Source organism: Leisingera aquaemixtae (assembly GCF_001458395.1).
Lineage (GTDB): Bacteria > Pseudomonadota > Alphaproteobacteria > Rhodobacterales > Rhodobacteraceae > Leisingera > Leisingera aquaemixtae.
The window spans coordinates 54,944-111,299 of sequence record NZ_CYSR01000030.1; the positions used below are offsets into that span (position 1 = coordinate 54,944).

The following is a 56,356-nucleotide window of genomic DNA, read 5'->3' on the forward strand; positions in this document are numbered from 1 at the left end:
GTCGGCCATGTGGAGGTGTCCAAGGTCACCTATATCCACTTTATGTTCGACCAGCACGAAGTGGTCTTGTCCGATGGCGCCTGGACCGAGAGCTTCCAGCCCGGCGACCATTCCCTGCGCGGTTTGGACAATGCCCAGCGCAACGAGCTGTTTGAGCTGTTTCCGGAGCTGAAGTCGGAACAAGGCCGCGCGGCCTATTCTGCGGCGCGCCGGTCTCTGCGCAAACACGAGGCGCATCTGCTTGTGCACTGACAGGTGCAGCTGCCGTTTTGGGGGAAACGGTGGACAAGAGCGAAGCGCAGGAAGGCAGGGCTTTGTGCCCTGCCTTCTCTGTTTGTACGCTGCGGGTCAGCGGCGGCGGCGCCAGGCGGCCCAGTCTTCGGGCGTGTCCAGGTCGGTCAGCGCGCGGCGGCCGGGCAGGGCAACCGGCAGCACGTTGTCCCGCGTCAGCAGGCTGCGGGCGCCCTGATCGCCGCTGAGGGCCTGCAAGGCATCAAAACAGCGGCGCGGGAACAGCACCGGATGGCCCGGGGTTCCGTCCTCGCCGGTGGCGCGCAGGATGGGGCCGCTGCCGCCGCCGAACAGTGCCGCCAGATGCAGCATGTCGCGGGTCTCAACCTCCGGCATGTCGGCAGGCAGGATCATCACGCCTTCGCAGCCTTCGGGCAGCGCCGCCACGCCGCGGCGGATCGAGGCGCCCATGCCTTCGGCCGCGTCCGCAACCGCAACGGGCGCTGACGTGCCGATGGCGGCGGCGCGGGGATGGGTCATGCCGGGCAGAGTCACATAGACCGGCAGCCCGGTCAGCGCGGCGCGGCGGGCCATCAGCGACAGCAGCGGCTGGCCGTCCACCGTCTCCATCAGCTTGTCGCGGCCCTGCATCCGGGCGGAGGCGCCAGCAGCAAGCAGGAGGATCGCGATGGCGGTCATGAAATCCCGGTCCTTTGGTCTGGGGGCGAGGCCGGATGCCTCCGGCGGGGATATTTTAGCCAGAAGAAGAGGCGGATCCAGAGAAAGACGCATAGGTCAGCAAGATTGACCGAATGTTTCGCGCGCGAAACATTCGGGTGTGGCCGCTGACCTATGTGTTGCGCGGGTTTCGCAGTGTCAGCGCGCGCTGGTGTGGCAACAGCGCGGATTCAGGTCAGGCGGGCTGACCTGAATCCGGTGCTTTTGGGCCTCAGCCGCGCATCCGGGCGCCGTCGGCGTCGAACAGCGGCTGGGTGATCAGGCGGGCCTTGTACATCTTGCCGAGGATTTCGATTTCCACTTCCAGGTTTTCCCTGGCTGTCCCCGTGGGGACAAACCCCAGCGCGATGGATTTCTGCGCGTGGTGCGAATAGCCGCCGGAGGTGCAGAAGCCTACCACTGCGCCATCGAGCCAGATCGGTTCATAGGCGACCACATCTGCGTCGTCTGCCTCCACCTCAAAGGCGCAAAGCCGGCGGGCTGGCCTCGCGTCGCGTTCGGCCTCAGCTGCAGCGCGGCCAATGAAATCAACCGGCTTTTTGAAAGAGATAAAGCGGTCCAGCCCGGTTTCCGCTGCAGTGTAGTCGGGCGAGAACTCGCGCAGCCAGGAGCCAAAGAACTTGTCCAGGCGCAGCGACATCATGGCCCGCATGCCGAAGGGCTTCATGCCGAGGGGCTCGCCAGCGGTCCAGAGTGCGTCCCACAGGGCGCGCTGGCTGGGCAGGCCGCAGTAGATCTCATACCCCAGATCGCCGGTGTAGCTGACCCGCTGCACGATGCAGTCGGCCATGCCCACGGTCAGGCGGCGCACGTCCATGAAGCGCATGTCAGAGATGTCTGCCCGCGTGCAGGCTTGCAGCACCGCGCGCGCCTTGGGGCCTGCGATCTGGAAACCGTTGCGGGTGTCGGAGATGTTTTCCAGGCTGACACCCTCGTCCAGGTTCTGCAGGAACCAGCGCATGTGGTAGGCCTGCGCGCCGTAAGAGGCGGTGAGCTGGAATTCCTGTTCCGAGAGGCAGGAGATGGTGAAGTCCCCGATCAGGCGGCCCTTGGGCGACAGCATCGGGGTCAGCGACAGGCGGCCCGGCTGCGGCACCCGGCCCGCCATGATGCGGTCGAGCCAGGCGCGGGCGCCTGCACCCTTGACCAGGTATTTGCCGAAATTGTGGACCTCGTTGATGCCGGCATTTTCGCGCACGGCTTTGACTTCGCGCGCGGTGGCCTCAAAGGCGTTGGAGCGGCGGAAGGACGGGGTCTCGTAGCGCGGCTCATCCCCTTCGGCGAAGTAGTTCGGGACCTCAAGCCCGTATTGCGCGCCCCAGACCGCGCCCATGCCATCGAAGATGTCGTGCATCGGGGTGGTGCGGAACGGGCGGGCGGCGGGCAGTTCCTCGTTCGGGTAGGCGATGGAGAAGCGTTTCTGATAGTTTTCAATGACTTTGGGCCGTGTATAGCCCGGAGTGATCCAGTCGCCGAAACGGGCGCAGTCCATCGCAAATGTGTCGCGCTCGCATTCGCCCTCGACCATCCACTGGGCCAGCATCAGGCCGACGCCGCCGCCCTGGGAGAAGCCGGCCATCACCGCGCAGGCGGACCAGTAATTGCGCATGCCCGGCACCGGGCCGACCAGCGGGTTGCCGTCGGGGGCAAAGGTGAAGGGGCCGTGGATCACTGATTTGACGCCCGCGGCCTCCAGCGCCGGGAAGCGTTTGTAGGCAAAGGCGATCGCGTCTTCGATCTTGTCAAAGTCATCGGGCAGCAGTTCGTGGCCGAAGTCCCAGGGGGTGCCGTCGACCGCCCAGGGCTTGCAGGGCTGTTCGTAGAAACCGATGCAGAGGCCGCGGCCCTCCTGCCTCAGGTAGCTTTCGCCGGCCGGGTCCATCACATGCGGATGCTCGCCGCCTGCGTCGATGATCTCGGCGATCATCGGCACTTCGTCGGTGACGATGTACTGGTGTTCCATCGGGTGCAGGGGCATGTAGACGCCGGCCATCGCGCCGACCTCCCGCGCCCAGAGGCCGCCTGCGTTGACGACGTGTTCGGCGTGAATGGTGCCCTTTTCAGTGACCACATCCCAGGTGCCGTCCGGGCGCTGGTTGGTCTCGATAACCTTGCAATGGGTCTCAATCGTGGCGCCGCCCATGCGCGCGGCCTTGGCATAGGCGTGGGTGGTTCCTGAGGGGTCGAGGTGGCCGTCGAGCGGGTCATACAACCCGCCGATAATGCCGTCCACGTTGGTGACGGGGGCGATCTTCTTGATCTCCTCGGGGGAGACGATTTCGGTTTCCAGCCCCATGAAGCGGTGCTTGGCGCGCTCTGCCTTCAGCATGTCGAAGCGTTCCTGGGTCTCGGCCAGGGTGACGCCGCCGACGTGGTGGAGGCCGCAGGACATGCCGGTGATCGCTTCCAGCTCCTTGTAGAGCTTGATGGTGTAGCCCTGCAGCGCCGCCATGTTGGTGTCGCCATTGAGGGTGTGAAACCCGCCCGCCGCGTGCCAGGTGGAGCCGCTGGTCAGCTCGGACCGTTCGATCAGCATGACGTCGGACCAGCCGAGCTTGGTCAGGTGGTAGAGGACAGAGCAGCCGACGACGCCGCCGCCGATCACTGCCACGCGGGTGGTGGTTTTCATGTGGGCCTCCCTGATAGGCGTTTCCTGCATTCTGTACATAAGTGAACAGTAGTCCAGAAGAAAAACCGCCCTGCGTGACACCGCAGACAGGGCGGGCGGCGGCAGGGTTATTCTGAGGTGCGGAAGCGGCTGTTCTGGATGACGAAAATCGCGGTGAGCGGCGCGGCCAGGAGGATCACGCCAACGGTGATCAGCAGCATGCCCAACTGGGAATAGTCGGCGGGCGTGGTGATGGTGCCGGCCGAATCTGTGACTTCGCGCGTGACCACGAAGATCTCGTTCAGGTATTTGGTGCCCAGGCTGGAGGCCGAGAGCGCCAGATTGGTGAAGGAGGCCATGACCGCAAAGAAGGTCGCCTTGAGCCCCGACGGCGCGTTGCGGGCGATCCAGGCGAGCATCGGAATCATCGCGACCTGGCCCAGCGGGGATTCCACCGCGGTGTCGACAAGGGCGATGAAGCGGGCATCGACCACGCCGCCGGTCATTGCAGCAGTCCAGTGGTGGGCGCCGTAGTAGAGCGCGATGTTGGGCAGGCTGAGAACGGCCTCGGTGATCGCCAGAAATGCAACAATCCAGGCAATCGGGCGGCTGGCCATCATCGGGCGGAAGATCAGCATGCCCGCCAGCGTCAGCAGCGAGGTGATGAGGGACAGGAGCGACAGAAATTGCTGATCAAATCCCAGCACGTCGATCTCGAACCAGGTGGCGCCGGGGCCGCGCAGGGGTGTGGCGCGGTAGACGAAGATGATGATGGCGGTACCGATCAGGGCGCGGGCCTGATCGGTGGGCAGCACCGCCACCAGCTGGCGCATCAGGAACAGCACGATGGCCATGGAGCCGGCAAAGACGATTTCCTGCGAATAAGGCACATCGCCCAGACCCACGGCCAGCGACAGCGCAACAAAGGCGCCGCCGCCGATGAAATACCAATAGTTCGGCGCAACCGGTTCGCGCGGGAGTTCGATGCGGCTGCGGATCTCATGCTCCGCGACACCAGCCCGGCGCAGCCGCGCAGCCTTGCGCCACTTTTGCCAGATCGCCAGCGCCACACCAGACAGCGAGATCACCGGGATCAGCAGGGCGAGGGTGAATACAAAGCCGTAAAGCGCGCCCTTCTCCGGCTGCGGCAGCGCGCCGGCGCCGTCAAACAGGGCGACGTTCAAGGCGGCGGCAGCGCTGGAGCCGCCGATCAGCGCGATGCGCCCGAAGGTCTGCATGGTGGTGTGCAGGGATTTGGTCTCGGTCTCGGGCAGGGGATTGCCGCGGGCGTCGGTGTGGGGCACCGCCTCGACCGACATCGCGTCGGCCACCACGTCCTGCAGCACGAACCCGCAGGGGGCCAGCAGCGCGGCGGTGACATACCAGGCCCCCAGCGGCATCAGCGCGCCCATCATCTGCGGCTCCAGCACCATCGCGGCCAGAATGCCGTAGCTGCCGGCCATCAGCCCTGCACCGGCAAGGATCAGCAGGTATTTCCAGCGCCAGATCAGGTCGACCAGATGCCCCAGCGGCATTTTCAGCGCCCAGGGCAGGCCCACCCAGAACGCCAGACCCGCCAGAAAGGCGGCGGAGAAGTCCAGGTATTCCTTGACGAAAAACGAGGCGGCGACGGTGGTGATGCCCTGCGCGCCGTAGGCGAAATAGATCAGCAGCGGCGGCAGGAAGGACCAGCGGAGCTGGCGGAACAGCTCCAGCACAACCCTGTCAAAGCCATTCCAGGCCAGCGCCGCCGCACGCGTCACGGCTGTACCTGACAGATGCCGGGACGCATTCCAGAGATCATGACAGGGGCCGGATCCTGAGCCCGGTGACCCGGTTGCCCTCCCGCTCGGTCACCTCGAAGCGGAAGCCGTGGAAGGAGAACACCTGGCCCTTGGTGGGGATCATCTGCGCCTCGTGGATCACCAGGCCGGCAATGGTGTTGGCCTCGTCATCCGGCAGGTTCCATTCTGTGGCGCGGTTCACGTCGCGGATGGTGGCGGCACCGTCAACCAGGTAGGAGCCGTCAGGCGTTTTCTTGACGATGCTCTCCTCGTCCGGGTCGAATTCGTCGGTGATCTCGCCGACGATCTCTTCCAGAATATCCTCCAGCGTGATCAGCCCCTGCAGGGCGCCGTATTCATCCACCACCAGCGCGAAGTGCGAGCGCATCCGCAGGAACTGGCGCATCTGCTCGTCCAGTGTGGTGGTTTCCGGCACGAAATAGGGGGCCTTGGCGACTTCGGTGATGTCAAAGGATTTGAGCCGTCCGGTGTCGCCGCCGGCGCCGCCGGCCTCAGTGTACATCGTCCGGAACAAATCCTTGGCGTGGACCACGCCGATGATGTTTTCCTGCTCGCCGCGGAACACCGGCAGGCGGGTGTGCTGGCTTTGCAGGCATTGTTCCAGAATGGTTTCCGGCTCCGCATCCGCGTCGATCATCTCGATGTTGGAGCGGTGCAGCATGATTTCCTCGACAAAGCGGTCGGACAGGTCAAGCGCGCCCAGGATGCGGTCGCGGTCCTCTTTCTCAACAACGCCTTCGGAATGGCCCAGGTGCAGGGCGCCAGCAATCTCTTCGCGCACCGCCATGATGTGGCTGTCCGGGTCGATCCGCACCCCGAAGATGCGCAGCACGCCGCGCACCAGCAGCCGCACGGTGCCGACCACCGGCGACAGCACGGTGACCAGGAAGCCGATCACCGGGGCGACGGCGGCGGCGGCCTTTTCAGAGTTGGAAATGGCGTAAGTCTTGGGCAGCACCTCGGCAAAGATCAGCACCAGAAGGGTCATCACCACGGTCGCGAGCGCCACGCCGCCCTCGCCGAAGGCGCGGGTGAACAGCGCGGTGGCGAGCGAGGCTGCAAGGATGTTGACCAGGTTGTTGCCCAGCAACACCGAGCCGATCAGCCGTTCGTTGTCTTCGGTAATCTTGAGCGCGAGCTGAGCGCCGCGTGAGCCCTTGTCGGCCTGGCTGCGCAGCTTCCCGCGCGAGGCGGCGGTCAGCGCAGTTTCCGAGCCCGAGAAGAAGCCGGAAAGCACAAGCAGCAGCACGATGGCCCCGGCAGTGGTCCAAAAGGCGCTGTCGAGTACTGTGGTGGCGGTGTCCATGAGAGGTCCAGAGATCCGATCGGTTGAATGTTCCCCGTAGTTATGGGGTCTTAGAGACGGCGCTTCAAGTTCTGCGGGCGCCGTCAGCCGCGCTTGGCCAGCGGGTGATGCTCCAGCACCAGTTCCTGCAGCCGGGCGTCCAGCACATGGGTGTAGATCTCGGTGGTGGCAATGTCGGCGTGCCCCAGCAGCGCCTGGATGGCGCGCAGGTCGGCGCCATTGGCCAGCAGGTGGGTGGCAAACGCATGACGCAGGGTGTGCGGCGTGACCTTATCCGGCGAAACGCCTCCGGTCACGGCCAGCTCCTTGATCAGCAGATAGAACCGGTGCCGGGTCAGGTGGCCGGATTTGCCGCGCGAGGGGAACAGGAACCGCGAGGCCGGATTGCCCTTCAGCTCGCGGTCGTCCTCCGCTGCGTCGCGCACCAGCAGCCATTGCGCCAGCGCCTCGCGGGCGGCCGGCGACAGCGGCACCATGCGTTCCTTGCCGCCTTTGCCCAGGATCAACAGCATCCGCGGGTCGCCGCGGGCGGCGGAGACCGGCAGCGAGACCAGTTCTGTCACCCGCATGCCGGTGGCATAAAGCAGCTCCATCAGGCAGGTATTGCGCAGCCGGTCGGCCTCGCTGCGGCCGGTCTGGCGGGCGGCGTCCAGCAGGCGGTCGACCTCGATCACCTCCAGCGTTTTCGGCAGCCTTTTTTCGCGCCCCGGACCGCGGATCTGGATGGCGGGGTTGTCCTGCCGCCAGCCTTCCTCAAAGGCGAAACGGTAGATCTGCTTGACCGCCGACAGCCGCCGCGCCCGGGTGGAGCGGGCCAGGCCTTGCGCGTCGCAACTGATCAGATAGGCCTCGATATCGTCCTGGGAGGCGGTGCTGAAATCCAGCGAGCGGTGCTCCAGCCAGCCGGTCAGGTCCTTGAGATCGCGGCCATAGGCCAGGAGCGTGTTCTGCGAGGCGCCGGTCTCTGCGGCCTGGGCATCGAGAAAAGTGGAAATCCATTGGAAATTCGCAGCGGGGGCAGGCATGTCACTGCCGCTCCAGCAGCATCAGCTGGAGCGAGGCGCGCCGGGCGGTGTCCTCCAGCCCGACAGCGCGGAAAGCGGCCAGCGCTGCAGTCAGATCGCCCAGGTTGCCGTCGGAGCCTTGCGCAAACAGCACCATGCTGCGCAGGATCGCCTCGCCTAGCTGCCCGTTGTCCAAGAGCTGCCGGATCCTGTCCGGAACCGGCGGTTCAGCGGCAAACCCCAGCGCGATGGCTTCGGCCAGCGGCGACGGGGCCGGGGCATCGCCGGGGCGTCCGCGGGCGAGGGCTGCCAGGAACTGTTCCAAGGCACCCGCCGCAGGGGCGTCATCCGCGGCAAGCTCATAAAGCGGCGACAGCAGGCGGATGCGCCAGGCCAGCGCCTCTTCCGCGCCGGTCAGCTCTGCCCGGGCCAGCGGTTCCGCAAAGAGGTCGGCGAAGACGGTTTCGGTGCCCGCCTGCTGCATCGCCTCCCAGGCGCGGGGCAGGGAGGCGGCCAGCGCGCCAGCGTCGCCGGAATTCAGATCGTGCTCCAGCTTCTGCACCGCGGCCACCCGGTCCCATATGCCGCCCGACGCGGCCGGTTTGCGGTCGCTGAACAGGCCAAGGTACTGGTTGGGGTTCAGCGCACCGCCGCGGGCCAGCCGCTCTGCCGCCTCCAGCTGCGCCTTCCAGCCGGCAATGTCGCGCAGGTCCGCCGCGGCAAAGGCCGGCGGCAGCGGCGCCGTGGGCATCGGCTCGCCAATGGTTTCGAACAGGCGGAACGCCAGCGGGTCCGGCTGCGCGGGGTGGCTCAGCGGCGGCGCCATCTCGAACAGGTCGGGGTTCAGGAACCGATCCAGCAGGTCCATCCGCTCCTTTGGCAGCAGCTCCAGCGCGTGGGCGGTCTCCAGCATCAGCGCCGCGGTCGGCCAGTCGCCGCGCCGCGCGGCGCAGAAGATCCTGGCGTCATAGCTGTCCGCCAGATGCGGCGCGGCGGCAAGCGCCTTGCAGGAGCCATCCTCGCTGCCGGTCAGCAGCGTGGCGTTGAACCAGCGGGCAAAGCGCTCCTTGCTGGCGGCGGGGCCTGCGTGCTCCGCCAGCGCCTGCGACGGGTCCGCAGCCCCCAGCGCCAGCAGCCGGTCCAGCCGGGCCAGCAGAATCCGGTCGCTGGACTCGGCGGGCGGGCGGCTTTCGGACAGCAGCAGCGTGAACAGCAGCGCCTGCATTGCCGCGCTGCCGCGCACCGGCACGGTTTCGATCATCTGGGCGATGTCATCCGCACTGCTGCCACGCCACATGTCCGGCGGCAGCCCGGTGGCCGCGGCCGGCACCAGCCCGACGGGCGGCTTAAGTGCCTCCAGCGGGGTGACAGACACCGGCGGCACCGTGGCAGTGCCCGAGACCGGCGGCTCCAGCAGCACGGTGCCGGGCAGCCCGCTGCGCGGCAGCGGCTGGTTCAGCCAGTCGATCGCTGCCAGGGGCTCATTGGCGAGGGCACTGCCTGCCATCATAACCCCTGCGGCAGCCGCTTTAATCCGCATTCAGCACCACCGGCTTGCGCACTTCGGTGCTGGGCGCGCGGAAATCGGCGCCGAACCACGGCCCGACATAGGCGTAGCCGACCAGCCCGATCCCGGCGAGAAGTACCAAATAGACCAGATACTTAATCAATCGCCCCATAACGTGTCCAATGCCTGTTTCCTGCTCTTTTGACCAAGTTATATATTCCCTTTTGCGCAAGATCACGTCATTCACTGAAGAATGAGCGAAAAAGAGCAAATCAGCGGCCAGAAGGCAGCAGGCCCGGCGCCTGGGAAACTGAAGAAAACCATCGTGATGGTGGGGATGATGGGAGCCGGCAAAACCGCTGTGGGGCGGGCGCTGGCGGCCCGGCTGAATGTGCCCTTTCTGGACAGCGACCATGAAATCGAGGCCGCTGCCAACATGACCATCCCGGAGATCTTTGCCCGCGACGGTGAGCCGTTTTTCCGCCAGAAGGAGCGTCAGGTGATCGCCCGCCTGCTGGAGGAGGAGCGCGGCGTGCTGTCGACGGGCGGCGGCGCCTTCCTGGCGCAGGAAAACCGCGAAGTGATCACCGCCAAGGGGGTCTCTGTCTGGCTGGATGCCGGCCTTGATGTGCTGTGGAACCGGGTCCGCCACCGCGACACCCGGCCGCTGCTGCGCACCGCCGATCCCTATGCGACGCTCAGGGGCCTGTACGAGCAGCGGGTGCCGCTTTATGCCAAGGCCGACCTGACCGTTGCCTCCGACGGCCAGGCCGCGATCGAAACCATGGTTGACCGCGTGCTCGACGCCTTGAAGGCACGCCCCGACGTACTGGAGTGGAAATGATGGAACGCACGGTTCACGTGCCCCTGGGCGAACGCGCCTATGACGTGGTGATCGGGCCCGGGCTGCTGGCGCAGGCGGGCGAGCGGATCAAGCCGCTGCTGAAGCGGCCGCAGGTGGCGGTGCTGACCGACGAGACCGTGGCGGAGAAGCATCTGGACGCCTTGCGTGCCGGGCTGGCGGCTGCCGGGATTGAAATGACTGCGCTGGCGCTGCCGCCGGGCGAGGCGACCAAGGGCTGGCCGCAATTCACCCGGTCGGTGGAGTGGCTCCTGGAGCAGAAGGTGGAGCGGGGCGACGTGGTTGTCGCCTTTGGCGGCGGGGTGATCGGCGACCTGGCGGGGTTCGCGGCCGCCGTGCTGCGCCGCGGGGTGCGCTTCGTGCAGATCCCGACCTCGCTGCTGGCGCAGGTCGACAGCTCGGTCGGCGGCAAAACCGGCATCAACGCACCGCAGGGCAAGAACCTGATCGGCGCCTTCCATCAGCCCTCGCTGGTGCTGGCCGACACTTCGGTGCTGGAGACGCTGCAGCCGCGCGATTTCCTGTCCGGCTATGGCGAGGTTGTGAAGTACGGCCTGCTGGGCGATGCCGCTTTCTTTGCCTGGCTGGAGGACAACGGCCCGGCCCTGGCTGCCGGCGATGCGGCTGCGCGGGTCGAGGCGGTGGCGCGCTCGGTGCAGATGAAAGCGGATATCGTGGTGCGCGACGAGACCGAGCAGGGCGACCGGGCGCTGCTGAACCTCGGCCATACCTTCTGTCACGCGCTGGAGGCGGCGACCGGGTATTCGGACCGGCTGCTGCACGGCGAGGGGGTGGCCATCGGCTGCGCGCTGGCGTTTGAGCTGTCGGCGAAGCTGGGCCTGTGTTCGCAGGAGGACCCGAGCCGGGTGCGGGCGCATCTGAAGGCGATGGGGATGAAGACCGATCTGGCGGATATCCCCGGCGAGCTGCCGGGTGCCGAGGCGCTGCTGGAGCTGATGGGCCAGGACAAGAAGGTGGTCGCGGGCCAGCTGCGGTTCATCCTGGCGCGCGGCATCGGTGAGGCCTTTGTGACCGGAGATGTGCCGCCGGACCAAGTGCTGTCGGTTCTGCGCAGCGCCGGAGCCTGACCGGCGGTGTGGGCCCGCTGAGACAGAATACGCAATCAGGGCAGCCGTTGCGGCTGCCCTGTTTTTTTAGCGCCAGCGGCGGCGGCCCGTCTCAGGCCGCGGCGCTGCCGGGGTCATAGCCGCTCTGATCGTCGTCAAAGTCGATAGCCCTGTGCGGCGCGGCCCCGTTTGACGGGCGGGGGAGCGCATCCAGCGGCCCGGACGCCTGCGGCACGGTGAACTGGGTGACAAGCTCCCGCAGTTCCTGTGCCTGCTCGGACAAGGAGGTGGTGGCGGCGGTGGTCTGCTCGGCCATGGCGGCATTCTGCTGCGCCATCACTTCCAGTTCTCCGACGGCAGTGTTGACGTCGCCCATCTGCACCGACTGCTCCTTGATATTGCCGGCGATTTCAACGACCAGGTTGGAAATCTCCCCGACCTGCTCGTTCACGCTGGACATTGCCTGGCCGGCCTGATCGACAAGCGCGGCGCCGTTCTTGACCTGCTCGGAGCTGCGCGCGGTCAGCTCGTCGATCTGCTGCACCGCGTCGGCACAGCGCTGCGCCAGCATGCGCACCTCGCTGGCGACCACCGCAAAGCCGCGGCCCGCTTCGCCGGCCCGCGCCGCCTCGACCCCTGCATTCAGCGCCAGCAGGTTGGTCTGGAAGGCGATATCCTGGATCACTTTGGTGATCTGCGAGATTTCCTGCGAGGATTCCTGCAGCTTGTCCATCGCCACAATGGTGTTCTTCACCACCTGGTCGCAGGATGCAACGCCGCTTTGGGCGCTGTCGGCCAGCCGTTCGGCACGGTCTGCGTTTTCCGCTGAATGCTGCACGCTGGCGGTCAGCTCGCGCATCGCATGGGTGGTTTTCTCCAGCGTCGCCGATTCCGCCTCGGTGCGGTGCGCCAAATCCATCGACGCTTCGGCAATCGACTTGGTGCTTTCGTCGACGCTGCTGGTCAGTTCGCCGATGGAAGAGACCGCTTCGCTCAGCGCTTTCAGAGAGTCATTGAAGTCCATCCGAATCGATTTGAACTCGACGGGGAAGAATTCCTGGATCGGATTGTCCAGCCGCTTGTTCTGGAGGTCCAGCAGGGCGGCTCCGATGCGGCGGGCAACCGACAGGATTTCCTCGCGGCGCTCTTCTTCGGCCCGGGTTTCTTCTTCCTGCTTCTTCTGGGTCACGGTGCGCAGCTCGACAACATTGCGCGCGACGGCACCGATCTCGTCCCGGCGGCTGGCACCGGTAACTTCGGCATTGGCGTCGCCGTTGGCAAGTTTCTTCAGGGCACTGTTCAGCACCGACAACCCTTTGGTCATATCGCGCGCAATGACAAGGCTCAGCGCGAGAACGAGAGCTAGCAGCACGACGGCGAAAATAGCCATCTCGGTCAGCAGGAGCTTGTTCTGCGCATCGTAAGCGGCCATGTCTTCTTCGAGGTGCTGGATTAGAATGGACTCCTTGCCCCGCAGCACCTTGAGCATGTCAGTTGCCGCTGAAAACCAGGTTTCCGCGTCCAAGTTGGACAGATCGCCCCCGGTCAAGACTGCCTGCCGGATCTCCTCAAATCTTTTCATTTCGGGTGTTGATTCCAGAGCGGCCACGGCGTTGCGGTCTTCGACTGTTGCAAAGTCGAGGAAACGCTCCAAACGTTCCTTGAAACGTTCGTGTGTGGCGACGAAAACTTGGAAATCTGCAGGGGTCCAGCCGTTTGCGAAACCGACGGCGCCGGCAGCCCGTTCCAACCCGGCAGCGTCTTTAGCCCGCAAGTACAGAGACAGAGCAACAGCTTCCTGGGAGATTCGGGGATCATCAATCTTTTGTGCAACGGAAAGCCCGGCCTGGATCAATGCTGTGTTCAAGTTGGTATAAAATTCCACTGCCGTGCGCACCGGCACGGAACGGTTGGCTATCTGCTGGCGGACTTCCTTTTTGCGGGCCAGCTCGGTTTGGACGACGCGGAATGACTGCAGGGCTTCACCGCTCAGCCCGTCGCGATCGACCACCGCCAGCCGGGAGAGAAAGTCGGCCGTTGCCTCGTCATTCTGCTGCCGGATCTTGACCAGCGCTTCTGGCATTACAGTGGTTTCCCCGCCGAGGTAGCCGGCGCTCATCCCGCGTTCGACCTGCAGTAAGTGCACCAAGGTGCTGGTGCTTTCCAGCAGTTCTCCGGCCAGCACAGTGTTCACCTGCGCCCGCTGATACAGCTCTAACAACTTGTTGCCCATGAACCAGAGGCTGAGAAGCAGCGGCGCCGCCAACAGCATGGTGATCTTCACCTTTATCGACAGGTGCTGGAGAAAACGCATACCCATAACTTGAACCCTTGTTGCACATGTATCGCTTTGGTTGTGCCCACCATGCAGGACCTCCCTTAATATTCGGCTACTTTGAGGGCAGGGCAGGATACGCGGCAAAGCCGCCGGGAACCGGCACCGGCAGCCGCAGGCGGCCGGGCGGTGCGCGCAGATTAGGGAATTGGATTCATTAGGAAAAGTATGGAAGCCGGCAGGCCGCAGGCGCATTCTGCGGCCGCGGTGAAGAGAGGGGCAGGCCGTTCACCGGAAGAAAAACGCCCCTGCGCAAATCGTTAAATCGTCGAAAAGCACGGTGATAATTCGAAAAGCCCCCAAGGCTCGGGGCCTGGGGGCTTTGCTGTTGGGTTCTGCTGACGCGCGTTTAGAAGGGGATTTCGTCGTCGTCGATATTGTGGGAGGCGCCGCCGCCGTAGCCGCCGCCACTGCCGCCGCCGCTGCCGCCGCCTTGGGACCCGCTGTCATAGCCGCCACCGTAGCCGCCGCCCTGGCCGCCGCCGCCATAGCTGCCACCGCCTTGGCCGCCGCCGCCGCCGCCTTCGCCGCGGCCGTCAAGCATGGTCAGGGTGGAGCCGAAGCCTTGCAGCACGATCTCGGTCGAGTAGCGGTCCTGGCCGCTCTGGTCCTGCCACTTGCGGGTCTGCAGCTGGCCTTCGACATAGACCTTGGAGCCCTTGCGCAGATACTGCTCGCATACCCGCACCAGGCCCTCGCTGAAGACCGCGACGGAGTGCCATTCGGTCTTTTCGCGGCGCTCGCCGGTGTTGCGGTCCTTCCAGGTTTCCGAAGTGGCAATGCGCAGGTTGCAGACCTTGCCGCCGTTCTGGAAGCTGCGCACCTCGGGGTCGCGGCCCAGGTTGCCGATAAGCATGACTTTATTGAGTGAGCCGGCCATAGGGTTCCGTCCTTTAGTTTCTGATCGTCTTGTCCAGCAGCGGCAGGGCTCGAATCCGGCCCCGCTGCGTTCCGGCGACAGTATAGCCCCATGACCAGGGTGAAAAGCAGGCATCTGTGGATGCTTTCGGCAGCACGGCGGCCGGATTTACGGCGGTTTGCGCCGGTGTTGCTTTAATTTTGTTTCGCATTGGGTATATTGCGCGCAGTGGGACAGTATCAGGACAGCGGAAATGCGCAAAGCCGTTGCGGGGTTGGTGATCGCGGTTGTCGGGGCAGGGCAGCCAGTGGCGGCCGATGTTCTTAGCACGAAAAACCGGCGGGACCTGTTCGCTGCCCATACCCGTGTGCTGGATGGCCGCGCGGCGGCGCAGTACAAGAACTCCGCCCGGTTGCAGCCGCAGACCTATGGGATCCCCTCTGCCGCGGGCACGCTGCCGTATAGCGGCAAGTACCGCGGGCAGTATCTGGACATGGCGCGCGATGCCGCGCGCCAGCATGGCGTGCCCGAAGACCTGTTCCTGCGCCTGGTTCAGCAGGAGAGCAACTGGAACCCGAATGCCAAATCGCACAAGGGGGCGCTGGGGCTGGCGCAGCTGATGCCTGCCACGGCGCGGGCGCTGGGGGTCAACCCGGCGGTGCCGAAGCAGAACCTGGACGGCGGCGCCCGCTACCTGGCGCGGCAGTTTCGCAAGTTCGGCTCCTGGCGGCTGGCGCTGGCGGCCTATAACGCCGGGCCGGACGCGGTGGTGAAACACGGCGGCGTGCCGCCTTACAAGGAAACCCAGAACTATGTGAAGAAGATCTGGGGCAGCTAAGACTGCCGGCGCGGCCGCACGGGCGCGGCCTGGATGATCTCTGCCCGCGGGTTAATCTGTGGATAACTATTCTTAATGCCCCGTTAACTCCAACGGGACGTCATGCATTTGCCTTAATTTTTCGTGAATCTGACGCCAAGTTCAGGAGGGAATGCATTGTATATCAACGGCTTCGACGACCGCATTGACCGGGTTGACTGGCAGCCGAGCGCTGTGCCCACGCGCAAAGTGGTCGACAGCGTTCTGGGCAGCCGGCAGCCGCGGCAGCCGCGCAGCGCCGTCCTGAGCCTGGCTGGCGCGGTGACGGGGCTTGTGATCGGCGTGGGTCTTAAGGGCATGGTGCTGCCCGGTTCACCCTGGGGGCCGGGCACCGGGCTGGCGGGCGCGATCGGCGGCAGCCTGGCGCTGGCCGGACTGGCAGCGTCGGTGCCGGGCGCCCTGTTTGCTGCCGTCAAGGGGCAGCAGGCACCGCGGCTTATGCAATTTGCCTCAATGAACCTGCTGATGATCATGATGGTTCTCTGGAGCTGACCGTAACGTCCCCTGCGGGCGTGGGAGAGTGCTGTGGAACCCCATGCGCCGCCGCCGCCGCGCCGCGCATGGGGTTTTGCTTTGCCTGGCGCGCGCGGTGTGTTTACCGCATCTTCACGGCGCTTCGCTATGGTTCTCGGCACCAGCGAAAACCGTGGAGCGAGGATGAACCAGCCCTTGATGCATAACACTTCCGCGCAGCACGGCGCCGGCGCTCTGGAGACTGCCAGTGAACTGGCCAAGGCTGGGAAATACGGCAAAGCACTGCAGCTGCTTTTGGTCTTGCTGCGGCAGGATCCGTCGAATGTCCGGGTGCTGGACCTCACGGCCACCTGCTACCTGGAAATCGGGGACAGCCAGACCGCCGTGCGGCTGCTTGAACTGCTTGCGGACAGCAATCCGGCTCTGCCGCAGGCCTGGGGCAAACTTGCGGCCGTCCGGGCCACCAGCGGCGACAAGGCCGGGGCCGTGCAGGCGTTTGAGCAGGCTCTCAGCCTGGCTCCGGGCGACGTGGGGCTGCTTGCGGCCCGGAACCGGCTGGAACCCTTCGCCAGCGATAGCAGCGCAGCCGCCCGGCTGCGGGCGGCGGTGCAGAACACCGGCGCCTCTCAGCGCGACCGGATCCTGTCGCATTTCGCACTGGGCGTGATTGAGGACCGGGCCGGCGCCCCGGCAACCGCGTTTGACCACTATGCCCAGGCCAACGCCTTGACGGAAACCGGCTATGATCACGCCTTCCAGGACGCGCGGCTGCACGCGCAACTGGCGGCGGACTGGACCGGTGCCGCCTGCGGCGAGGCTGCTGACGCGCCCCGTATGCTGTTTGTGACCGGTCTGCCGCGCAGCGGCACCACGCTGCTGGAAACCTGCCTGACGCGGCACTCGCAAATCGACAGCATCGGCGAGAGCGAGGCGCTGTCCAAAACCGCGGCCGCGGTGCGCCGCTATGCAGCCGGGCGGTATGGCGATACCGGCTGGTGGAACTGGCTGGGGCGGCTAAGCGGTGAAGAATTGGAGCAGTTCCGCACGCTGTTTCTGCACAACGCCTTTCCCATGGGCAGACTGGATGCTGCGGTTGTGGTCGACAAGATGCCGCTCAATTGTTTTGAAATGGGGCTGGCGCACTTCCTGCTCCCCAACGCCAGGTTCCTGTTCTTGTCGCGCCACCCTCTGGACGCCGGGCTGTCGATTTTCACCATGAACTTCGGGGCTGGCCACAGGTATTCCTCCCGGCTGGAGTGGATCGGCCATATGACCCGCTGCGTGTACGGTTCACTTCTCGACTACCAGGCAAAGCTGGGAGAGACGCTGCGGGTGCAATCCTTCGAGGCGCTGGTGACCGGGCCCGAAGCGCAGATCCGGTCCGTCCTGCAGCATGCAGGCCTGGAGTGGGAGGAGGACTGCCTCTCCCCGGAACAGAACACACGCGCCGTGCGGACGGCCTCGCTGATGCAGGTGCGCGACAGCATCAATACCGCGGGGCTGGAAAAATGGCGGCGGTATGAAGCGCAGCTGGAGCCGCTCAAGGAGGCCCTGGGCGGGCAGGCGTGGATTGACCAGTGGCAGCAATGGGACCGGAATGCCGCCAAAACCGGCAGGCTGGTTCCGGACGCCGCCTGAACGCGGCTCTGCCGGGGACCGGGTTGCGGTCTGCCGCAACAGAAAGCGCCGCCGCCTGAGCCCAGGCCGCGGCGCTGTTATATGCACGGCACTTGCCGCCGGAGTTTACTCCGCAGCGACCTTGATCACCGGTTTCATCCGTTCCAGCACCTCGTCGCTCAGGTGGCACTTGACCTGATGGCCGCCGCCCAGCTGGCGCACCGGCGGCACCTCGCGCTCGCACAAACCGCCCGGCACCTCGGACTTCCAGCGGCAGCGGGTCTGGAACGGGCAGCCCGGCGGCGGGTTCATGGCCGAGGGGATATCGCCCTCCAGCACGATGTGCTCCTTCACGACCGAGGTGTCGGCAATCGGCACCGCCGACAGCAAGGCCTCGGTGTAGGGGTGGTAGGGCGGCGCAAAGACCTGATCGGTGGTGCCCAGCTCCACCACATGGCCCAGATACATCACCATCACCCGGTCCGACAGGTAGCGCACGATTGACAGGTCGTGCGAGATGAACAGAAGTGTGGTCTTTTCCTTGCGCTGGATCTCCATCAACAGGTCGGTGACGGCAGCCTGCACCGACACGTCCAGCGCCGAGACGGGTTCGTCCGCCACCACGATGCGGGCGCCGCCGGCAAAGGCACGGGCGATGCCGACGCGCTGCTTCTGGCCGCCGGACAGCTGCCGCGGCATCCGGTCGGCAAAGGCGCGCGGCAGCTTCACCAGGTCCAGAAGCTCCAGCATCCTGCGGCGCCGTTCGGCCTCGGACCCGCCGACACCGAAAATCTCCAGCGCCCGCATGATCTGGCGGCCGACGGTCATCGACGGGTTCAGCGTGTCGAACGGGTTCTGGAACACCATCTGCACGTCGGAGATCGTCTTGGTGTCGCGCTCCTCGATCGGGATCTGCTCGATGTTGCGGTTGTCCAGCAGGATCTGGCCCTCGGTTGCGGTTTCCAGCCCCATCAGAACCTTGGCAAAGGTGGATTTGCCGCATCCGGATTCGCCGACGATAGCGAGGGTTTCGGATTCGCGCGCCTCGAAGCTCAGCGTCTCGTTGGCCTTCACCACCTTCTTTTCGCCGCCGCCGAACAGCGCATTGGCGGCAACCTCATAATATTTCTTGAGGTTCTCCATCTTCAGGATCACCTTGCCGGGTGGCATCTTCTCTTTCTGATCCGCTAGGGTCAGCGGCGCGTTCCAGTCAATTTCCTCGAACCGCAGACAGCGGGTTTCATGCCGGTCGTTTCCATGCACCGGCGCCATCGGGATCACCCGGTCCGCGTCGCAGCGGCCCTCCTCGAAATAGTCGCAGCGGGGGCCGAAGTTGCAGCCGGGCGGGCGCTCGTGGGGCAGGGGGAAGTTGCCCGGGATCGCCACCAGGGGGCGCGCATTCTTGTCGGCGCCGGGCAGCGGGATCGAGCGGAACAGCGCCTGGGTGTAGGGGTGCTGCATCTCGTCGAAGACATCGTGGATCGAGCCGCGCTCCACCGCCTCGCCGGAATACATCACGCAGATACGGTCGCAGGTCTCCAGCACCAGGCCGAGGTTGTGGCTGATGAACAGCATCGAGGTGCCGTATTTCTTGCCCAGGTCCTTGACCAGCTCGACCACCGCGGCCTCCACCGTCACGTCCAGCGCGGTGGTGGGCTCATCCAGGATCAGCAGCGAGGGTTTCGACATCAGCGCCATTGCAATCACGATGCGCTGCTGCTGGCCGCCCGACAGCTGGTGGGGGAAGGAATTCAGAATCCGCTCCGGGTCGGGCAGGCGCACGTCTGTGACCACCTCAAGGGCGCGCTGATAGGCTTCCTTTTCGCTGACGCCCTCGTGGATCACGGGCACTTCCATCAGCTGTTTGCCGATCCTCATCGCCGGGTTGAGCGAGGCCATCGGCTCCTGATAGATCATCGCGATCTCGTTGCCGCGGATGCCGCGCAGCTCCTCGGCGCTCATCTCGCTCAGATCGCGGCCCTTGAACTTGATGGTGCCGCCGACAATGCGGCCGTTCTTGCCCAGGTCCTGCATCACCCCCAGCGCCACAGTGGATTTGCCGCAGCCGCTTTCGCCGACCAGGCCCACGGCCTCGCCCGGCTGCACCGCCACGGAGAAGTCCATCACCGCGGGGATTTCGCGCAGCCGGGTGAAAAAGGAGATCGACAGCTTGTCAATTTCCAGGATCGGGCCGTTATAGTCTGCCATTTTGGTCATGTTTTCGTCTCCCTGTTGAGGCTGGAAGGAACCGGATCCCTTTCTTCTGGCCTCAAATATCCCGGGGGACCGGGGGCTGGCCCCCGGTCCCGCCGGTTCGGATCAGTCTTTCAGGCTCTCTTCGCGCAGGCCGTCGGCCAGCAGGTTCAACCCCAGAACCAGCGTCAGGAGCGCGAAGGCGGGCGGCAGGGCCGGGTGCAGGTAGATCGACAACAGCTTGCGCCCGTCATTGATGGTCGAGCCCCAGTCCGGGCTTTCCGGCGGCAGGCCAAGGCCGAAGAAGCCCAAGGTGCCCAGGAGGATGGTGGTATAGCCGATGCGCAGGCAGAAATCGACGATCAGCGGCCCGCGGGCGTTGGGCAGGATCTCCCACAGCATGATGTACCAGGGGCCTTCGCCGCGGGTCTGGGCGGCAGCCACATAGTCGCGGGTCTTGATGTCCAGGGTCAGGCCGCGGACGATGCGGAACACCGTGGGCGAGTTGACGAAGACCACCGACACGAACACCACGAGGATACCGCCGGGGATGTCGAACATATCCATCGCCCGGGGCAGGCCCCAGATGGCATATTCCGGCGTGTTGATCAGGTAGCCGCCATTGGAGACCAGCTGCAGGTAGAACCAGATGATGGTTCCCAGAACAACCGGCAGCAGCCAGTTCCGCAGCTTGGGGCGGGTGTAATAGCGCGAATTCAGCAGCACCCCGACAAAGATGATCGGGAAGATGAACAGAACGATCGCCATATAGTTCGGCACGCCGGTGGCCACGATCTCGGGCGTCACCAGCAGGTAGAACAGCAGGATCACCGGGAACGCCAGGATCAGGTTCGCCGCAAAGGACAGGAACGTGTCCAGCTTGCCGCCGTAATAGCCCGCGGGCAGGCCCAGGGTGATGCCGACCATAAAGGCAAAAACCGCGGCCATCGGGGCGATCTTGATGACTTCCCAGGCGCCTTTCACCAGGCGGCTGAAGACGTCGCGGGCCAGGTTGTCGCCACCCAGCAGATAGTACGGGTATTCGCCTTCGCCGGCGCCGGGCACCGGGGTGCCGGGCAGCTTGTTCTTCATGCCCGAGACCTGGGACAGCGGGTCGTGGGTGACGATCATGTCCATGGCGCCGTAGATGCCGGTGAACACCCAGAACATCACCAGCGCAAAGCCGATCATGCCGATGGGGCTGTCAAACAGCTTGCCGTACAGGCCCAGCCGCCGCTTGAAGCCGATCGAGAGGGCAAACAGGATCACCATCGAAATCCAGACCGGCGACAGCTGGTAGATGATCCGCAGGGCGATTTCAAAAAAACCAAGGGGTTCCATGCTCAGCTGCCTTCCTCAAGAGATCCGGATACGCGGGTTCAGGTACACATAGCCGATGTCGGAAATCAGCTGAGTGACCAGCACCACGACAACTGAGACCACGGAGACGGCCAGCAGCAGTTCGATGTCGTTGTTGCCCGCCGCTTCCACCAGGACCCAGCCGAAGCCCTTGTAGTTGAACAGGGTCTCGACGATCACCACGCCGTTCAGCAGCCAGGGGAACTGCAGCATGATGACGGTGAAGGGGGCAATCAGGGCGTTCCTCAGCGCATGCTTCAGAACGATGTTGTGAAAGCTCACCCCCTTGAGGCGCGCGGTGCGGATATATTGCGCGGTCATCACCTCGGTCATCGAGGCGCGGGTCATCCGGGCGATGTATCCCATGCCGTAGAGCGCAATGGTCAGCACCGGCAGGAAGAAGTTCTCGAAATTCGGGTTGTCCATCGCCGAGGTGGCGGTGCCCTTGAACCATTTCAGCCCGACTGTGGAGGAGGTGAACACAGCGATGAAGATCACGCCGGAGACATATTCCGGCGTCGCCGTGGTCAGGATCGACGCGGTGGACAGCGTGCGGTCAGTGGCCGTGCCCTCGCGCATCCCGGCCAGAACGCCGATCAGCAGCGCCGAGGGCACCATCAGCATCAGCACCCAGAACATCAGCAGCCCGGTGTTGCCGAGACGTTCGGAGATAATGTCGGAGACTTCATCCTTGAACCGTGTGGAATAGCCCCAGTCGCCCTGCAGAATGCCGCAGAAGGTTGGCGCTTCGGCGGCCTGTTCGGCACTGGCGGTGCCGGTGATGCAGCGGCCGGTCACGCCTTTTTCGGTTTCCCGGGTCCAGCCCGGCAGCACGCCGAGCCACTGGCCGTACTTCGAGACCATGGAGCCGCCATAGCCGTTGGCGTCCAGCCAGCTGGCCACAGCTTCGTCCGACATCCGGAAATTGCCCTGGGTCTTGGCGAGTTTTTCGAGGTTCGGGTAGAGGTTCGTCAGGAAAAACACGATGAACGTCAGGCACAAGGCCGTCAGCAGCATCACGCCCGAGCGTCGGAGAATGAAAAGTCCCATGGGGTCCCCTGTCAGTCTGGCGGATCGGACCCGGTTGCAGGCGCGGGTCTCTTATCGTCTTAGCTGGAGCGCACCGCCCCGGGCGGGGCGGTGCAGGAGGCCGGAGCGGTCCGGGGCGCCTGTCAGGCGGCCCAGCCCCACTTGTAGTGGTGATGCTCAAACGCGATGTGCATGTCGGCACCGGCGACGCCTTCACGCAGATGGCGGTACAGCGAGCGCCAGTAGGGCTGGATGGTGACGCCTTCTTCCTGGATCAGCATCTCGCCCTTCTTGGCGATCTCGCGGCGCTTGTCGGCGTCGGCGATGGACAGCGCTTCGGTCAGCAGCGCGTCGAACTCGGGGTTGGACCAGCCGAATTCGTTCCATGCCTCACCCGATTTATAGGCCAGCGCCCAGATCTGGACACCCAGCGGACGGTGGTTCCAGTTGGTGGAACTGAACGGATACTTCACCCAGTCGTTCCAGAAGGTCGAGCCCGGCAGAACCGTCCGCTTCACCTTGAACCCGGCATCGCGCATCTGCGCGGCCACCGCGTCGGTGGTGTTGCGGCGCCAGTCGTCGTCGATGGACAGCAGCTCGTGCTCAAAGTCCATCATGCCGGCCTCTTCCATCAGCGCGCGGGCGGCTTCGGGATCGGCCTGCAGCGGCGGCAGTTCCGCGTATTCCGGGTGAATCGGGCCGACATGGTGGTTTTCGGCCGGCTCGCCGCGGCCGCCATAGCCCAGCTCCAGGCAGACAGCGTTGTCCACAGCCATCTGGATGGCCTTGCGGACGCGTTTGTCGGCGTAGGGTTTCTTGCCGTCGATTTCCGCCAGCTGGTTCGGGCGGATCACCAGGGTTGCCATGGTGACAACCTCGGATTTCTGATAGCCAAGGCCGTCCAGAACGTCGATGAATTCGCCCACGGATTCATGCAGCATATCGACTTCGTCGGATTCCAGCGCCGCCATCCACGACGACGGGTCGGTGCCGAAGTCGATGTATTCGATGCGGTCCAGGGCGGGCTTGCCAAAGACGGACTCGCCCCACCAGGCGTGATCGGCGTTGCGTTCCAGCGTGGCCTTCACACCCACTTCCAGCTCGGTCAGCAGGTACGGGCCGGTGCCCACGTTGGAGAGGAAGTCGTCGTTCTGGTAGCTGGAGTGCACGACGGCCGCCGGATAGTCGGACATGCCGGCAATCAGCGAGATGTCCGAGGACGGCAGGTTCAGCCTCACGGTATGGCCGTCGATCACTTCGATGCCGCCCTCCACGGCCTTGCCGGAGGCCTCGTCGATCAGGGTGCCGAAACGGCCGGCCATGGAGTTGCCCTCAACCGACTTGTCGCACCAGCCTTCGATGTTGCGGGCCACGTCCTCGGCGGTGAAGTCGTCGCCGTTGTTCCACTTGACGCCCTGACGGACATTCAGCGTGTAAACGGTGGCGTCTTCGTTGATTTCCCAGCTTTCCAGCAGCATCGGGCTGAACGAGCCGTCGTTGTTGTACTCAACCAGGTATTCCAGGGTGCCGCGGGTCTGGTTGCCCATTTCCGACCAGTCATATGTGCGCGGGTCCTTCAGCGGGCGCACGCTCATCTGCACGCGCAGGGTGCCGCCGTCCTGCATGCCCTCGGCGGCCTTGGCCGGCGCCGTCATGCCGATCATGCCATAGGCTGCGGTTGCGGTGACCCCCAGCGCGGTTGCGCGGGTCAGGAATTCGCGGCGGTCGAGCTTGCCTTCGAACACTTCCTTGGCATGCATTTTGGCGGCCCAATGCACCGGTGCTCCGTTGATGGTGTCTTTGGTCATCTAGGTCTCCCTGTTGTAGCGTTTGATCTTAATTATCTTGCGAAACGCCTATCGGCTCAGCGGCTTGCTGAGCGCCTTGTGAAGCGCGTTTTGGATTAAAGTTTCCCCATAGCTGTATTCGGGCAGAGATATGCTCTTTCGTCAATGCACTGTTTCGCCGTTTCACCGCATAAATACGACATTTGCGGCGTCGTTTTCATGGATGGGAAAGGCATGCGGCGGCATACTGTTCAAAACTGCCCAGTACGGGGGCGGATTTCAGCGTCAAGCGCCAAAGATGCAAGAATCTGCTGGCGAATCAACCTATTGGGATTTCGTGCGTGCCGTTTTGCGCAGGGCGCTGGGGGGCTGGCCGGTGTGCTGGGTGATGAACCTGGTGAAATAGGCGGCGCTGCCGAAGCCCAGCTGGCTGGCGATATCGCGGATGGGCAGGTCAGAGGCGATCAGCAGGCTGCGGGCGGAATGCAGCTGACGCTCGGTCAGCAGCGCGGCGGCGGTCTTGCCGGTTTCGGCCTTGCAGACCCGGGTCAGGTGTGTCGGTGTCACCTTCAGCGCCGCGGCATGGTCCGCCATGGTCGCCTGCCGGTCCTGCAGCCCGGCCACCCGCTGGCAATAGGCCAGGCACAGGCGCTGCGCCGCCGTCTGCCGAGCGGCCCGGCCGCCGGGGTCCGACTGGCGGCGCGGGGAAATGGCGGCCAATTCGCAATGCGCCTGCACGGCGCGGCGCCAGAACGGCGCCTGGGCCGACTGCTCGCGGCTGATCGCCTCGAACATGCCCGTCAGCCGGGTTTGCTCCTGCAGGCAGGTGACGCGCTTATGGCAGGACGATGCGGGAAAGGGCGGCAGCAGCGGGCCGGTCACTGTCAGCACGTGACCCAGGCATTGGCGGGAGAATTCGGCGGACCACAACGTGCCGGCCGGGATGAAGATGGCGCTGTGCGGTCCGAACCCGCGCTGCCCGCCATTGAGGCACATGCGGCCCTGTCCGCGGGTGATCCAGATCAGCAGGTGGTCGCTGCGGCTGTGCGACAGGGCGGTTTGCCAGGCGCCGTCCGGGCTCAGGCTGGACAACGGGGCGGCATGAATGTCCGCGGAGAAGTCTGGATCAAATGGCATCTGTTGCCTTGGGCATAAAAAAGATTTGCCGCAACAGGCCAGAAAACGCTGATTCTGGCAAGTTTCCGCCGAGTGAAGCGGAAATTGATTTGGGTTTTACTGAACCGCCGCGTCGGCGGCGCCCGGTTAGGGGAGTGCCACCTGGTGCCAGTCCTTCATCCGGGCGCGGAACCAGCTGCGCTGGCGCTTGGCAAACCGACGGGTGGCGATGGCGGCGCGCTCTTCGGCTTCTGCCAGCGTAAGCTGGCCCCGGGCATAGCCCATCAGCTCCGGCACGCCGATCGCCTTGCAGGAGGGCAGGGCGGGGTCGTAGCGGTCCTGCATCGCCTCAATCTCCGCCATTGCGCCCTGATCCAGCATCAGGCCGAACCGTTTGCGGATGCGGGCCTCCAGCCAGTCCTTACCGGAGTTCAGCACCATTGCTGTGCAGCGGGACAGCGGCAGCGCCGGGGCAGGGGTGTCGTCCTGCCAGCTGGCCAGCGGCCGCCCGGTGGCCTTCAGCACCTCCCAGGCGCGCTGCACCCGGGCACGGTTCTGCAGGTCGATGCGGCTGGCGGTTTTGGGGTCCAGCTCTGCCCGCAGCACCTCCAGCGGCAGGGCGTCGCCTTCTGCCCGCACTGCGGCCGGCGTGGGCGGGATGTCGGCCATGCCTTCGGTCAGGGCGGTAAAGTACAGGCCGGTGCCGCCGACGATAATCGGCCGCTCCGGCCCGTCCAGCAGCGGCAGCACCTCGCGCAGCCAATGGCCGGCGGAATATTCGGCGTCATAGGCCACATGGCCATACAGCGCGTGCGGCGCCCGAGCCTCCTCCTCAGCCGAGGGGCGGGCGGTGATCACCCGCCAGCAGTCATAGACCTGGCTGGCGTCGGCGTTGACGATAACACCGCCCTGGCGCGCGGCAATTTCCAGCGCCAGCGCGGATTTCCCGGAGGCGGTGGGGCCTGCAATCAGCACAGGCAAATCCGGGTCGGTGTCGGGCAGGGTCATGCGGGTGCGGTCCGTTTCCAAGGCCGGTTCCGCAATTCTCGGCGGAAACCGCGCTGCGCGGATTGAAACCGGCAGCGAATTACTCCATTTTGCGCGCAAATTAACCCTCACATCTTCTGGAGCGCAACATGCCTCAACCGCAAGACAAGCCGGATCTGGATCCGGCCGCCGCCTATAAACGCGTCATGCTGAAAATTTCCGGCGAGGCATTGATGGGCGACCAGGGGTTCGGCCTGCACCCGCCGACCGTGCAGCGCATCGCCCGCGAGGTGAAATCGGTGCGCGACATGGGGGTCGAGATCTGCATGGTGATCGGCGGCGGCAACATCTTCCGCGGGCTGTCCGGTTCGGCCCAGGGGATGGAGCGCACCACCGCCGACTACATGGGGATGCTGGCCACGGTGATGAACGCGCTGGCGATGCAGTCGGCGCTGGAGGGCATGGGCGTCTTCACCCGGGTGATCTCGGCGATCCGCATGGATGAGGTGGCGGAACCCTATATCCGCCGCCGCGCCGTGCGCCACCTGGAGAAGAAACGGGTCTGCATCTTTGCGGCCGGCACCGGCAACCCCTATTTCACCACCGACACCGCCGCGACCCTGCGCGCCAACGAGATGGCCTGCGAGGCGATCTTCATGGGCAAGAACGGCGTCGACGGCGTCTATGACAAGGACCCCAAGGTGCACCCCGATGCGGTGCGGTATGATGAAATCAGCTATGATGATGTCTTTGCCAAGCGGCTGAAGGTGATGGATGCCTCCGCCATTGCCCTGGCGCGCGACAACAACCTGCCGCTGATCGTGTTCCCGCTGGATGAGCCGGGCGGCTTCCGCGGTATCCTGTCGGGCAAGGGGACCTACACCAAGGTCCAGGGCTAAACGCCCGCAGCCTTGATGAAATCCGGACGCGGGCCAGCGATTTGGCCCGCGTTTTTTATCCTGCCGCCAGTAACGCTCTGCGCCCAGGCCCCAGCAGGCCGCATTCTGCCCGCGCGCCGCCGCAGCAATCGCAGGAAAAACGCGGCGGGCGGGCTATTTGGAGGGATGCGGGAGCAGGCGCCGGGGCTCCGCTTTGGGCGGGAAGTTGCGGCAAATCCTCCCCATGATCGCTATACATCAGCCTTCCAATGGCTTATGAGCCAAGTGAAGACCGCCTCAGATAAGGGGAGAGAGCAGCATGTCTGATGAATTTGAACTGGATACCGACGATCTGAAACGCCGCATGGATGGCGCCATGGCCAATCTGCGCACCGAATTTGCCTCCCTGCGCACCGGCCGGGCCTCGGCCTCGATGCTGGAGCCGGTGATGGTGGATGCCTATGGCGCGATGACGCCGATCAACCAGGTCGGCACCGTCAACGTGCCGGAGCCGCGCATGGTTACCATCAACGTCTGGGACAAGGGCCTGGTCGGCAAGGTGGAGAAGGCGATCCGCGAATCCGGCCTGGGCATCAACCCGCAGCTCAACGGCACCATCATCATGCTGCCAATCCCGGAGCTGAACGAGGAACGCCGCCGCGAGCTGACCAAGGTGGCCGGCCAGTACGCCGAGCACGCCCGCGTGTCGATCCGCAACGTCCGCCGCGACGGCATGGACCAGATCAAGAAGGCCAAGACCGACGGCATGTCGGAAGACGATCAGAAGTTCTGGGAAGCCGAGGTGCAGGAGCTGACCGACAAGATGATCAAGCATGTGGACGAGGCGCTTGAGACCAAGCAAGCCGAGATCATGCAGGTCTGACGACGCATTATGCCCGGAGATGCAAATCCGCAGATGAGCCCCGCCGGACCGGTTCCGGCGGCCCGCTCCGGCCCGCGCCATGTGGCCATCATCATGGACGGCAATGGCCGCTGGGCGCAGGCCCGCGGGCGGCCGCGGCTGTTCGGCCACCATGCCGGCGCGCGCCGGGTTCGTGAAGTTGTCGAGTGCTGCCCAGGTCTGGGCGTGGAATACCTGACCATCTTTGCCTTCTCGACCGAGAACTGGAAGCGCACGCAGACCGAAGTCGCCGGTCTGATGAGCCTGTTCCGCCGCTATATCTCCAAGGAAATGAATGCCTTGGCGGAAAAGAACGTCCGGGTGCGCTTTATCGGCGACCGGGTGCGGCTGGACGCCAAGCTGATTGACCTGATGGACAAGCTGGAGCGCAAAACCGAAGGCAACAGCGGCACCCAGCTGACCATCGCGCTGAACTATGGCGGCCGCGACGAGGTGGCCCGCGCCACCAAGCGGCTGGCGCGGGATGTGGCCGAGGGCCGCCTGGACCCGGAAAAGGTCGATGAGGAAACCCTGCCGCGCTATCTGGACACCCATGTGCTGCCGGACCCGGATCTGGTGATCCGCACCAGCGGCGAGGCGCGGATTTCGAACTTCCTGCTATGGCAGTCGGCCTATGCGGAGTATGAGTTCATCGACACCCTGTGGCCGGATTTCACGGCTGAGGAACTGGCGCGGCTGTGCGGCAGCTATGGCCGCCGCGAGCGCCGGTTCGGGGCTGTCAAGACATGAGCGCTGACAGGGGCCGCTGGGCCGACCTTCTGCCGCGGGTTCTGTCGGCCATCGTGATGGTCCTGGCGGGCGGCTATGCCGTCTGGGCCGGCGGGCTGGTGTTTGATGCGGCGATCGCGCTGTGCTGCGGCGGCATGATCTGGGAACTGGTGCGGATGCTGGCGCCGGACCGCGGCGGCCTTGCGCTGCAGCTTGGCGCGGTTTCTGCCGTGGCGGTTCTGCTGGCGTCCCTCTTGCCGGTGATCTGGGTGGTGCCCTTGCTGGCGGCGCCGGTTGCGGCCGGGTTCAGTCAGTTCGATCGCAACCGCCATTATTTCTCCGGCTGCGCGATCTGGGTGCTGTTTGCCGGCTTCGGCTTTATCTGGCTGCGCGGCCAGATGGGGATCGAATGGATGCTGTGGCTCATTGGCATCGTGGTGGCGACCGATGTGGCGGGCTACTTCGCGGGCAAGGCGATTGGCGGGCCCAAGTTCTGGCCGCGGGTCAGCCCCAAGAAAACCTGGAGCGGCACCGCCGCCGGCTGGCTGGCCGCTGCGCTGGTGGGGGCGGTGTTTGCCGCGCAAGAGGGTCTGGGCTTTGGCATCGTGGTGCTGTCGGTGCTGCTGTCGATGGCCAGCCAGGCTGGCGATGTCGCGGAAAGCGCGCTGAAGCGGAAGATGGGCGTCAAGGATTCCAGCGCGCTGATTCCGGGCCACGGCGGGCTGTTCGACCGGTTCGACGGGATGCTGGGCGCTGCGGCCATGTTCCTGGCCGTGACCGCCATCTGGGGATAACCAGGCAGGAAATATTATGCGGAAAGTCTCGATTTTCGGCGCTACCGGGTCGATTGGGCAGAACACCATCGACCTGATCCGGCGCGCGCCGGGTGCCTATGACGTGGTGGCCCTGACCGGCGGCGCAAATATCGCGCGGCTGGCGGAAGATGCCATTGCGCTGCAGGCGGATGTGGCCGTCACCGCCTATGACGACCGCCTGCCGGATCTGCGGGCGGCGCTGGCAGGCTCCGGCGTGGAGGCGGCCGCCGGGCAGGCGGCCCTGATCGAGGCAGCGGCGCGCCCGGCGGACTGGATCATGTCGGCCATCGTCGGCGCGGCCGGTCTGGCGCCGGGGCTGGAGGCGCTGAAACACGGCACCACCCTGGCGCTGGCCAACAAGGAATCGCTGGTTTGCGCGGGCCGGCTGCTGCTGGAGACGGCCGAGAAGCACGGCGCCCGGCTGCTGCCGGTGGACAGCGAGCATTCGGCGGTGTTTCAGGGCCTCGTCGGAGAAGACATCGAAGCCGTCGAACGGATCGTCATCACCGCCTCCGGCGGCGCGTTCCGCGATTGGCCGCTGGAGGATCTGCCCAAGGCGACCCTGGCGCAGGCGTCCTCGCATCCCAACTGGGACATGGGGCAGCGGATTACCATCGACAGCGCGTCGATGTTCAATAAGGCGCTGGAAGTCATTGAAACCCGGGAATACTTTGGCGTCCGCCCGGACCAGATCGAGGTGCTGGTGCATCCCGAATCCCTGGTTCATGCGCTGGTCGGCTTCAACGACGGGGCGCTGATGGCGCATCTGGGGGCCGCCGACATGCGGCACGCCATCGGCTATGCGCTGCATTGGCCGGACCGCCAGCACTTGCCGGTGGAGCGGCTGGACCTCGCCCGCATCGGCCAGCTGAATTTCCGCGCCCCGGACCCCGCCCGCTATCCGGCGCTGCGGCTGGCCTACGAGGTGATGGAGCGCGGCGGCATGATGGGCGCCGCCTTCAATGCCGCCAAGGAACAGGCGCTGGACGCGTTCATCGCAGGCCGCATCCGTTTCACCGGCATGGCGGCAGTAACCGAAGCCGTGCTGGAGCGTTTCGCGGCAGAGAGCAGCCTGATTGATGCTGCAATGACACTTGATAACGTGACCCGGGTTGACCATCTCGCACGGCAAGAGGCTGCCAGGGCCGTAGAAAAACAAATAGGGTAGATCTTTGGACATTTTGGCTTTTGTCCCGCAGTTTGGCGGTTTTCTTTATACGATCGCCAGCTTTGTCGTCGCGCTGTCGGTGATTGTGGCTGTGCATGAGTACGGCCACTACATCGTCGGCCGCTGGTCGGGCATTCACGCAGAAGTGTTCTCCCTCGGGTTCGGCCCGGTGCTTTGGAGCCGGGTGGACAGGCACGGCACCCGCTGGCAGATCGCGGCGCTGCCTTTTGGCGGCTATGTGAAGTTTCTGGGCGATGCCGATGCGGCCTCTGGCAAGGATGCCGAGGCGATGCAGGCGGCCGCCGAGGACCCGGCGGCGCTGCGCCGGACCATGCATGGTGCGCCCCTGTGGGCCCGCTCGGCAACGGTTGCGGCCGGCCCTTTGTTCAACTTCGTGATGTCGGCCATCATCTTTGCCGCCGTGGCGATGTCGCAGGGGGTGATGCGCGATCCGCTGACCGTCGGGGACATGGCGCCGCTGGCCGGTGTTGAAAACGGTCTGCAGCAGGGGGATGAGCTGATCTCCGCAGGCGGCCTGCCGGTGCCGAGCTATCTGGACACCGAAGCCTGGGAAGATTTCCGCACGGCACTGCCGCAGCAGCAACCGCTGGACTATCAGGTGCGCCGCGACGGCGCGGAGCTCAGCGTCAGCGGCCCGTATCTGTACCCCCCGTATGTGCGCGGCGTGGTGCCGCGCAGCGCGGCTTCGGATGCCGGGCTGCAGCCGGATGACCTGATCGTCTCGGTGGACGGCACATCGCTGGTGTCTTTTGATCAGCTGAAGGAGCTTGTCGAAGCGGCGGACGGCAAGGTGCTGGTGCTGGATGTGCTGCGCGACGGCGAAACGGTCGAGATGGCCCTGGCGCCGCGGCGCACGGATGAGCCGCTGCCCGACGGCGGTTTTGCCACCCGCTGGCGGATCGGCATTATTGGCGGGCTGGCGTTTGAGCCGGCCACCGACAAGGCCGGGCTGGGCGAGTCGCTGGCGGCGGGCGCTTACCAGGTCTGGGCCGTGGTCGGCACGTCCCTGTCGGGTCTGAAGCACATGATCACCGGCGCCATCAGCACCTGCAACCTGTCCGGGCCGATCGGCATTGCCGAAACCTCGGGCGCGATGGCCAGCCAGGGCGCGGAAAGCTTCATCCGCTTCATTGCGGTGCTGTCCACCGCGGTGGGGCTGTTGAACCTGTTCCCGGTGCCGGCGCTGGATGGCGGCCACCTGATGTTTTACGCCTATGAGGCCGTGGCGGGCCGTCCGCCCAGCGACCGGGCGGTGCGGGTGCTGATGTCGCTTGGCATTGCCATCGTGCTGTCGCTGATGGTGTTCGCGCTTGGCAACGACCTGTTCTGCTGAGCGGGCAGGCAGCAGCGCCAAGGGGCGGCCACAGTGCCGCCCAACTGCCGCCACATTCCCCCGTTAACGATTTATCAATCCGCGCAGGCTGCGACAGCGCTGCCGCGCGGAGACGCAAACGTAAACTGGGGGATGACCGATGCAGACACTCTCGCACTCTTACCGCGGCCTTGGCCTGCTGATGCGGCTGAACTGGGACCGGGCGCTGACCGGATTTGCCATCGTTGGCGCGCTGACCGCAGGCACCTGGCTCGCCACGTTGTGATTCCCGCAACCGGCGCGCAAGCCCGCCGCGCCGGTTGCCGCCAGAATGCGCCCCGATAGTTTTGACAAGCGCTTTCAAACCCGGTACGCACTTGCCAAAGCTGCTATAATAATCGGGTTGTAAAAAAGATGGTTTGGGGGAAAGTTACAGGCAAGTCCTGTGGTGAGCGTAAGTCGGGCATCAATATCTTGTACCGGAAAGTTTCTGCCATTTCTCTGGCAGTTGCGCTGGGTTACGCCCTGGCGCCGCTGCCGGCGGAGGCGCAAAGCTACCGCTTCAATTCGGTGCAGGTGGAGGGCAATCAGCGGATTCAGACCTCCACTGTTGTCGCCTATACCGGCATCGAGCGCGGCCAGACGGTCAGCGCAGGCGAGCTGAACGATGCTTACCAGCGCATTCTTGACAGTGGCGTATTTGAAACAGTGGAAATCGTGCCGCGCGGCAGCACGCTGGTGATCAAGGTCACCGAGTTCCCGACCATCAACCAGATCAGTTTCGAGGGCAACCGCCGCCTCAAGGACGACGCGCTGAGCGACATCATCGAGTCCGCACCGCGCCGGGTGTTCAGCCCCTCGCAGGCAGAGCGCGATGCGGCGCTGATTGCCGAAGCCTACAGCGTGCAGGGCCGTCTGGCCTCCCGCGTGACCCCGCGCATCATCCGCCGCAGCAATAACCGCGTCGACCTGGTGTTCGAGATTTCCGAAGGCGAAACCATCGAGGTGGAGCGCGTGTCGTTCACCGGCAACCGGGTCTATTCCGACCGCCGACTGCGGCGGATTCTGGAAACCAAGCAGGCCGGTCTGCTGCGCACCTTCATCCGCTCTGACACCCTGATCGAAGACCGTCTGGAATTCGACAAGCAGGTTCTGCGTGATTTCTACCTGTCGCGCGGCTATGTGGATTTCCGCGTCAACAGCGCCAACGCCGAAGTCACGCAGGAGCGTGACGCGGTGTTCCTGGTGGTGGATGTGACCGAGGGCCAGCAGTTCCGCTTCGGCAACATCACGGTGACCAGCGAAATGCCGGAAGCCGACGCCGACCTGTTCCAGTCCACCCTGAAAATCCGTCCCGGTGTGGTCTATTCGCCGACCCTGGTCGAAAACGCGATCGACCGGATGGAAGGTCTGGCCGTCCGCAACGAGATCGACTTTCTGCGGGTCGAACCGCGGGTTACCCGCAACGAACGGAACCTGACCCTGGATATCGAATTCGTGCTGACCCGCGGGCCGCGGGTCTTCGTTGAGCGGATCGACATCGAAGGCAACACCACCACGCTCGACCGGGTGGTCCGCCAGCAGTTCCGGTCTGTCGAAGGCGACCCGTTCAACCCGCGCTCGATCCGCAACAGCGCCGAGCGGATCCGGGCTCTGGGCTACTTTGCCAATGCCGATGTCGAGACCCGCGAGGGCAGCTCTTCGGATCAGGTCATTGTCGACGTGGACGTCGAGGAACAGCCGACCGGTTCGCTGAACCTCGGCGGCGCCTACTCGGTTACCGATGGTTTCGGGGTCAGCGTCGGTCTGACCGAAAACAACTTCCTGGGCCGCGGACAGCGGCTGTCGTTCAATATCGCGACGGCGACGGAATCGGACTCCTACGTCCTGGGCTTCACCGAACCCTATCTGCTGGGGCGGGAGCTGAAGTTCGACCTGGACCTGGGGCTGAACGAAACCGATTCCAGCTTCTCGGAGTACAAGACCAAACGCGTCTTCTTCCGCCCGGCGCTGACCTTCAACACGGGCGAGGATTCGTCGCTGCAGGTCCGCTACACCTGGGACTCGGACGAGATGCTGTTCGATGATGATGACACCAACCAGAATCTGGCTGGCCCGGTCATCCGTAGCGAAATCGCGCAGGGCGAACAGACTGCCAGCGCTTTCGGGGTCACCTACCGCTATGACAGCCGTCTGACCGGCCTTGACCCCAATGCAGGCTTCCTGGTCGAAATCGGTGCCGACTACGCCGGGCTTGGCGGCGACTCTGAGTATATCAAGGCGACCACCAAGCTTGTCGCGCAGCGCCGGATCTGGAATGAGGAAGTCACGATCCGCGCAACCCTTGAAGCAGGGGCGTTCCAATGGGAAGGCGGCGGCAACAGCCGCACGATTGACCGTTTCGTTCTGACCCCCTCTGTGATGCGGGGCTTTGAACCTGGCGGTATCGGGCCGCGGGATCAGACTGACGGAAACCCGAATGGGGGAAATTATAATGATTTCCTCGGCGGCAACTATTATGCGGTGGCGCGCTTCGATGCGGAGTTCCCGCTGGGCCTGCCGGAAGAACTGGGTCTGCGCGGCGGCCTGTTCTATGACGTCGGCGGCCTTTGGGGGCTGCAGAATGTCAACACGGCAGGGCTGAACTCCGGAAACGGAATCGTGGGACGTGACAGGTCCTTCCGTCACGTAGTCGGCTTCTCGCTCTTGTGGACCACCGGCTTTGGCCCGCTGCGGTTCAACTTCTCCAAAGCCCTCAAGAAAGAGGACTTTGACGAGGAGCAGGCCTTCGACCTGACCCTGCAGGCGAGGTTCTGATCTGGTGCGGCAGCAGGCTCCCGGCGGTTGGGCAGCGCGCGGTTTTGCCGTGGCGCTGGCCTGTTTCGGGGCTGCTCCCGCTATTGCGCAGGACACCGCGCAGCCGGCGCCGGGACAGGGGCGCGGTTACCAGTTGGGGCTGCCGCAAAGCGGCATCCTCACCATTCAGCCTGAGCGGCTGTTCTCCGAAAGCGCCTTTGGCCAGCGGGTTGAGCGGGAGATGGAGGCGGAAGGCGCGGTGCTGACCGCCGAAAACCGCCGGATTGAGGCCGAACTGCGCCGCGAGGAACTGGAGCTGACGGAGCGCCGCAGCGGGATGGAGCCGCAGGCGTTCCGCGCGCTGGCCGATGCCTTTGATCAGAAAGTGCAGGACACCCGCCGCCGTCAGGAGCAGAAACTGCGCGAAATCACGCAGATGGGCGAAGAGGCCCGGCGCGAGTTCATCAGCGCCTCGCTGCCGGTGCTGCAGCAGATCCTGCGAGAGACCGGGGCCGGCGCAATTCTCGATCACGCCTCGGTGTTCCTGAGCGCGGATGCCGCCGACATCACCAGCCTGGCAATCGCCCGGGTCGATGCGGTGCTGGGGGATGGTGCGGCGCAAGAGGATGGCGATCGCTGAGCCGGCGAACTTGCCCAAACGCCGCCTGCTTGCTAGGGACGGCGCAGCACATTTGAAGAATATGGGAAACCAAGCATGATCACCGAGCTGCAAAGCGCTGACATTCACCTGATCCAGCGGATCCTGCCGCACCGTTACCCGTTCCTGCTGGTCGACAAGGTGGTCGATATCGACAGCTACAAATCGGCCCGCGGCATCAAGAATGTCACCATGAACGAGCCGCACTTCCAGGGCCATTTCCCGGGCACGCCGATCATGCCGGGCGTCACCATCGTCGAGGCGATGGCGCAGACTGCGGGCGTCATGCTGGGGGTTGGCATGGATATGGTCGACACCAATCTGCTGATCTATTTCATGAACATCGACAAGTGCAAATTCCGCCGCAAGGTGGTGCCGGGCGATGTGCTGGAAATGCATGTGGAGACCCTGCGCGGCAAGCCGGGCGGCAAGATCTTCAAGTTCTCCGGCCGTGCCACCGTCGATGGCGAAGTGGCGGCCGAGGCCGAATTCTCGGCGATGGTCGACGTGCAGAAGGACGGATAAGCATGAGCCGGATTCACCCCAGTGCCGTGATCGAACAGGGCGCCAAACTTGGAGAGGACTGCGAGATCGGCCCGTTCTGCGTGGTTGGCCCCGATGTGGTTCTGGGGGACCGGGTTGTTCTGAAGTCCCATGTTGTCGTCACCGGCGACACCGAGATCGGGGACGAGACGGTGGTCTTCCCCTTTGCCGTGCTGGGCGAAATCCCGCAGGACCTGAAGTTCAAGGGCGAGAAGTGCAAGACCGTGATCGGCAAGCGCAACCGCTTCCGCGAGCATGTGACGGTGAATGCCGGCACCGAGGGCGGCGGCGGCGTGACCCGCATCGGCGACGACGGCCTGTTCATGGCGGGCTGCCACATTGCCCATGACGCCCAGGTCGGCGACCGGGTGATCGTGGTGAACTCTGCCGCGGTGGCGGGTCATTGCGTGCTGGAGGACGATGTGATCATCGGCGGCCTGTCCGGCATTCACCAGTGGGTGCGGATCGGCAAGGGCGCGATCATCGGCGCCGTCACCATGGTGACAAACGACGTGATTCCCTATGGCCTGGTGCAGGCTCAGCGCGGTGAACTGGACGGGCTGAACCTGGTCGGCCTCAAACGCCGCGGCGTCGCCCGCAGCGATATCACTGCCCTGCGCGCGGCTTTCCAGATGCTGGCCCAGGGCGAAGGCACCTTTCAGGAGCGCGCAAAGAGGTTGGGTGAGGAAACCGAGAGCGCTTACGTGCAGGAAATCGTTGCCTTCATCACCGGTGACAGCGACCGCTCCTTCCTGACCCCGGGAGGCTGATGCCATGCTGGCTTTGATTGCAGGCACCGGCGGCTTGCCGGGCGAAGTGGCGGCGCGGGTTCCGGGCCGTCCGCTGATCTGTGCGATGGCAGGGTCGGAACCGGATTCGGTCGATCCTGAGATTACCTTCCGGTTCGAACAGCTGGGGTCTTTTCTTGAACGGCTCAAGGCTGCGGAGGTCACCGAAATCTGCATGGCAGGCGCGGTGCAGCGCCCGAATATCGACCCTTCTGCAATTGATGCGGCCACCCTGCCGCTGGTACCGGTGCTGCAACGGGCGCTGGCCTCTGGCGATGATAGCGCCTTGCGGGCGATCATCGGGATTTTCGAGCAGGCAGGCTTTGCCGTGCGGGCCGCGCATGAAGTGGCACCCGATCTGCTGATGGCGGCTGGTGTGCCGACAAAGGTTCAGCCGGGCGAACTGGACAAGGCAGATGCGGACCGCGGCGCGCAGATCGTGGCCGCAATGTCCGCCGCTGACATCGGCCAGTCCTGCGCCGTGCGCAAGCGGCAGGCGATCGCGGTGGAGAATGTCTTTGGCACCGACTGGATGCTGGCCGCGCTGGCGCAGCGCCCGGACGGCCAGGGCGGGCTGCTGTTCAAGGCGCCCAAGCCCGCGCAGGACCGGCGGGCCGATCTGCCAACCATCGGCGTCGAAACCGTGGAAGCTGCCGCCAGGGCGGGCCTTTCCGGCATCGTGCTGGAGGCGGGCGGCGTCATCGTGCTGGATCAGGATGCGGTGATTGCGGCCTGCGACCGGCTGGGCCTGTACCTGTGGTTGCGTGAGGCATGAGCCTGCGGGTGTTCATCCTGGCCGGGGAGCCTTCGGGCGACCGGCTGGGCGGGGCGTTGATGGCGGGGCTGAAAAGGCTGGCGCCTGGCGTCAGCTTCGACGGCATCGGCGGGGCGCTGATGGCGGAGCAGGGGCTGGTCTCGCGCTTTGCGATGGACGAGCTGTCGGTGATGGGGCTGGCAGAGGTTCTGCCCAAATACCGTCACCTGAAACGCCGGATCCGGGAAACCGCGGAGGCCGTCCTTGAGACAAAGCCGGATGTTCTGATCACAATCGACAGCCCGGACTTCAGCTTGCGCGTCGCGCGGCTGGTCAAGGAGCAAAGCAGCATCCGCACGGTCCACTATGTGGCACCCTCGGTCTGGGCCTGGCGGCCCAAGCGGGCCGGGAAGATGGCGGAAGTGATCGACCATGTGCTGGCGCTGTTGCCGTTTGAGCCGCCTTACATGGAAGCCGCAGGCATGGCCTGCGATTTCGTTGGCCACCCGGTGGTTGCCGAACCGCAGGCCACCGGTGCGGAGATCGCTGCATTCCGGGAAGAATTCGATCTGGGCGAGTCGCCCTTTGTGCTGGCGCTGCCCGGCTCGCGGCGGTCCGAAGTCGCGCGGCTGGCGCCGGATTTCGGCGGCGCGCTGCACCGCTTCACGGCGCAGCACCCTGATTTCCGGATCGTCGTGCCCGCCGCAGCACCGGTGGCCGGGCTGGTGCGCGATGCCGTGCAAAGCTGGCCAAAGGGAACGGTTCTCGTCGATCCGAACGAATTTGACACCGCCACAGCCAAAGCCCACAAGCGCGCCGCCTTTGCCGCGGCGGACCTGGCTCTGGCGGCTTCCGGAACGGTCTCGCTGGAGCTGGCCGCCGTCCGCACCCCGATGGTGATCGCCTATAAGTTCCAGTGGCTGACCTGGCAGATCATGAAGCGCATGGCGCTGATCGACACGGTGACGCTGGTCAACCTGGTGAGCGAGACCCGGGTGGTGCCGGAATGCCTGGGGCCGGACTGCACGCCGGAGAACATTGCGGCCCGGCTGAACGCGCTGGCGGCAGACCCGGGCGCGCAGCTGGAAGCAATGGAACTGACCATGCAGCGCCTGGGCCAAGGCGGCGAGGCCCCCGGGCTGCGGGCCGCGCAGGCTGTTCTGGACCGCTTACCCAAGAACTGAGGCAAAAGCGCGCCGGATGCAGAGCCTCCGGCGCGCGGCTTTTGGTGGCGCGGGCGCTGGCGCCCCCGCGCGGAGCTTGCCGCGCCGGTCCAGCAGAACTCTTACGGTCAGGCAGAAAAGTGGCGTTGGATCTTATTTTCCTGAGAAGCCCCTAAGGGCAGGTCTGCCCTCAGGCGCCTATCCGATTATGGCTTGAAGCTGCCGCGTCAAGGGCAAGCCGCGTGTGCCGCGCGGAGGCTGCGCCTCCCTTCACCCGGAGTTGCGGGCGTGGCGGCTCAGTAACCGCGCCAGATCCAGCCGCCGCCGAAGATGCGGCTGCCCTCGCTGGCGTAGAACACGCAGGCCTGGCCGGGGGAGATGCCTTCTTCGGGGGTCAGCAGTTCCACCTCGGCAGTTGTGTCCGTCAGCGGCCGGATGATCGCCTCCCGCGGGGGGCGGGTGGAGCGGACCTTGACCTTCAGGTGCCATTCGTCCCGGCTGGTGAAGGGCTCATCACCCAGCCAGTTGATTTCGCGCACCGGGATGGTGCGGGTGGCCAGCAGCTCCTTGGGGCCGACCACCACCTGTTTCTTGTCCACGTCGAGCTTCACCACATAAAGCGGCTCGGACAGCCCGCCGATGCCAAGGCCGCGGCGCTGGCCGATGGTGTAGTGGATGACGCCCTCGTGGCTGCCCAGAACCCTTCCGTCGGAATGCACGATCTCTCCCGGCTCTGCAGCACCCGGGCGCAGTTTCTCGATCACCGAGGCATAGTTGCCATCCGGCACAAAGCAGATGTCCTGGCTGTCGGGCTTGTCCGCCACCGCCAGCCCGTACTGCGCCGCCATCTCGCGCGTTGCGTCCTTGGATGGCAGGTGCCCGAGCGGAAAGCGCAGGTAATCCAGCTGCTCCGGTGTGGTGGAGAACAGGAAATAGCTCTGATCGCGGTTGGCATCCTCGGCGCTGTGCAGCTCCGGCCCGTTCGGACCCATCTTGCGCTGGATGTAATGGCCGGTGGCCATGCAGTCGGCCTCCAGATCCTTGGCGGTTTCCAACAGGTCCTTGAACTTCACCCGCTCGTTGCAGCGGATGCAGGGCACCGGGGTCGCGCCCGCCAGATAGCTGTCGGCGAACTCGTCAATCACCGCATCCTTAAAAATGTTCTCATAATCCAGCACGTAATGCGGGAAGCCGCGCTCCTCGGCGACCCGGCGCGCATCGTGGATATCGATTCCTGCGCAGCAGGCACCCTTCTTGGCCAGCGCCGCTCCGTGGTCATAAAGCTGCAGCGTCACGCCGACCACATCATAGCCCTGATCGGCCAGATATGCCGCCACAACAGAGCTGTCGACGCCGCCGGACATGGCCACTACCACCCGGGTCTCCGAGGGCGGTTTGGCAAAGCCGAGCGAGTTCAAGGTGGTGTTGTGGTCCAGCGCCATGGGGCAGCTCCTGAAGGCAAGGGGGCAGGCGCCGCAGAATATAGGAAAATCCTAACGACTCTCAAGGGGTGTGGTTCACGGCCCGTTAAGCCTGATCGGAAATTCTTTTGCCAGACCAAAACGAAAAAGATCTTCAAAGGGAAGACGGATGTTTTTGAAGAAAGTCGACGGCCCGCGGGCAGTCACCCTGCCGGACGGAACCATCATGACCCGGGCGGATTTGCCGCCGGAAACGACCAAGCGCTGGGTCGCCTCGCGCAAGGCTGCGGTTGTGCGCGGCGTGCTCTACGGTCTGCTGCCGCAGACGGAGGCGATGCGCCGCTACGGGCTGAGCGAGGAGGAGTTCCGCAGCTGGGTTGCCGCCGTGGCCGACCACGGAGAAGAAGCGCTGAAAACAACACGGTTGAAGAAATTCCGCAATCCGGACGCAAAATAGCTGGGGCCGCCCTTGAGTTGAATTCGTAAATTAACCATCATGGTAACGGGCCATTAACTTTTTTCCACCAAGGTTAACGAGACCTGAGGGAAACAGTGTACAGGCGGAGAATATAATATGCGCATTCTTTTGGTTGAGGATGATCCGACCACGGCAAAAAGCATCGAACTGATGCTGACCCACGCCAATCTGAACGTCTATTCGACGGATCTGGGCGAGGAGGGGATCGATCTGGCCAAGCTCTATGATTACGACCTGATCCTGCTGGATCTGGGGCTGCCCGATATGAACGGCCATGAGGTACTGCGCCAGCTGCGCATGTCCCGCATCGAAACGCCCATTCTGATTTTGTCCGGTGCGGATGATACCGACAACAAAATCAAGGGGTTCGGCTTCGGCGCGGACGACTATCTGACCAAGCCGTTCCACCGCGAGGAATTGGTGGCGAGGATCCATGCGATCATCCGCCGGTCCAAGGGGCACTCGCAGTCGATCATCAAGACCGGCAAGATCTCGGTCAACCTGGATGCCAAAACGGTCGAGGCCGATGGCAAGGCGGTGCATCTGACCGGCAAGGAATACCAGATGCTGGAGCTGCTTTCCTTGCGCAAGGGCACCACGCTGACCAAGGAAATGTTCCTCAACCATCTCTATGGCGGCATGGATGAGCCGGAACTGAAAATCATCGACGTTTTCATCTGCAAGTTGCGCAAGAAACTTAGCAACGCGACCGGCGGCGAAAACTATATCGAAACCGTCTGGGGCCGTGGCTATGTGCTGCGCGATCCGCAGGAGGATCAAATGCCCGGCGGCCATCGGATGGCTGTCGGCGCTTGAAAGAATGAAAATCCGGACGGCACATAAACCTGTGCCCCCGGTTGTAAAGGCCTGCCGTTTGGCGGGCTTTTTTCATGTCTGCCGGCAGCGCGGGCTGCTCTGACAGAGGCGCTGGACGCGGCGCGCGCGGAGCCTTATCACCTGAAGGGAGAACGAAGAGGGACCGCGCGTGGCAGAGAATTCGGAAAAAGACGTGACCGGCCTGACGGCAGAGGACGCCCGGGCAGAATTTCTGGCGCTGGAGGGTCAACTGCGGGCGGCGGATCTGGCCTATCACCAGGCGGATGCGCCGGAGATCAGCGACGCCGAATATGATTCGCTGAAACGGCGCTACCGGGCGCTGGCAGAGGCCTATCCCGAACTTGCCGATGCGGCCACCCATCTGGACGCGGTTGGCGCGCCGGCTGCGTCTGGGTTCAGCAAGATCACCCATGCGGTGCGGATGCTGTCGCTGGGCAATGCCTTTGCGGATGAGGACGTCACCGATTTTGACCGCAGTGTCCGCAAATACCTGGGCCTGGGCGGTGAGGCCGCGCTAGGCTACACGGCGGAGCCCAAGATTGACGGGTTGTCGCTGTCTTTGCGCTATGAACAGGGCAAGCTGGTTCAGGCCGCCACCCGCGGCGATGGCAGTGTGGGCGAAAACGTGACCGCCAACGCGCGGACCATTACCGATATTCCGCAAGAGCTGACCGGCGCGCCGGAGGTGCTGGAAGTGCGCGGCGAAGTCTATATGAGCCACGCCGATTTCGAAGCGCTGAACGCCCGCCATGCGGAGCGCGGCGGCAAGATCTTTGCCAACCCGCGCAATGCCGCCGCAGGCTCGCTGCGGCAGCTGGATGCGGAAATCACTCGCGCGCGGCCTTTGCGCTTCTTCGCCTACAGCTGGGGCGAGCTGAGCGCGCCTTTGGCAGAAACGCAGATGGAGGCGATCGAACGGCTGCAATCGCTCGGGTTCCAGACCAACCCTCTGACCCGTCTGTGCACCAGCGTTGCGGATATGATTGATCATTACCGCAGCATCGAGGAGCAGCGCGCGACTCTGGGCTATGACATCGACGGCGTTGTCTACAAGGTCAACGATCTGGCGCTGCAGGGGCGGCTGGGGTTCCGCTCCACCACGCCCCGCTGGGCCATTGCGCATAAGTTCCCGGCGGAACTCGCCTGGACCTGGCTGGAATTCATCGACATTCAGGTCGGCCGCACAGGGGCGCTCAGCCCGGTTGCACGGCTCACCCCGGTGACTGTCGGCGGCGTGGTGGTCTCAAACGCGACGCTTCATAACGAGGACTACATCCAGGGCCGCGATTCCAAGGGCGAGGAGATCCGCGGCGGCAAGGACATCCGCATGGGCGACTGGGTGCAGATCTACCGCGCGGGCGATGTGATCCCGAAGGTGGCCGATGTGGACCTGTCCAAGCGCCCGGAAGACGCCGAACCATACCAGTTCCCGCACACCTGCCCGGAATGCGGCAGCCCGGCGGAACGGGAGGAAGGCGATGCCGTGCGCCGCTGTTCCGGCGGCCTGATTTGCCCGGCGCAGGCGGTGGAAAAGCTCAAGCATTTCGTCTCCCGCGCGGCCTTTGATATCGAAGGACTGGGCGCCAAGCAGGTGGAGCAGTTCCACAGTGACGGATGGATCAAAGAGCCCGCGGATATCTTTGATCTGCAAGCAAATTACGGCTCCGGCCTGCAGCAGCTCAAGAACCGCGAAGGCTGGGGCGAGAAATCCGCCGACAACCTGTTTGCCGCGATTGAGGAAAAGCGCACGATCCCGCTGGCCAAGCTGATCTTCGCCCTTGGCATCCGCCATGCGGGCGAGGTGGCGGGCCGCGATCTGGCGCTGCACTACCGGGACTGGCAGGGCATGGCGGCCGCGATTGACGCGGCCCGCCCGGCAGCCCTGGCGCACCGGGCCGCGGATGAAGCGGAAGAGGCCGAACGCCAGGCCGCCGCGGAGGAGGGGCGCCGGGCCCGCATCTCTGAAACCCGGGCGGCCGCCATTGCCGCCTGCAAGGTACCGGCCGAGGCCGCTGCTGCCTGGGCGGATCTGATCGGGGTCGACGGCATCGGCGCGGTGCTGGGCCTGTCGCTGTCGGACGCCTTTGCCAACCCGGAGGAGCGCGCGGCCATCGACCGGCTGGTGGCGAAGCTGACGATCGTGCCGCCCGATGCGCCGGCCGCGGACAGCCCGGTGGCAGGCAAAACCGTCGTCTTCACCGGCACATTGGAGAAGATGACCCGGGCCGAGGCCAAGGCCCGGGCCGAGGCGCTGGGGGCCAAGGTCTCTGGCTCTGTGTCCAAGAAGACCGATATTCTGGTGGCCGGTCCCGGGGCAGGCTCCAAGGCCAAGAAGGCGGCGGAACTGGGGATTAAGACGCTCGATGAAGACGGCTGGCTGGAGCTGATCGCAGGGGCATGAGCGGTCGTCCGGAGATCCTGTTTCCGCTGTTTGCCAGTGTCGAGACCCTGCAGGGTGTCGGCCCGAAAACCGCGCAAAACCTGACGCAGATTGATATAGAAACGCCGCGGGACCTTTTGTTTTCTCTGCCTTATTCGGTGGTGGACCGGCGGCGCCGCGATACCATCCGCGGGGTGGACCTGCCCGCCGTGGTGACAGTTGAAGTCACCATTGGCCGCCACCGCCCGGCGCGCAGCCGCGGTGGCGCTTACCGCATCCATGTGCAGGACGCGGAGACCGAGTTTCAGCTGGTCTTCTTCCACGGCCGCAGCCGCTATCTGGAGGCGCAGCTGCCGGAGGGCGCGCGCCGGGTGGTCTCGGGCAAGCTGGAGCTGTTCGATGGCCTGGCCCAGATGGTGCATCCCGATCACATGCTGCCGGTGGAAGAGGCGCATGAGATCCCGGACTATGAGCCGGTCTACAGCCTGACCCACGGCGTCTCGCAGAAAACCATGTACAAGGCTGCGCAAAGCGCGCTGTCGCGGATGCCGGAACTGGAGGATTGGATCGACCCGGCGCAGGTGCTGCGGGAGAACTGGCCTGCCTGGCACGACGCGCTGCAGTCTGCCCATGCGCCGCAGGGCCCGGACGATCTCAGCCCGCAATCTCCGGTCCGGGCGCGGCTGGCCTATGATGAGCTGTTTTCGCATCAGCTGACCCTGGCCCTGGCCCGCCAGACGGAGCGAAAATCCCGCGGCATCGAAAGCCATGCCACCGGGCGGCTGCAATCGCGTGTTCTGAAGGCGCTGCCGTACAGGCCCACCAACGCGCAGGCGCGGGCGATCGCGGAAATCTCCGCTGACATGGCCTCGCCCAAGCGCATGAACAGGCTCTTGCAGGGGGATGTGGGGGCGGGGAAAACCCTGGTTGCTTTCATGGCGTTGCTGGTTGCCGTTGAAGCGGGCGGGCAGGGGGTGATGATGGCGCCGACCGGCATTCTGGCGCAGCAGCATTTGGACGGGCTTGCGCCGCTGGCCGAAACCGCCGGCGTGGTGATCGAAATCCTGACGGGCCGCGACAAGGGGGCTGAGCGCAAGGCCAAGCTGGCGGCGCTGAAGCGCGGCGATATCCATATTCTGGTTGGCACCCATGCGGTGTTCCAGCAGGATGTCGCATTCCGCGACCTTCGGCTGGCGATTGTCGATGAGCAGCACCGCTTTGGCGTGCGCCAGCGGATGGAGCTGGCGGAAAAGGGCAAGGGCGCCGATGTGCTGGTGATGACCGCGACGCCGATCCCGCGGTCGCTGGCGCTGGCGCAATACGGCGACATGGATGTTTCAGTGCTGGATGAGAAACCGCCCGGGCGCAAACCGGTCAAGACGGCCGTTATCAGCACCGAACGGATGCAAGAGGTGGTCGATCACCTGCGCAAAGCGATTGCGGAGGGGCGGCAGTGCTACTGGGTCTGCCCGCTGGTCGATGAGTCGGAGCTGAGCGATCTGACCGCGGCGGAGGAACGCTTCAAGCATCTGCGCGCGGTTCTGGGCGAGGGGATCGCCGGCCTGGTGCATGGCCAGATGCCGCCCGCCGAGAAAGATGCCGCGATGGCGGCGTTCCAGGAGGGCAAGACCAAGGTTCTGGTCGCCACAACGGTGATCGAGGTGGGGGTGAACGTGCCCAATGCCTCGATCATGGTGATCGAGAGGGCGGAGATCTTTGGCCTCGCCCAGCTGCACCAGCTGCGCGGACGGGTCGGGCGCGGCAGCGCTGAATCCACATGCCTGCTGATGTATCAGCCGCCGCTGACCGAGGGCGGGCGCAAGCGGCTGGAGGTTCTGCGCGAAACCGAGGACGGCTTCAGGATCTCGGAGACCGATCTGCAGATGCGCGGGGCCGGCGACATGATTGGCACCGCGCAATCCGGCCTGCCGCGGTTCCGGATTGCCGACCTGGAGCGCCAGGCCGGGCTGATGGAAGTGGCGCAAAGCGACGCGCGGGCGCTGCTGGCAGCCGACCCGAAACTGGAGAGCCCCCGCGGCAAGGCGGCGCGGGTGCTGTTGTGGCTGATGAAGCAGGATCAGGCGATCCGTTTGATTTCAGTGGGTTAAGTCGCGCCCCTGCGCGTGTTCTCCGTGGATGTTCCAGTCTGTTCGCAAATGTTCTCAAAAAGTTCTTTACAGGTGCCGGTAAAAATGAGAACAAAGAGGCAACAAAACTGCCAAAGAGCGAAAAGACAGACTGGAGGAGGCCCGAGCCATGATTGCACAGATCAAAACCACGATTCACAACGCCCATTCCACCTTGCTGCAGGACGCCATCGGCGCGGCCTCGCTGATGGTGATGCTGGTGGCAGCGCTGCATCTGCCGGGCCTGCTCTGACCTGCTCCTCCCATTCCTGAATGCCTCTGCTGTGCCGGGCCGGCCCTTTCCTGTCCCGGACTGCTTAAGGGATCAACCGCCTGTTCCGATCCCCGAATGGATTGCCTCAAGATCCACCCTGGCCCGCCCGGGTCCCGCACAGCAGAGCATGACTGCCGCCGCCATCCTGCCCGGATGCGCGGCGGTTTTTTGTTTGGAGGGCGGGTGCAAAACCAAATTCCACCTCGCATTGCTGCGAGGGCGGCCGCGGGGTTTGCTGTCTGTGGCCGTCAGTGGCGCAGGGTGCCGCCGTCAGGCGCATTGCTCCTTGGCGGCGGTCTGCATCGCTTCCAGGGTGGCGTCCAGCGCCAGCATGATGGAGGCGTGGCGGTTCTTGAACTCGCGCGCGGGCTGCAGCACTTCCAGCCCGTCAAAGGGGGGCTGCGGCACCGGGCCGTCCTGGGTCAGCATCGCCTTCAGCTGGTCGCGGGCAGTTTCCACTTCGGCCAGCGAGCGGCCGATCACATTGGCGCCGGCCACAGCCGCCGCGGCCTGTCCCAGCGCGCAAGCCTTCACGTCCTGGCCGAAATCCGTGATCCGCCCGTCCTCGACGCGGATGTCGACGGTGACGGTGGAGCCGCAAAGCGGGGAGCGTTTCTTGACCGTGGCATCCGGCGAGTCCAGCCGTCCAAGATGCGGAATATCCGCCGCCAGCGCCAGAATGCGCGTAGAATACAGCTTGATCAGATCGGATTCGCCAGACATCGCTTTCCCGGGCTTTCCCTGCTTGGTGGTTCCCCATACATAAGGAGCCGAACAGCAGATGCAAAAGGTTTTTGCCCATGTCTATTGCCGCGTCCTTTGATCCCGCCAGCCTGGTTTACAACGACGCGGGCCTGATCCCCTGCATTGCGCAGGACGAGGCCTCGGGCGAGGTGCTGATGATGGCCTGGATGAACGCGGACGCGGTGGCGCGCACGCTGGAAACCCGCCGGGTCACCTATTGGTCGCGCTCGCGCCAGGCGTTCTGGATCAAAGGCGAGACGTCGGGCCACGTGCAGGAACTGGTGGATCTGCGCGTCGATTGCGACCGGGATTGCCTGCTGGCCCTGGTGCGCCAGACCGGCGCGGCCTGCCACACCAACCGCCGGACCTGTTTTTACACCGCGCTGCGGGAAGGCGGCGAGGTCGAGCTGATGGCACCGATGGGCTAAGCGGCGGCTAAGCGGGGGCGGCCCTGCCGGGCCGCGCCTCCGGCGGGGATATTTTCAGCCAGAAGAAGCGGGGAGGCCCACCATTTCGCGGATGTCCTGCGGGGTGGCGCCCTCGGCGCGGTACTTTGCAATCGCGCGGGCGTCGTCGCGTTTGGCGAGGCGCTTGCCCTGTGCGTCGCGGATCAGGCGGTGGTGGTGATAGACGGGGGTGGGCAGACCCAGCAGGCTTTGCAGCAGCACGTGGATTTGGGTGGCGTCAAACAGGTCGGCACCGCGCACAGCATGGGTGATGCCCTGGTCCGCGTCATCCGCCACCACCGACAGGTGGTAGGAACTGCCCATATTGCGGCGCACCAGAATGATGTCGCCAACCATTGAGATCAGTTGCTCAGGGTCCAGCTGATGGGTGCCTTCAAACGCCGCCCCGGTCTCGGTGAAGCTTCGCAGCTCAGCGGTCTGGACGGCCTTTCCCATGTTCAGCCGGATCACGTCGCGGTCCGTGGCCCCGGCAGGCAGGCGGGCTCGGCAGGTGCCCGGATAGATGCGCCCGTCGGGGCCGAACTGCGGCACGCCTTCCTGTGGCGCGCCCGCCGCGGCCTCGATATCGGCGCGGTTGCAGCGGCAAGGGTAGGTGAGTCCCAGGGCGGTCAGCCGGTCCAGCGCGGCGCGGTAGCGGGGCAGCCGCTCGGACTGGCGCATCACCGGCTGCGGCCAAGTAAGGCCCAGCCAATGCAGGTCGTCATAGATCTGCGCCTCCCAGGCGGTGCGGGAGCGGGACTGGTCGATATCTTCGATGCGCAGCAAACACCGGCCGCCCGCAGCCACGGCCATGTCATGCGCCAGCAGCGCGGAATAGGCGTGGCCCAGGTGCAGCGGTCCGGTTGGCGAAGGCGCAAAGCGGGTGGTGAATGTCACGCTTTCTCAATCACATAGACAGTCGACTTCAGGTTTATTCCCGGCAGGTGGTCGCCGTATTCCTTGAATAGCAGCCGTGCCGCCGAACAGTCCAGCCAGTCATTCAGCTTGCCGGTATAGGCGCGGTCCTCCAGCGCATGGTCGTTGAAGGAGAAGGCAAACAGCCCGCCGCGGTCCAGCCCCCGCATGATCACGTCGAAGGTGGCAGGCGGCGCCGCGCCCTTGCTCAGCAGGCCGCAGCCGGCAATGGCGCGGTAGCTGCCCGGTTTCACCGGCGTCTTGTCCGCAATGTCCAGTTGCGTCAGCTGCCGGTAGACGCCTTTGGCACGGGCCTGCTCCAGCATTTCCGGCGATGGCTCCAGCCCGTCGACCACGTTGTATCCGGCCGCGCGCAGCGCCAGGCCGCAGAGGCCGGTGCCGCAGCCGAAGTCGAGGACCGGCGCGTCCGGGTCCGGCAGGTATTTCCACAGCGCCGCGGCAATCCGCCCTGGCGTTGCATAACCGTTTTCCGCGATTTCCGCATCATAGGAAGCGGCCCACCTGTCATAGTGGTCGCGGGTCGCCTCCGGGCTCTCAAGCCCGTAGGACTTATCGAGAAATTTGTCGTTCATGCATCAAGTCTAGACCCGCGCTTTGCGCAGCGTCTAGGAAAAGTTGCTGAGCCACGCCTGCCAGGCTGCCTTGGCGCGGTCGGTGTAAGCCTTGTAGCGGTCTTTCCGGCCGCGGCGGCCGCCTTTGAGGCCGTCCACCGGGCGGAACAGGCCGAAGTTCACGTTCATCGGCTGAAACGTCTTGGCCTCGGCGCCGCCGGTGATGTGGTGGATCAGCGCGCCCATGGCGCTGTCCTGCGGCACCTCCGGCAGCTCCTGGCCGAGGATTTCCGCCGCCGCCAGCCGTCCTGCCAAAAGGCCCATCGCGGCGCTTTCCACATAGCCCTCCACCCCGGTGATCTGGCCGGCAAAACGGATGTTGGGTTTCCGCTTCAGCCGCATCTGCGCGTCCAGCAGGGTGGGGGAGTTGATGAAAGTGTTGCGGTGGATGCCGCCGAGGCGGGCAAAACTGGCGTTCTCCAGCCCCGGTATCATCCGGAACACCTCGGTCTGGGCGCCGTATTTCATCTTGGTCTGGAAGCCGACGATGTTGAACAGCGTTCCCAGCGCGTTGTCGCGACGCAGCTGCACCACGGCGTGGGCCTTGACGTCCGGCTGATGCGGGTTGGTCAGCCCCACCGGCTTCATCGGCCCGTGGCGCAGGGTCTCGCGGCCGCGTTCCGCCATCACCTCGATCGGCAGGCAGCCGTCGAAATAGCCCGCGGTCTCACCTTCGTGGAACTCGGTTTTGTCAGCTGACAATAATGCGTCGATAAAGGCCTCGTACTGGTCCTTGTCCATCGGGCAGTTGAGGTAGGCGGTGCGTTCTTCCTCGGTCTCGCCCTTGTCATAGCGCGACTGCATCCAGGCCTGCGACATGTCGATGCTTTCCGCATAGACAATCGGTGCGATGGCATCGAAGAAGGCCAGCGCCTCTGCTCCGGTTTCGGCTTGGATGGCCTTGCCCAGTTCCGGCGAGGTCAGCGGGCCGGTGGCAAAGATCCAGTGGCCGTCTGCCGGCAGTTCGGTGATTTCTTCATAAGAAACAGTGACATTCGGGTGCGCCTTCAGCCTGGCGGTCACGGTTTCGGCAAAAGGCTCGCGGTCCACGGCCAGGGCGCCGCCGGCGGGCAGGCGGTGCTCGTCTGCGGTGGTCATGATCAGGCCGTTTGCCTGGCGCATTTCCCAGTGCAGGAGGCCCACGGCGTTCTGCTCGTCATCGTCTGAGCGGAAGGAGTTGGAGCATACCATCTCGCCCAGGTTGCCGGTCTGGTGGGCGAAGGTTTCCACCTTGGGGCGCATTTCGTGGATCACCACCTGAACGCCCATGTTTGCCGCCTGCCAGGCCGCTTCCGAGCCGGCCATGCCGCCGCCCACGATGTGCAATGTCTGTGCCGAATGATCTGTCATGCCCGCCACATAGGGCAGGGGACGGGCCTGTGCAACCGGCTTGGGCGCAGGGGCTGCGGCAGAGCCGCCGCTAACAGCGCACTTGCGCCGTCCGGGTGTCAGCTTGTACGGGCGGGGCGGGGTAAATTTGGGGCCGCCGCCGCGGGAATGATCGACCGGTGAGAGAGAACCGGCTGGAGGGACCCTTCCGCAGCAGCAGCCCAAATTGTGCAGGCCAGTGACTGTGCGCCGACCTTGCCCAATCTTTGCCATCTTTCCGCCCGAATTGAAAGGCAGTTAGCTGGCGTCTTGAGGAAACAATAGGTTTCGATTGGTAAACAAAGCCTAAAGTTCTCCGAAAATTTTCAGATAAACTTACTCCTGCCAGTCCGGCGCGCGTTTTTCGATGAAGGCGGCCATGCCTTCGATGGTGTCGCGGTACATCAGGTTCTCGACGATCACCCCGCTGGTATAGGCATAGGCCTGGTCCAGCGGCATCTGCAGCTGCTCGTAAAACGCCTGCTTGCCGATCTTGACCGCCGCCCCCAGTTTCGCGGCGATGGTTTCGGCCAGCTTGGCGGTTTCCGCCTCCAGCTGATCCAGCGGCACGGCGCGGTTGGCCAAGCCCAGCTCCACCGCGCGAGCGGCGTCGATGAACTCCCCCGTGGTCAGCAGCTCAAACGCCTGCTTGCGCGGGATGTTGCGCGACAGCGCCACCATCGGGGTGGAGCAGAACAGGCCGATGTTCACCCCGTTGACGCCGAACCTGGTGCCTTCCGCCGCCACTGCCAGATCGCAGGAGGCGACCAGCTGGCAGCCCGCCGCGGTGGCGATGCCGTGGACCTGGGCGATCACCGGCTGGGGCAGCGATTGCAGCCCCGTCATCACGCTGGTGCAGCGGGCGAACAGATCCCGGAAAAAAGCCTTGCCACCATCCTCGGCGCTGCGCCCGGCCGTCATCTGCTTGATGTCATGTCCCGCGCAGAACCCTTTGCCGGCGCCCGACAGAATCACCACTTTGATGCTGCTGTCTTCGCGCAGGGCATCTATCTGGTCCTGCAGGGCCGCCAGCATCTCGTCCGACAGCGCATTCAGCTTTTCCGGTGTGTTCAGGGTCAGCCGGGCGATATTCCCCGTGTCGCAACGTTCCAGAATTGCCATCTTGCTCTCCTCCCAAGGGTTGCGCCAACTCTAGTCAGCGCGAAGGGAAAGGAAAAGCATGGCACTGGCATTTGATGTCGCAGGTCTGACGGATTACCTGCATGAGATCTTTCCGCAGGTGAAGGACGACTTTGCCATTGATGCAATGGATGAGCACGGCCTGCGGATGCGCCTGCTGACCGCGGAGCGGCACCTGCGGCCCGGCGGCACCGTGTCGGGGCCGTCGATGTTTGCGCTGGCCGATTGCGCGATCTATGCGCTGATCCTGTCGCGGCTGGGGCGCGAGGCGCTGGCGGTGACCACCAACTGCGCGCTGGATTTCATGCGCAAGCCGGCCGCCGGGGCGGATGTGATTGCCGAGGCGCGGCTGTTGAAGCTGGGCCGGGTCCTGGCGGTGGCGGATGTGCTGATGTATTCCGAAGGCATGGCCGAGCCGGTCGCCCGCGCCTCCATGACCTATTCGATCCCGCCCAAGCGCTAAAGCGCGGTGGCCAGCGGCTGGCCGACCTTGACCAGGGTTTCCCGTCCTTTGGCGCTGTTGGCCGTCAGGTCTTCGGCAAACCGGATCCTGCCGGGCTCAAACACCACCACCACGGTGGAGCCGCCGAACTTGAAATAGCCCTTTTCGTCCATCTTCTGCACCGCGCCTGTCGTGCGGGTGTTGACGATGGCGCCGACGCCAAAGGCGCCGACCTCGACAAAGCAGTAGCTGCCGAAGTTTTTGGTCTCGACCAGGGTCCAGCTGCGCTTGTTCTCGCCAAACACATCCGGCCCGGCCCCCAGCGCAATCGGGTTCACCGAATGCAGCGCGCCGGGAATGTCCTGCGCCGCTGTGATGCGCCCCGCGGCGGGGAAGTGGTAGCGGTGATAATCCGCCGGGCACAGCCGCACAATCGCCAGCGCGCCGCCGGTGAAACGCTCGGCAATGCCCGGCAGCATGGTGCGGACCGACATCGGATGGCCCTTGACCGGGACAAAGACGTCTTCGGCCAGTTCCGGGAACACCAGCACGCGCCCGTCCGCGGGGGAGACGATGTCCGCCGGATCATCGCTGAAGGGACGGGCTTCGGGTTTCAGGTGGCGCACGAAGAAGTCGTTGAAACAGCCGTAGCTGTCCGCAGGCGCCGTGGCCTCCGACATGTCGATCGACAGATCCTCGACAACCTTGGCAATCTTCCCCCTGGAAAACCGCGAGTCGAACCAGGCGCCCATCAGCCGGCTGATAAGGGCAGAGCGGAACAGCAGTTTTTCCACCGGCCTGGCGCTGGCGGTCTGATAGGCCCAGCGGATCCATTTCTCGCCCAGCACAACCTCTTCGAAGGTCTCGCCGGTCTCGCGGTCAACAACAAGGATGGGGTCGCGCTGCATTTGGCCTGCCACTTGTGAGTAAGGTCCTGCCGCGCCTAGCAAAGACTGGCAGTCAGGCCAAGGGGGATTGGCGCGCAACGTTAGGGCCGGGGCCGTCCAGCCCGGAAGGCGGGCGCGGGGCGCCCGGGCAAGAGTGGTACTCAATCCAAGAAAAAGGGGGCCGCAGCCCCCTCATGCCTCCCGCTTACGGGAACAGCTTCTTCACGTAGTTCGGCAAGGCAAATGCGGCCTTGTGGACCTCGGGGTTGTAATACCCGGTGTCGATCCCGGCTGCGGCAAAGCGTGCCTCCAGATCTTCAAGGCTCACGTTGCGGGCCTTGTCCGAATGGCTGCCCCAGCCGAACGCCATCGGCCCGCCGGCATAGGTCGGCACGGTCGCCAGATAACAGGACGCGTCCGCAAACAGCGCCTGGAACGCCCGCAGGGTGCCGGTCAGCTCATCGCCCTGCATGAACGGCACGCCGTTCTGGGTAACGATGATTCCGTCCTCCGTCAGCGAGCGCGCGGCGTGGCCATAGAACGTGTCGGTGAACAGAACTTCACCGGGGCCGATCGGGTCGGTGGAATCGACGATGATCACGTCGAACTTTTCGGTGTTCTCTTTCATGAACACCGCACCGTCGTTGATCACCAGGTTGAGGCGCGGATCGTCAAAGGCGCCATCGCTCAGCATCGGCAGATACTCTTTCGAGAAATCCACCACGCCGCCGTCGATTTCCACCATGGTGACATGCTCGACCGAGGTGTGGCGCAGCGCTTCGCGGGCCATGCCGCCGTCGCCGCCGCCGATGATCAGCACGCGTTTTGCATTGCCATGCGCCAGGATCGGCACATGGGTCAGCATTTCATGGTAGATGAAGTTGTCGCCTTCGGTGGTCTGCACCACGTCGTCCAGCGTCAGGATGCGGCCGAACTGGCCGTTTTGGAACACTTTCAGGCGCTGGTGCTCGGTGTTGCTGTCATAGAGCATCTCATCCACGCGCAAACGCTGGGCGTAATGCGCGTGCAGGCTCTCGGTGACCCACTCCTTCTTCGCTGCATCGGTCATGCCGCCACCTCTTTGGCGATCAGCTCCTCCCCGCGCAGCAGTTCGCGCACTTCCACCATGTCGGTGTTGAACGCCTCTTTCAGCACGCCGACGGCTTTCCACGGCTCGGCGTCGCCGCACATGAACACGTCAAACGCGCCATAGCCGATTTCCGGCCAAGTGTGGACGGAGATGTGGCTTTCCGCCAGCACGGCCACGCCGGACACGCCCTGCGGCGAGAACTTGTGGGTGTGGATGTGCAGCAGGGTGGCGCCGCAGACCTCAACACATTTGCGGAAGGCGTTCTGGATGCGCTCTTCGCAGTCCAGGCCGGTGCCCTTCATCACTTCGATGATCAGATGCGTGCCGGCGAACACCTTGCCATCCTTGCGGATGAAATGGTCTTCGCGGTCGGACTCAACAACAGCATCAAGATTCGCGGCAGTTACACCGCGGGCGGTATCTTCCTCATGGGCGCCTGTCTCCAGACCGATCCCCAGTTGGAAGAGGTTGGCGTCTTTCATGGCGCTCCCCTTCGTTCCAGCAGATGACAATCCAGACGGCCCTTAGCGCCCCCCCGGATAAGGGTCCGGGGTTGGGATCGGTGCCGAAAGTGAGGGGGCATGTAGGACCCATGAAAGATTCGTTCAACCTTAAATTTCCGCATAGCTGGTAACGCATGGGCGGGCGGCTCTGCCGGGCGGGGGCGGGCGGACAAAAAAAGGCCGGGGCGAACCCCGGCCGTCAGGTTGTTCTTTTGCCCAGGGGATCATGGGCGCCAGAACGGAAGAGTTGCTTGATAATGAGCGTCGGCACGGGACACGCCGATGTCCTTCAGCTGCGCGTCGCTCAGGTGTTTCAGCTGGCACCGGGTTCGGTGGCGCAGGCTCCATTTGGTGACCAGCACGGCAAACAGGACAGCCCACTGCGCCAGCACCGGCAGGGCCGGGCGGCTGTTCAGAAAGGACATATTCGATTGTGCCATTTGCGTGTGCTGTGCCATGGGAGGCTTCCTTCGTATTGTGTTGATACAATCCTGTTGATTTGTCGTGATGTTCTGATACAAAGGGGTAAGCGTATTGTCCAAGGATGGATTGTAATGGGTACAATTTGGCCGCAGAACCTGGCAGGGGCCAAGGGGCCGAAGTACAAAATGGTGGCCGACACAATCCGATCAGCCGTGGAAACCGGCGGCTTGAAAACAGGTACAAAGTTACCTCCGGTGCGCGATCTCGCGTATCAGTTGAGCATTACGCCCGGCACCGTGGCCCGCGCCTACAGCATTCTGACCGATGAGGGCGTGCTGGAGGCCGAGGTGGGGCGCGGCACCTTTGTAGCCGAAAAGAAGAAACCGGTGCCGGATGACGTATGGTCGCGGCAGCTGCATCTGGCCGAGGCGCGCGATCCCGGCCATGTCAGCCTGTTCAGCCCGCGGATTGCCGACATGGGGCAGGTGGCCGCGGTGCGCGAGGCGCTGCACAAGGTGGCCGAGGGCGACGCCCGGAAATTCCTGAATTACCCGACCCGCGACGCCTATCTGCCGGTGCGCCAGGCCGCCGCCGCCTGGGTGGGGCAATCGCCGGTCGGCACCGTGACCGAAAATGACATCGTACTGACACACGGCGGCCAGAACGGGCTGATGGTGGTGCTGCAAGCCATCCTGGAGGGGCCTCAGCCGGTGATCATGGTCGAGGACCTGACCTATGCGGGCTTCCGCCGCGCCTCAGAGCTGCTGAGGGCCCAGGTGGTCGAGGTGGCGATGGACGAACACGGCATCCGCCCGGATTCGATGGAGCTGGCGATCCGCAAGACCGGCGCCACCGTCCTGTGCACCAGCCCCGAAGTGCACAATCCCACCGGGCTTTACACACCTTTGGAGCGGCGCAAGGAAATCGTCCGGATCGCCCGCCGCCACGGCGTTCAGATCGTCGAGGACGACTGCTACCGCCTGGGCGAGGCGCGGGCGCCGGGCTACCGGGCGCTGGCGCCGGAACTGGCCTGGCATGTGTCCTCGATCTCCAAGATCCTGACGCCTGCCTTGCGCGTCGGCTTTGCGCTGGCGCCGGAGGGGCGGGCCGCCGATCTGCGGCGGGTGGCGGAATACGGTTATTTCGGGCTGGCGCAGCCGCTGGCCGATCTGGTCCGCATCCTGCTGACCGATCCCCGGCTGCCCGGGCTGGTGGACAAGGTGCGCGCCGAGATGGCCCGCTATGTGCGGGTGGCAGTCAATGCACTGGGCGGCTTTGACCTGACCTGGAACCCGGATGTGCCGTTCCTGTGGCTGCGGCTGCCCTCGGGCTGGCGGGCGGCGGCCTTTACCCGCGCGGCAGAGGCCAACGGGGTGCAGGTCCGGTCGGCGGATGAATTTGCCCTGCGCGACGGCCGCGCCCCGCACGCGGTGCGCATCGCCGTCAATGCCCACGTGCCGCTGAAGCGCTTCGAGGAGGCGATGCTGCGCCTGCGTGCCCTGCTGGACAACCCGCCGGAGCAGATCAGCGTCTGAATATATGGGGTAATATAATACCTATTTTGTAACGCTTTGTTTGGCAACGATTTATTCTTGATTGCCCCTGTTGACGCAGCATTGCGATCCCCGTAAACCCCCTCCATCGCATTCAGGCGGGACCGTTTTGGATTCTGCCTTCACGACAAACAGGATTGACCTGCCATGAAAACCTTCTCTGCTACTCCGGCAGATATCGAGAAGAAGTGGATCCTGATCGACGCCGAGGGCGTTGTTCTGGGCCGTCTTGCCTCGATCGTTGCCATGCGCCTGCGTGGCAAGCACAAAGCCTCGTTCACCCCGCATATGGATATGGGCGACAACGTCATCATCATCAACGCCGACAAGGTGCAGATGACCGGCAAAAAGCGTGACGAAAAATTCTACTGGCACACCGGCCACCCGGGCGGCATCAAGTCGCGCACCAA

Annotated in this window: 53 protein-coding genes (2 of these 53 cut by a window edge); 28 read left to right on the plus strand and 25 right to left on the minus strand. The window is 64.6% G+C overall.

What is annotated here, in order from left to right; translation table 11 throughout:
- Positions 1-252 carry the final stretch of a Hint domain-containing protein gene (locus tag PHA8399_RS13900; protein WP_058286726.1) on the plus strand. The gene continues 1,977 nt to the left of window position 1, outside the view, so only the last 252 of its 2,229 coding nucleotides appear in the window; the start codon falls outside the window, past its left edge; it ends in the stop codon at positions 250-252.
- Positions 253-348: 96 nt separating this feature from the next.
- Here PHA8399_RS13900 and PHA8399_RS13905 read toward each other — a convergent pair whose 3' ends face one another.
- The 7 genes from PHA8399_RS13905 to PHA8399_RS22670 all read right to left on the minus strand — a co-directional run bounded on the left by PHA8399_RS13905 (position 349) and on the right by PHA8399_RS22670 (position 9,371).
- Complete coding sequence (locus tag PHA8399_RS13905; protein ID WP_058286727.1) at positions 349-930, minus strand: nucleotidyltransferase family protein; 582 nt, start codon at positions 928-930, stop codon at positions 349-351.
- A gap of 250 nt (positions 931-1,180) precedes the next feature.
- On the minus strand, positions 1,181-3,598 hold the full coding sequence (locus PHA8399_RS13910; protein WP_058286728.1) for a GcvT family protein: 2,418 nt from the start codon (positions 3,596-3,598) through the stop codon (positions 1,181-1,183).
- 107 nt (positions 3,599-3,705) lie between these two features.
- The gene (locus tag PHA8399_RS13915) at positions 3,706-5,340 is read right to left on the minus strand and encodes an MFS transporter (RefSeq protein WP_058286729.1); all 1,635 of its coding nucleotides are present in this window, start codon (positions 5,338-5,340) and stop codon (positions 3,706-3,708) included.
- A gap of 37 nt (positions 5,341-5,377) precedes the next feature.
- Positions 5,378-6,688 (minus strand): HlyC/CorC family transporter, encoded by a 1,311-nt coding sequence (locus PHA8399_RS13920; RefSeq protein ID WP_058286730.1) that lies wholly within the window; start codon positions 6,686-6,688, stop codon positions 5,378-5,380.
- Positions 6,689-6,771: 83 nt separating this feature from the next.
- Positions 6,772-7,713, minus strand: a complete 942-nt coding sequence (locus PHA8399_RS13925) for a site-specific tyrosine recombinase XerD (RefSeq protein ID WP_058286731.1) — start codon at positions 7,711-7,713, stop codon at positions 6,772-6,774.
- A gap of 1 nt (position 7,714) precedes the next feature.
- Positions 7,715-9,199, minus strand: coding sequence for a hypothetical protein (locus tag PHA8399_RS13930; RefSeq protein WP_244270226.1), 1,485 nt, complete (start codon positions 9,197-9,199; stop codon positions 7,715-7,717).
- 22 nt (positions 9,200-9,221) lie between these two features.
- Positions 9,222-9,371 (minus strand): hypothetical protein, encoded by a 150-nt coding sequence (locus tag PHA8399_RS22670; protein ID WP_008553546.1) that lies wholly within the window; start codon positions 9,369-9,371, stop codon positions 9,222-9,224.
- A gap of 81 nt (positions 9,372-9,452) precedes the next feature.
- Between PHA8399_RS22670 and PHA8399_RS13935 the strand changes: the two genes are divergently transcribed.
- Positions 9,453-10,043 (plus strand): shikimate kinase, encoded by a 591-nt coding sequence (locus PHA8399_RS13935; RefSeq protein WP_058286733.1) that lies wholly within the window; start codon positions 9,453-9,455, stop codon positions 10,041-10,043.
- Entirely contained in the window at positions 10,043-11,149 is a 1,107-nt protein-coding gene (aroB, locus tag PHA8399_RS13940; RefSeq protein WP_058287270.1) for a 3-dehydroquinate synthase, read from the plus strand. Before PHA8399_RS13935 ends, aroB begins: the two co-directional genes overlap by 1 nt.
- 91 nt (positions 11,150-11,240) lie before the next feature.
- Here aroB and PHA8399_RS13945 read toward each other — a convergent pair whose 3' ends face one another.
- Entirely contained in the window at positions 11,241-13,448 is a 2,208-nt protein-coding gene (locus PHA8399_RS13945) for a methyl-accepting chemotaxis protein (protein WP_158509270.1), read from the minus strand.
- Positions 13,449-13,812: 364 nt separating this feature from the next.
- Entirely contained in the window at positions 13,813-14,343 is a 531-nt protein-coding gene (ssb, locus tag PHA8399_RS13950) for a single-stranded DNA-binding protein (RefSeq protein WP_058286735.1), read from the minus strand.
- 232 nt (positions 14,344-14,575) lie between these two features.
- On the opposite strand from ssb, the gene PHA8399_RS13955 reads away from it, so the two are divergent.
- The 3 genes from PHA8399_RS13955 to PHA8399_RS13965 all read left to right on the plus strand — a co-directional run bounded on the left by PHA8399_RS13955 (position 14,576) and on the right by PHA8399_RS13965 (position 17,311).
- Complete coding sequence (locus tag PHA8399_RS13955) at positions 14,576-15,160, plus strand: lytic transglycosylase domain-containing protein (RefSeq protein WP_058286736.1); 585 nt, start codon at positions 14,576-14,578, stop codon at positions 15,158-15,160.
- 156 nt (positions 15,161-15,316) lie between these two features.
- Positions 15,317-15,691, plus strand: a complete 375-nt coding sequence (locus PHA8399_RS13960) for a hypothetical protein (protein WP_058286737.1) — start codon at positions 15,317-15,319, stop codon at positions 15,689-15,691.
- Positions 15,692-15,871: 180 nt separating this feature from the next.
- Positions 15,872-17,311, plus strand: a complete 1,440-nt coding sequence (locus PHA8399_RS13965) for a tetratricopeptide repeat-containing sulfotransferase family protein (RefSeq protein WP_158509271.1) — start codon at positions 15,872-15,874, stop codon at positions 17,309-17,311.
- A gap of 105 nt (positions 17,312-17,416) precedes the next feature.
- Here the strand turns inward: PHA8399_RS13965 and PHA8399_RS13970 are convergent, their stop codons facing one another.
- The 6 genes from PHA8399_RS13970 to miaA form a co-directional block, all read right to left on the minus strand.
- On the minus strand, positions 17,417-19,507 hold the full coding sequence (locus PHA8399_RS13970) for a dipeptide ABC transporter ATP-binding protein (protein WP_058286739.1): 2,091 nt from the start codon (positions 19,505-19,507) through the stop codon (positions 17,417-17,419).
- A gap of 102 nt (positions 19,508-19,609) precedes the next feature.
- Entirely contained in the window at positions 19,610-20,824 is a 1,215-nt protein-coding gene (locus PHA8399_RS13975) for an ABC transporter permease (protein ID WP_058286740.1), read from the minus strand.
- A gap of 15 nt (positions 20,825-20,839) precedes the next feature.
- The gene (locus PHA8399_RS13980) at positions 20,840-21,892 is read right to left on the minus strand and encodes an ABC transporter permease (protein ID WP_058286741.1); all 1,053 of its coding nucleotides are present in this window, start codon (positions 21,890-21,892) and stop codon (positions 20,840-20,842) included.
- 122 nt (positions 21,893-22,014) lie between these two features.
- Positions 22,015-23,679 carry an ABC transporter substrate-binding protein gene (locus tag PHA8399_RS13985; RefSeq protein WP_058286742.1) on the minus strand — a complete coding sequence of 555 codons (1,665 nt, stop codon included), beginning with the start codon at positions 23,677-23,679 and terminating at the stop codon, positions 22,015-22,017.
- 303 nt (positions 23,680-23,982) lie between these two features.
- A complete protein-coding gene (locus tag PHA8399_RS13990) occupies positions 23,983-24,795 on the minus strand; it encodes a helix-turn-helix transcriptional regulator (RefSeq protein WP_058286743.1) in 813 nt (270 codons plus the stop codon).
- A 126-nt stretch (positions 24,796-24,921) separates the two neighbouring features.
- Positions 24,922-25,782, minus strand: a complete 861-nt coding sequence (gene miaA, locus PHA8399_RS13995) for a tRNA (adenosine(37)-N6)-dimethylallyltransferase MiaA (RefSeq protein ID WP_058287271.1) — start codon at positions 25,780-25,782, stop codon at positions 24,922-24,924.
- 128 nt (positions 25,783-25,910) lie between these two features.
- Here miaA and pyrH point away from each other — a divergent pair, with 128 nt between their 5' ends.
- From pyrH to lpxB, 13 genes are all read left to right on the plus strand, one after another.
- On the plus strand, positions 25,911-26,660 hold the full coding sequence (gene pyrH, locus PHA8399_RS14000; RefSeq protein WP_058286744.1) for a UMP kinase: 750 nt from the start codon (positions 25,911-25,913) through the stop codon (positions 26,658-26,660).
- Between the two features lie 298 nt (positions 26,661-26,958).
- Positions 26,959-27,522 (plus strand): ribosome recycling factor, encoded by a 564-nt coding sequence (gene frr, locus PHA8399_RS14005; RefSeq protein ID WP_058286745.1) that lies wholly within the window; start codon positions 26,959-26,961, stop codon positions 27,520-27,522.
- 9 nt (positions 27,523-27,531) lie between these two features.
- Positions 27,532-28,290: an undecaprenyl pyrophosphate synthase gene (gene uppS / locus PHA8399_RS14010; protein WP_058286746.1), complete on the plus strand. Its 759-nt coding sequence runs from the start codon at positions 27,532-27,534 to the stop codon at positions 28,288-28,290.
- Positions 28,287-29,063 (plus strand): phosphatidate cytidylyltransferase, encoded by a 777-nt coding sequence (locus tag PHA8399_RS14015; protein WP_058286747.1) that lies wholly within the window; start codon positions 28,287-28,289, stop codon positions 29,061-29,063. The genes uppS and PHA8399_RS14015 overlap by 4 nt, the downstream gene beginning before the upstream one ends.
- A gap of 16 nt (positions 29,064-29,079) precedes the next feature.
- Positions 29,080-30,252 (plus strand): 1-deoxy-D-xylulose-5-phosphate reductoisomerase, encoded by a 1,173-nt coding sequence (gene dxr / locus PHA8399_RS14020; RefSeq protein ID WP_058286748.1) that lies wholly within the window; start codon positions 29,080-29,082, stop codon positions 30,250-30,252.
- 4 nt (positions 30,253-30,256) lie between these two features.
- Positions 30,257-31,606 (plus strand): RIP metalloprotease RseP, encoded by a 1,350-nt coding sequence (gene rseP / locus PHA8399_RS14025; protein WP_058286749.1) that lies wholly within the window; start codon positions 30,257-30,259, stop codon positions 31,604-31,606.
- A gap of 139 nt (positions 31,607-31,745) precedes the next feature.
- The gene (locus PHA8399_RS22885; protein WP_259937689.1) at positions 31,746-31,871 is read left to right on the plus strand and encodes a hypothetical protein; all 126 of its coding nucleotides are present in this window, start codon (positions 31,746-31,748) and stop codon (positions 31,869-31,871) included.
- A 128-nt stretch (positions 31,872-31,999) separates the two neighbouring features.
- Positions 32,000-34,402, plus strand: coding sequence for an outer membrane protein assembly factor BamA (gene bamA, locus PHA8399_RS14030; RefSeq protein WP_058286750.1), 2,403 nt, complete (start codon positions 32,000-32,002; stop codon positions 34,400-34,402).
- Positions 34,403-34,406: 4 nt separating this feature from the next.
- A complete protein-coding gene (locus PHA8399_RS14035; RefSeq protein ID WP_439330524.1) occupies positions 34,407-35,021 on the plus strand; it encodes an OmpH/Skp family outer membrane protein in 615 nt (204 codons plus the stop codon).
- A 75-nt stretch (positions 35,022-35,096) separates the two neighbouring features.
- A complete protein-coding gene (gene fabZ / locus PHA8399_RS14040) occupies positions 35,097-35,564 on the plus strand; it encodes a 3-hydroxyacyl-ACP dehydratase FabZ (protein WP_058286751.1) in 468 nt (155 codons plus the stop codon).
- Between the two features lie 2 nt (positions 35,565-35,566).
- The gene (lpxA, locus tag PHA8399_RS14045; protein ID WP_058286752.1) at positions 35,567-36,352 is read left to right on the plus strand and encodes an acyl-ACP--UDP-N-acetylglucosamine O-acyltransferase; all 786 of its coding nucleotides are present in this window, start codon (positions 35,567-35,569) and stop codon (positions 36,350-36,352) included.
- Positions 36,353-36,356: 4 nt separating this feature from the next.
- Positions 36,357-37,145: an LpxI family protein gene (locus tag PHA8399_RS14050; RefSeq protein ID WP_058286753.1), complete on the plus strand. Its 789-nt coding sequence runs from the start codon at positions 36,357-36,359 to the stop codon at positions 37,143-37,145.
- On the plus strand, positions 37,142-38,308 hold the full coding sequence (gene lpxB / locus PHA8399_RS14055) for a lipid-A-disaccharide synthase (protein ID WP_058286754.1): 1,167 nt from the start codon (positions 37,142-37,144) through the stop codon (positions 38,306-38,308). Before PHA8399_RS14050 ends, lpxB begins: the two co-directional genes overlap by 4 nt.
- 275 nt (positions 38,309-38,583) lie before the next feature.
- On the opposite strand, the gene mnmA is transcribed toward lpxB, so the two are convergent.
- Entirely contained in the window at positions 38,584-39,729 is a 1,146-nt protein-coding gene (gene mnmA / locus PHA8399_RS14060; protein WP_058286755.1) for a tRNA 2-thiouridine(34) synthase MnmA, read from the minus strand.
- A 148-nt stretch (positions 39,730-39,877) separates the two neighbouring features.
- On the opposite strand from mnmA, the gene sciP reads away from it, so the two are divergent.
- From sciP to PHA8399_RS22890, 5 genes are all read left to right on the plus strand, one after another.
- Complete coding sequence (sciP, locus tag PHA8399_RS14065) at positions 39,878-40,165, plus strand: CtrA inhibitor SciP (protein ID WP_008557698.1); 288 nt, start codon at positions 39,878-39,880, stop codon at positions 40,163-40,165.
- Between the two features lie 117 nt (positions 40,166-40,282).
- Positions 40,283-41,002 (plus strand): response regulator transcription factor CtrA, encoded by a 720-nt coding sequence (gene ctrA / locus PHA8399_RS14070; RefSeq protein ID WP_058286756.1) that lies wholly within the window; start codon positions 40,283-40,285, stop codon positions 41,000-41,002.
- A 202-nt stretch (positions 41,003-41,204) separates the two neighbouring features.
- A complete protein-coding gene (gene ligA / locus PHA8399_RS14075) occupies positions 41,205-43,424 on the plus strand; it encodes an NAD-dependent DNA ligase LigA (protein WP_145977060.1) in 2,220 nt (739 codons plus the stop codon).
- Positions 43,421-45,511: an ATP-dependent DNA helicase RecG gene (gene recG / locus PHA8399_RS14080; RefSeq protein ID WP_058286758.1), complete on the plus strand. Its 2,091-nt coding sequence runs from the start codon at positions 43,421-43,423 to the stop codon at positions 45,509-45,511. Before ligA ends, recG begins: the two co-directional genes overlap by 4 nt.
- 148 nt (positions 45,512-45,659) lie before the next feature.
- Positions 45,660-45,782 (plus strand): hypothetical protein, encoded by a 123-nt coding sequence (locus PHA8399_RS22890; protein WP_259937640.1) that lies wholly within the window; start codon positions 45,660-45,662, stop codon positions 45,780-45,782.
- Positions 45,783-46,073: 291 nt separating this feature from the next.
- Here PHA8399_RS22890 and PHA8399_RS14085 read toward each other — a convergent pair whose 3' ends face one another.
- On the minus strand, positions 46,074-46,526 hold the full coding sequence (locus PHA8399_RS14085) for an iron-sulfur cluster assembly scaffold protein (RefSeq protein WP_058286759.1): 453 nt from the start codon (positions 46,524-46,526) through the stop codon (positions 46,074-46,076).
- A gap of 77 nt (positions 46,527-46,603) precedes the next feature.
- On the opposite strand from PHA8399_RS14085, the gene hisI reads away from it, so the two are divergent.
- Positions 46,604-46,975: a phosphoribosyl-AMP cyclohydrolase gene (gene hisI / locus PHA8399_RS14090; protein ID WP_058286760.1), complete on the plus strand. Its 372-nt coding sequence runs from the start codon at positions 46,604-46,606 to the stop codon at positions 46,973-46,975.
- Positions 46,976-47,029: 54 nt separating this feature from the next.
- Here the strand turns inward: hisI and gluQRS are convergent, their stop codons facing one another.
- The 4 genes from gluQRS to PHA8399_RS14110 all read right to left on the minus strand — a co-directional run bounded on the left by gluQRS (position 47,030) and on the right by PHA8399_RS14110 (position 51,030).
- Positions 47,030-47,890: a tRNA glutamyl-Q(34) synthetase GluQRS gene (gluQRS, locus tag PHA8399_RS14095; RefSeq protein ID WP_058286761.1), complete on the minus strand. Its 861-nt coding sequence runs from the start codon at positions 47,888-47,890 to the stop codon at positions 47,030-47,032.
- Positions 47,887-48,501 carry a class I SAM-dependent DNA methyltransferase gene (locus PHA8399_RS14100; protein ID WP_058286762.1) on the minus strand — a complete coding sequence of 205 codons (615 nt, stop codon included), beginning with the start codon at positions 48,499-48,501 and terminating at the stop codon, positions 47,887-47,889. Before PHA8399_RS14100 ends, gluQRS begins: the two co-directional genes overlap by 4 nt.
- Positions 48,502-48,534: 33 nt before the next feature.
- The gene (gene trmFO / locus PHA8399_RS14105; protein WP_058286763.1) at positions 48,535-49,890 is read right to left on the minus strand and encodes a methylenetetrahydrofolate--tRNA-(uracil(54)-C(5))-methyltransferase (FADH(2)-oxidizing) TrmFO; all 1,356 of its coding nucleotides are present in this window, start codon (positions 49,888-49,890) and stop codon (positions 48,535-48,537) included.
- A gap of 354 nt (positions 49,891-50,244) precedes the next feature.
- On the minus strand, positions 50,245-51,030 hold the full coding sequence (locus PHA8399_RS14110) for an enoyl-CoA hydratase (protein WP_058286764.1): 786 nt from the start codon (positions 51,028-51,030) through the stop codon (positions 50,245-50,247).
- A 58-nt stretch (positions 51,031-51,088) separates the two neighbouring features.
- Here PHA8399_RS14110 and PHA8399_RS14115 point away from each other — a divergent pair, with 58 nt between their 5' ends.
- A complete protein-coding gene (locus PHA8399_RS14115) occupies positions 51,089-51,511 on the plus strand; it encodes a PaaI family thioesterase (protein WP_058286765.1) in 423 nt (140 codons plus the stop codon).
- On the opposite strand, the gene asd is transcribed toward PHA8399_RS14115, so the two are convergent.
- From asd to PHA8399_RS14135, 4 genes are all read right to left on the minus strand, one after another.
- A complete protein-coding gene (asd, locus tag PHA8399_RS14120; protein WP_058286766.1) occupies positions 51,508-52,398 on the minus strand; it encodes an archaetidylserine decarboxylase in 891 nt (296 codons plus the stop codon). The genes PHA8399_RS14115 and asd overlap by 4 nt on opposite strands.
- 184 nt (positions 52,399-52,582) lie before the next feature.
- Positions 52,583-53,446 carry a polyamine aminopropyltransferase gene (speE, locus tag PHA8399_RS14125; RefSeq protein ID WP_058286767.1) on the minus strand — a complete coding sequence of 288 codons (864 nt, stop codon included), beginning with the start codon at positions 53,444-53,446 and terminating at the stop codon, positions 52,583-52,585.
- Positions 53,443-53,949: an adenosylmethionine decarboxylase gene (gene speD, locus PHA8399_RS14130; RefSeq protein ID WP_058286768.1), complete on the minus strand. Its 507-nt coding sequence runs from the start codon at positions 53,947-53,949 to the stop codon at positions 53,443-53,445. Before speD ends, speE begins: the two co-directional genes overlap by 4 nt.
- A 245-nt stretch (positions 53,950-54,194) precedes the next feature.
- Complete coding sequence (locus PHA8399_RS14135; RefSeq protein WP_058286769.1) at positions 54,195-54,428, minus strand: DUF1127 domain-containing protein; 234 nt, start codon at positions 54,426-54,428, stop codon at positions 54,195-54,197.
- A gap of 96 nt (positions 54,429-54,524) precedes the next feature.
- Between PHA8399_RS14135 and PHA8399_RS14140 the strand changes: the two genes are divergently transcribed.
- Positions 54,525-55,928: an aminotransferase-like domain-containing protein gene (locus PHA8399_RS14140; RefSeq protein WP_058286770.1), complete on the plus strand. Its 1,404-nt coding sequence runs from the start codon at positions 54,525-54,527 to the stop codon at positions 55,926-55,928.
- A 165-nt stretch (positions 55,929-56,093) separates the two neighbouring features.
- Positions 56,094-56,356: the 5' portion of a 50S ribosomal protein L13 gene (gene rplM, locus PHA8399_RS14145; protein WP_008554374.1), read on the plus strand. 196 nt of this gene lie beyond the right edge of the window; the window shows 263 of its 459 coding nt (coding positions 1-263); its start codon is at positions 56,094-56,096; its stop codon lies off the right edge, out of view.

Coding starts and splice junctions, on each gene's coding strand:
- PHA8399_RS13975 (WP_058286740.1), bottom strand. CDS start 20,824: ATGGAACCCCTTGGTTTTTTTGAAATCGCCCTGCGGATCATCTACCAG.
- frr (WP_058286745.1), top strand. CDS start 26,959: ATGTCTGATGAATTTGAACTGGATACCGACGATCTGAAACGCCGCATG.
- recG (WP_058286758.1), top strand. CDS start 43,421: ATGAGCGGTCGTCCGGAGATCCTGTTTCCGCTGTTTGCCAGTGTCGAG.
- lpxB (WP_058286754.1), top strand. CDS start 37,142: ATGAGCCTGCGGGTGTTCATCCTGGCCGGGGAGCCTTCGGGCGACCGG.
- PHA8399_RS13980 (WP_058286741.1), bottom strand. CDS start 21,892: ATGGGACTTTTCATTCTCCGACGCTCGGGCGTGATGCTGCTGACGGCC.
- PHA8399_RS22885 (WP_259937689.1), top strand. CDS start 31,746: ATGCAGACACTCTCGCACTCTTACCGCGGCCTTGGCCTGCTGATGCGG.
- PHA8399_RS13935 (WP_058286733.1), top strand. CDS start 9,453: ATGAGCGAAAAAGAGCAAATCAGCGGCCAGAAGGCAGCAGGCCCGGCG.
- miaA (WP_058287271.1), bottom strand. CDS start 25,782: ATGACCCTGCCCGACACCGACCCGGATTTGCCTGTGCTGATTGCAGGC.
- trmFO (WP_058286763.1), bottom strand. CDS start 49,890: ATGACAGATCATTCGGCACAGACATTGCACATCGTGGGCGGCGGCATG.
- speE (WP_058286767.1), bottom strand. CDS start 53,446: ATGACCGATGCAGCGAAGAAGGAGTGGGTCACCGAGAGCCTGCACGCG.
- aroB (WP_058287270.1), top strand. CDS start 10,043: ATGGAACGCACGGTTCACGTGCCCCTGGGCGAACGCGCCTATGACGTG.
- lpxA (WP_058286752.1), top strand. CDS start 35,567: ATGAGCCGGATTCACCCCAGTGCCGTGATCGAACAGGGCGCCAAACTT.
- PHA8399_RS13955 (WP_058286736.1), top strand. CDS start 14,576: ATGCGCAAAGCCGTTGCGGGGTTGGTGATCGCGGTTGTCGGGGCAGGG.
- PHA8399_RS14015 (WP_058286747.1), top strand. CDS start 28,287: ATGAGCGCTGACAGGGGCCGCTGGGCCGACCTTCTGCCGCGGGTTCTG.
- PHA8399_RS14050 (WP_058286753.1), top strand. CDS start 36,357: ATGCTGGCTTTGATTGCAGGCACCGGCGGCTTGCCGGGCGAAGTGGCG.
- PHA8399_RS14085 (WP_058286759.1), bottom strand. CDS start 46,526: ATGTCTGGCGAATCCGATCTGATCAAGCTGTATTCTACGCGCATTCTG.
- PHA8399_RS13930 (WP_244270226.1), bottom strand. CDS start 9,199: ATGGCAGGCAGTGCCCTCGCCAATGAGCCCCTGGCAGCGATCGACTGG.
- PHA8399_RS13985 (WP_058286742.1), bottom strand. CDS start 23,679: ATGACCAAAGACACCATCAACGGAGCACCGGTGCATTGGGCCGCCAAA.
- hisI (WP_058286760.1), top strand. CDS start 46,604: ATGTCTATTGCCGCGTCCTTTGATCCCGCCAGCCTGGTTTACAACGAC.
- speD (WP_058286768.1), bottom strand. CDS start 53,949: ATGAAAGACGCCAACCTCTTCCAACTGGGGATCGGTCTGGAGACAGGC.
- PHA8399_RS14100 (WP_058286762.1), bottom strand. CDS start 48,501: ATGAACGACAAATTTCTCGATAAGTCCTACGGGCTTGAGAGCCCGGAG.
- asd (WP_058286766.1), bottom strand. CDS start 52,398: ATGCAGCGCGACCCCATCCTTGTTGTTGACCGCGAGACCGGCGAGACC.
- mnmA (WP_058286755.1), bottom strand. CDS start 39,729: ATGGCGCTGGACCACAACACCACCTTGAACTCGCTCGGCTTTGCCAAA.
- uppS (WP_058286746.1), top strand. CDS start 27,532: ATGCCCGGAGATGCAAATCCGCAGATGAGCCCCGCCGGACCGGTTCCG.
- PHA8399_RS14115 (WP_058286765.1), top strand. CDS start 51,089: ATGGCACTGGCATTTGATGTCGCAGGTCTGACGGATTACCTGCATGAG.
- ctrA (WP_058286756.1), top strand. CDS start 40,283: ATGCGCATTCTTTTGGTTGAGGATGATCCGACCACGGCAAAAAGCATC.
- ssb (WP_058286735.1), bottom strand. CDS start 14,343: ATGGCCGGCTCACTCAATAAAGTCATGCTTATCGGCAACCTGGGCCGC.
- PHA8399_RS22890 (WP_259937640.1), top strand. CDS start 45,660: ATGATTGCACAGATCAAAACCACGATTCACAACGCCCATTCCACCTTG.
- dxr (WP_058286748.1), top strand. CDS start 29,080: ATGCGGAAAGTCTCGATTTTCGGCGCTACCGGGTCGATTGGGCAGAAC.
- sciP (WP_008557698.1), top strand. CDS start 39,878: ATGTTTTTGAAGAAAGTCGACGGCCCGCGGGCAGTCACCCTGCCGGAC.
- PHA8399_RS13965 (WP_158509271.1), top strand. CDS start 15,872: ATGCATAACACTTCCGCGCAGCACGGCGCCGGCGCTCTGGAGACTGCC.
- PHA8399_RS13910 (WP_058286728.1), bottom strand. CDS start 3,598: ATGAAAACCACCACCCGCGTGGCAGTGATCGGCGGCGGCGTCGTCGGC.
- pyrH (WP_058286744.1), top strand. CDS start 25,911: ATGCCTCAACCGCAAGACAAGCCGGATCTGGATCCGGCCGCCGCCTAT.
- PHA8399_RS13925 (WP_058286731.1), bottom strand. CDS start 7,713: ATGCCTGCCCCCGCTGCGAATTTCCAATGGATTTCCACTTTTCTCGAT.
- PHA8399_RS13905 (WP_058286727.1), bottom strand. CDS start 930: ATGACCGCCATCGCGATCCTCCTGCTTGCTGCTGGCGCCTCCGCCCGG.
- PHA8399_RS14140 (WP_058286770.1), top strand. CDS start 54,525: ATGGGTACAATTTGGCCGCAGAACCTGGCAGGGGCCAAGGGGCCGAAG.
- PHA8399_RS13920 (WP_058286730.1), bottom strand. CDS start 6,688: ATGGACACCGCCACCACAGTACTCGACAGCGCCTTTTGGACCACTGCC.
- PHA8399_RS13945 (WP_158509270.1), bottom strand. CDS start 13,448: ATGGGTATGCGTTTTCTCCAGCACCTGTCGATAAAGGTGAAGATCACC.
- fabZ (WP_058286751.1), top strand. CDS start 35,097: ATGATCACCGAGCTGCAAAGCGCTGACATTCACCTGATCCAGCGGATC.
- PHA8399_RS13990 (WP_058286743.1), bottom strand. CDS start 24,795: ATGCCATTTGATCCAGACTTCTCCGCGGACATTCATGCCGCCCCGTTG.
- PHA8399_RS22670 (WP_008553546.1), bottom strand. CDS start 9,371: ATGGGGCGATTGATTAAGTATCTGGTCTATTTGGTACTTCTCGCCGGG.
- PHA8399_RS14110 (WP_058286764.1), bottom strand. CDS start 51,030: ATGGCAATTCTGGAACGTTGCGACACGGGGAATATCGCCCGGCTGACC.
- bamA (WP_058286750.1), top strand. CDS start 32,000: ATGGTTTGGGGGAAAGTTACAGGCAAGTCCTGTGGTGAGCGTAAGTCG.
- PHA8399_RS14135 (WP_058286769.1), bottom strand. CDS start 54,428: ATGGCACAGCACACGCAAATGGCACAATCGAATATGTCCTTTCTGAAC.
- PHA8399_RS13970 (WP_058286739.1), bottom strand. CDS start 19,507: ATGACCAAAATGGCAGACTATAACGGCCCGATCCTGGAAATTGACAAG.